The 55,409-nt window shown below is 55.8% G+C and carries 52 protein-coding genes, 3 pseudogenes and 1 riboswitch; of the genes and pseudogenes, 27 read left to right on the top strand and 28 right to left on the bottom strand.

Annotated features, from left to right (window positions below):
- Window positions 1–191 precede the first annotated feature (191 nt).
- Entirely contained in the window at window positions 192–668 is a 477-nt protein-coding gene (locus tag PUZ33_RS20815; protein ID WP_013097504.1) for a kinase inhibitor, read from the bottom strand.
- Window positions 669–716: 48 nt separating this feature from the next.
- The gene (bioA, locus tag PUZ33_RS20810) at window positions 717–2,024 is read right to left on the bottom strand and encodes an adenosylmethionine--8-amino-7-oxononanoate transaminase (RefSeq protein WP_058680908.1); all 1,308 of its coding nucleotides are present in this window, start codon (window positions 2,022–2,024) and stop codon (window positions 717–719) included.
- A 68-nt stretch (window positions 2,025–2,092) separates the two neighbouring features.
- Between bioA and bioB the strand changes: the two genes are divergently transcribed.
- The 4 genes from bioB to bioD are packed head-to-tail and all read left to right on the top strand — an operon-like array spanning window position 2,093 to window position 5,720.
- Window positions 2,093–3,133: a biotin synthase BioB gene (bioB, locus tag PUZ33_RS20805; RefSeq protein ID WP_014831141.1), complete on the top strand. Its 1,041-nt coding sequence runs from the start codon at window positions 2,093–2,095 to the stop codon at window positions 3,131–3,133.
- On the top strand, window positions 3,130–4,287 hold the full coding sequence (gene bioF, locus PUZ33_RS20800) for an 8-amino-7-oxononanoate synthase (protein WP_058680907.1): 1,158 nt from the start codon (window positions 3,130–3,132) through the stop codon (window positions 4,285–4,287). Before bioB ends, bioF begins: the two co-directional genes overlap by 4 nt.
- A complete protein-coding gene (gene bioC / locus PUZ33_RS20795) occupies window positions 4,271–5,026 on the top strand; it encodes a malonyl-ACP O-methyltransferase BioC (protein ID WP_058680906.1) in 756 nt (251 codons plus the stop codon). The genes bioF and bioC overlap by 17 nt, the downstream gene beginning before the upstream one ends.
- A complete protein-coding gene (gene bioD, locus PUZ33_RS20790) occupies window positions 5,019–5,720 on the top strand; it encodes a dethiobiotin synthase (RefSeq protein WP_072203627.1) in 702 nt (233 codons plus the stop codon). Before bioC ends, bioD begins: the two co-directional genes overlap by 8 nt.
- Here bioD and PUZ33_RS20785 read toward each other — a convergent pair.
- On the bottom strand, window positions 5,683–6,405 hold the full coding sequence (locus tag PUZ33_RS20785; RefSeq protein WP_013097498.1) for an ABC transporter ATP-binding protein: 723 nt from the start codon (window positions 6,403–6,405) through the stop codon (window positions 5,683–5,685). The genes bioD and PUZ33_RS20785 overlap by 38 nt on opposite strands.
- A 751-nt stretch (window positions 6,406–7,156) precedes the next feature.
- Here PUZ33_RS20785 and uvrB point away from each other — a divergent pair.
- Window positions 7,157–9,172, top strand: coding sequence for an excinuclease ABC subunit UvrB (gene uvrB / locus PUZ33_RS20780; RefSeq protein WP_013097496.1), 2,016 nt, complete (start codon window positions 7,157–7,159; stop codon window positions 9,170–9,172).
- Between the two features lie 74 nt (window positions 9,173–9,246).
- Here the strand turns inward: uvrB and yvcK are convergent, their stop codons facing one another.
- Entirely contained in the window at window positions 9,247–10,155 is a 909-nt protein-coding gene (gene yvcK, locus PUZ33_RS20775) for a uridine diphosphate-N-acetylglucosamine-binding protein YvcK (protein WP_013097495.1), read from the bottom strand.
- Window positions 10,156–10,381: 226 nt separating this feature from the next.
- Window positions 10,382–10,516, top strand: a riboswitch (molybdenum cofactor riboswitch).
- On the opposite strand from yvcK, the gene moaA reads away from it, so the two are divergent.
- The 6 genes from moaA (at window position 10,504) to PUZ33_RS20745 (ending at window position 13,977) form a co-directional block, all read left to right on the top strand.
- Window positions 10,504–11,493 carry a GTP 3',8-cyclase MoaA gene (gene moaA / locus PUZ33_RS20770; RefSeq protein ID WP_058680904.1) on the top strand — a complete coding sequence of 330 codons (990 nt, stop codon included), beginning with the start codon at window positions 10,504–10,506 and terminating at the stop codon, window positions 11,491–11,493. (Overlaps the previous riboswitch by 13 nt.)
- A gap of 24 nt (window positions 11,494–11,517) precedes the next feature.
- Window positions 11,518–12,030, top strand: a complete 513-nt coding sequence (gene moaB, locus PUZ33_RS20765) for a molybdenum cofactor biosynthesis protein B (protein ID WP_013097493.1) — start codon at window positions 11,518–11,520, stop codon at window positions 12,028–12,030.
- Window positions 12,031–12,033: 3 nt separating this feature from the next.
- Entirely contained in the window at window positions 12,034–12,519 is a 486-nt protein-coding gene (gene moaC / locus PUZ33_RS20760) for a cyclic pyranopterin monophosphate synthase MoaC (protein ID WP_058680903.1), read from the top strand.
- The gene (gene moaD / locus PUZ33_RS20755) at window positions 12,512–12,757 is read left to right on the top strand and encodes a molybdopterin synthase sulfur carrier subunit (protein WP_013097491.1); all 246 of its coding nucleotides are present in this window, start codon (window positions 12,512–12,514) and stop codon (window positions 12,755–12,757) included. Before moaC ends, moaD begins: the two co-directional genes overlap by 8 nt.
- A 1-nt stretch (window position 12,758) precedes the next feature.
- A complete protein-coding gene (moaE, locus tag PUZ33_RS20750) occupies window positions 12,759–13,211 on the top strand; it encodes a molybdopterin synthase catalytic subunit MoaE (RefSeq protein ID WP_046888731.1) in 453 nt (150 codons plus the stop codon).
- A 58-nt stretch (window positions 13,212–13,269) separates the two neighbouring features.
- A complete protein-coding gene (locus tag PUZ33_RS20745) occupies window positions 13,270–13,977 on the top strand; it encodes a Bax inhibitor-1/YccA family protein (RefSeq protein ID WP_014831151.1) in 708 nt (235 codons plus the stop codon).
- Window positions 13,978–14,060: 83 nt separating this feature from the next.
- On the opposite strand, the gene PUZ33_RS20740 is transcribed toward PUZ33_RS20745, so the two are convergent.
- Genes PUZ33_RS20740 through PUZ33_RS20730 form a run of 3 tightly spaced genes read right to left on the bottom strand, consistent with a single transcriptional unit; the run spans window position 14,061 to window position 17,019 of the window.
- On the bottom strand, window positions 14,061–15,023 hold the full coding sequence (locus PUZ33_RS20740) for a lysylphosphatidylglycerol synthase domain-containing protein (RefSeq protein ID WP_013097488.1): 963 nt from the start codon (window positions 15,021–15,023) through the stop codon (window positions 14,061–14,063).
- Complete coding sequence (clsB, locus tag PUZ33_RS20735; RefSeq protein WP_058680902.1) at window positions 15,023–16,261, bottom strand: cardiolipin synthase ClsB; 1,239 nt, start codon at window positions 16,259–16,261, stop codon at window positions 15,023–15,025. Before clsB ends, PUZ33_RS20740 begins: the two co-directional genes overlap by 1 nt.
- A complete protein-coding gene (locus PUZ33_RS20730) occupies window positions 16,258–17,019 on the bottom strand; it encodes an endonuclease/exonuclease/phosphatase family protein (RefSeq protein ID WP_013097486.1) in 762 nt (253 codons plus the stop codon). The genes clsB and PUZ33_RS20730 overlap by 4 nt, the downstream gene beginning before the upstream one ends.
- A gap of 133 nt (window positions 17,020–17,152) precedes the next feature.
- On the opposite strand from PUZ33_RS20730, the gene PUZ33_RS20725 reads away from it, so the two are divergent.
- Window positions 17,153–17,563 (top strand): YbhQ family protein, encoded by a 411-nt coding sequence (locus PUZ33_RS20725; RefSeq protein ID WP_014831155.1) that lies wholly within the window; start codon window positions 17,153–17,155, stop codon window positions 17,561–17,563.
- On the opposite strand, the gene PUZ33_RS20720 is transcribed toward PUZ33_RS20725, so the two are convergent.
- The 5 genes from PUZ33_RS20720 to cecR are packed head-to-tail and all read right to left on the bottom strand — an operon-like array spanning window position 17,525 to window position 23,165.
- Entirely contained in the window at window positions 17,525–18,631 is a 1,107-nt protein-coding gene (locus PUZ33_RS20720) for an ABC transporter permease (RefSeq protein ID WP_014831156.1), read from the bottom strand. The two genes, PUZ33_RS20725 and PUZ33_RS20720, sit on opposite strands and share 39 nt — an antisense overlap.
- A gap of 9 nt (window positions 18,632–18,640) precedes the next feature.
- Complete coding sequence (locus tag PUZ33_RS20715) at window positions 18,641–19,774, bottom strand: ABC transporter permease (protein ID WP_058680901.1); 1,134 nt, start codon at window positions 19,772–19,774, stop codon at window positions 18,641–18,643.
- Complete coding sequence (locus PUZ33_RS20710) at window positions 19,764–21,503, bottom strand: ATP-binding cassette domain-containing protein (RefSeq protein WP_058680900.1); 1,740 nt, start codon at window positions 21,501–21,503, stop codon at window positions 19,764–19,766. Before PUZ33_RS20710 ends, PUZ33_RS20715 begins: the two co-directional genes overlap by 11 nt.
- Window positions 21,496–22,491: a secretion protein HlyD gene (gene hlyD / locus PUZ33_RS20705; protein ID WP_038984989.1), complete on the bottom strand. Its 996-nt coding sequence runs from the start codon at window positions 22,489–22,491 to the stop codon at window positions 21,496–21,498. The genes PUZ33_RS20710 and hlyD overlap by 8 nt, the downstream gene beginning before the upstream one ends.
- The gene (gene cecR, locus PUZ33_RS20700) at window positions 22,488–23,165 is read right to left on the bottom strand and encodes a transcriptional regulator CecR (protein ID WP_058680899.1); all 678 of its coding nucleotides are present in this window, start codon (window positions 23,163–23,165) and stop codon (window positions 22,488–22,490) included. Before cecR ends, hlyD begins: the two co-directional genes overlap by 4 nt.
- Window positions 23,166–23,370: 205 nt before the next feature.
- Between cecR and rhlE the strand changes: the two genes are divergently transcribed.
- Together rhlE and dinG are read left to right on the top strand one after the other, a co-directional pair.
- Window positions 23,371–24,723: an ATP-dependent RNA helicase RhlE gene (gene rhlE / locus PUZ33_RS20695; RefSeq protein WP_038418948.1), complete on the top strand. Its 1,353-nt coding sequence runs from the start codon at window positions 23,371–23,373 to the stop codon at window positions 24,721–24,723.
- Window positions 24,724–24,820: 97 nt separating this feature from the next.
- Window positions 24,821–26,998 (top strand): ATP-dependent DNA helicase DinG, encoded by a 2,178-nt coding sequence (gene dinG, locus PUZ33_RS20690; RefSeq protein WP_058680898.1) that lies wholly within the window; start codon window positions 24,821–24,823, stop codon window positions 26,996–26,998.
- On the opposite strand, the gene PUZ33_RS20685 is transcribed toward dinG, so the two are convergent.
- The 5 genes from PUZ33_RS20685 to PUZ33_RS20665 all read right to left on the bottom strand — a co-directional run bounded on the left by PUZ33_RS20685 (window position 26,985) and on the right by PUZ33_RS20665 (window position 32,339).
- Window positions 26,985–27,485: a fimbrial protein gene (locus tag PUZ33_RS20685; RefSeq protein ID WP_058680897.1), complete on the bottom strand. Its 501-nt coding sequence runs from the start codon at window positions 27,483–27,485 to the stop codon at window positions 26,985–26,987. The two genes, dinG and PUZ33_RS20685, sit on opposite strands and share 14 nt — an antisense overlap.
- Before the next feature lie 10 nt (window positions 27,486–27,495).
- Complete coding sequence (locus tag PUZ33_RS20680; protein ID WP_028027902.1) at window positions 27,496–28,485, bottom strand: fimbrial protein; 990 nt, start codon at window positions 28,483–28,485, stop codon at window positions 27,496–27,498.
- A 17-nt stretch (window positions 28,486–28,502) separates the two neighbouring features.
- A complete protein-coding gene (locus PUZ33_RS20675; protein ID WP_058680896.1) occupies window positions 28,503–30,998 on the bottom strand; it encodes a fimbria/pilus outer membrane usher protein in 2,496 nt (831 codons plus the stop codon).
- Between the two features lie 71 nt (window positions 30,999–31,069).
- Window positions 31,070–31,744 (bottom strand): fimbrial biogenesis chaperone, encoded by a 675-nt coding sequence (locus PUZ33_RS20670; RefSeq protein ID WP_047024368.1) that lies wholly within the window; start codon window positions 31,742–31,744, stop codon window positions 31,070–31,072.
- 61 nt (window positions 31,745–31,805) lie between these two features.
- Complete coding sequence (locus tag PUZ33_RS20665; RefSeq protein ID WP_029882477.1) at window positions 31,806–32,339, bottom strand: fimbrial protein; 534 nt, start codon at window positions 32,337–32,339, stop codon at window positions 31,806–31,808.
- A gap of 225 nt (window positions 32,340–32,564) precedes the next feature.
- Between PUZ33_RS20665 and ybiB the strand changes: the two genes are divergently transcribed.
- Entirely contained in the window at window positions 32,565–33,527 is a 963-nt protein-coding gene (gene ybiB / locus PUZ33_RS20660; RefSeq protein ID WP_029882476.1) for a DNA-binding protein YbiB, read from the top strand.
- A gap of 114 nt (window positions 33,528–33,641) precedes the next feature.
- On the opposite strand, the gene ybiJ is transcribed toward ybiB, so the two are convergent.
- From ybiJ to mcbA, 3 genes are all read right to left on the bottom strand, one after another.
- Window positions 33,642–33,902: a DUF1471 family protein YbiJ gene (ybiJ, locus tag PUZ33_RS20655; RefSeq protein ID WP_013097471.1), complete on the bottom strand. Its 261-nt coding sequence runs from the start codon at window positions 33,900–33,902 to the stop codon at window positions 33,642–33,644.
- 285 nt (window positions 33,903–34,187) lie between these two features.
- Entirely contained in the window at window positions 34,188–34,454 is a 267-nt protein-coding gene (locus PUZ33_RS20650) for a DksA/TraR family C4-type zinc finger protein (protein WP_013097470.1), read from the bottom strand.
- A 117-nt stretch (window positions 34,455–34,571) separates the two neighbouring features.
- Window positions 34,572–34,838, bottom strand: a complete 267-nt coding sequence (gene mcbA / locus PUZ33_RS20645; protein ID WP_013097469.1) for a DUF1471 family periplasmic protein McbA — start codon at window positions 34,836–34,838, stop codon at window positions 34,572–34,574.
- A 243-nt stretch (window positions 34,839–35,081) separates the two neighbouring features.
- Between mcbA and rlmF the strand changes: the two genes are divergently transcribed.
- Complete coding sequence (gene rlmF / locus PUZ33_RS20640) at window positions 35,082–35,990, top strand: 23S rRNA (adenine(1618)-N(6))-methyltransferase RlmF (protein ID WP_013097467.1); 909 nt, start codon at window positions 35,082–35,084, stop codon at window positions 35,988–35,990.
- Between the two features lie 45 nt (window positions 35,991–36,035).
- Here the strand turns inward: rlmF and ybiO are convergent, their stop codons facing one another.
- The 6 genes from ybiO to rhtA all read right to left on the bottom strand — a co-directional run bounded on the left by ybiO (window position 36,036) and on the right by rhtA (window position 42,646).
- The gene (gene ybiO, locus PUZ33_RS20635; protein WP_058680895.1) at window positions 36,036–38,249 is read right to left on the bottom strand and encodes a mechanosensitive channel protein; all 2,214 of its coding nucleotides are present in this window, start codon (window positions 38,247–38,249) and stop codon (window positions 36,036–36,038) included.
- Between the two features lie 129 nt (window positions 38,250–38,378).
- On the bottom strand, window positions 38,379–39,101 hold the full coding sequence (glnQ, locus tag PUZ33_RS20630; RefSeq protein WP_013097465.1) for a glutamine ABC transporter ATP-binding protein GlnQ: 723 nt from the start codon (window positions 39,099–39,101) through the stop codon (window positions 38,379–38,381).
- A complete protein-coding gene (glnP, locus tag PUZ33_RS20625; protein WP_003858462.1) occupies window positions 39,098–39,757 on the bottom strand; it encodes a glutamine ABC transporter permease GlnP in 660 nt (219 codons plus the stop codon). Before glnP ends, glnQ begins: the two co-directional genes overlap by 4 nt.
- A gap of 93 nt (window positions 39,758–39,850) precedes the next feature.
- Window positions 39,851–40,594 carry a glutamine ABC transporter substrate-binding protein GlnH gene (glnH, locus tag PUZ33_RS20620; protein ID WP_013097464.1) on the bottom strand — a complete coding sequence of 248 codons (744 nt, stop codon included), beginning with the start codon at window positions 40,592–40,594 and terminating at the stop codon, window positions 39,851–39,853.
- 361 nt (window positions 40,595–40,955) lie between these two features.
- Complete coding sequence (dps, locus tag PUZ33_RS20615; RefSeq protein ID WP_013097463.1) at window positions 40,956–41,459, bottom strand: DNA starvation/stationary phase protection protein Dps; 504 nt, start codon at window positions 41,457–41,459, stop codon at window positions 40,956–40,958.
- A gap of 299 nt (window positions 41,460–41,758) precedes the next feature.
- Entirely contained in the window at window positions 41,759–42,646 is an 888-nt protein-coding gene (rhtA, locus tag PUZ33_RS20610) for a threonine/homoserine exporter RhtA (protein ID WP_013097462.1), read from the bottom strand.
- A gap of 354 nt (window positions 42,647–43,000) precedes the next feature.
- Between rhtA and ompX the strand changes: the two genes are divergently transcribed.
- The gene (gene ompX / locus PUZ33_RS20605; RefSeq protein WP_013097460.1) at window positions 43,001–43,519 is read left to right on the top strand and encodes an outer membrane protein OmpX; all 519 of its coding nucleotides are present in this window, start codon (window positions 43,001–43,003) and stop codon (window positions 43,517–43,519) included.
- A gap of 106 nt (window positions 43,520–43,625) precedes the next feature.
- On the opposite strand, the gene PUZ33_RS20600 is transcribed toward ompX, so the two are convergent.
- Both PUZ33_RS20600 and mntS read right to left on the bottom strand, forming a co-directional pair.
- Window positions 43,626–45,209 carry a phosphoethanolamine transferase gene (locus PUZ33_RS20600; protein ID WP_058680894.1) on the bottom strand — a complete coding sequence of 528 codons (1,584 nt, stop codon included), beginning with the start codon at window positions 45,207–45,209 and terminating at the stop codon, window positions 43,626–43,628.
- A 283-nt stretch (window positions 45,210–45,492) separates the two neighbouring features.
- Entirely contained in the window at window positions 45,493–45,621 is a 129-nt protein-coding gene (gene mntS, locus PUZ33_RS20595; protein WP_013097458.1) for a manganase accumulation protein MntS, read from the bottom strand.
- A gap of 183 nt (window positions 45,622–45,804) precedes the next feature.
- Between mntS and mntR the strand changes: the two genes are divergently transcribed.
- The 10 genes and pseudogenes from mntR to PUZ33_RS20550 form a co-directional block, all read left to right on the top strand.
- Window positions 45,805–46,278: a manganese-binding transcriptional regulator MntR gene (gene mntR, locus PUZ33_RS20590; RefSeq protein ID WP_013097457.1), complete on the top strand. Its 474-nt coding sequence runs from the start codon at window positions 45,805–45,807 to the stop codon at window positions 46,276–46,278.
- Entirely contained in the window at window positions 46,275–47,384 is a 1,110-nt protein-coding gene (locus PUZ33_RS20585; protein WP_058680893.1) for an anion transporter, read from the top strand. The genes mntR and PUZ33_RS20585 overlap by 4 nt, the downstream gene beginning before the upstream one ends.
- Window positions 47,385–47,485: 101 nt before the next feature.
- Entirely contained in the window at window positions 47,486–48,580 is a 1,095-nt protein-coding gene (locus PUZ33_RS20580; RefSeq protein WP_029882857.1) for an HlyD family secretion protein, read from the top strand.
- Window positions 48,577–50,148, top strand: a complete 1,572-nt coding sequence (locus PUZ33_RS20575) for a DHA2 family efflux MFS transporter permease subunit (RefSeq protein ID WP_029882858.1) — start codon at window positions 48,577–48,579, stop codon at window positions 50,146–50,148. Before PUZ33_RS20580 ends, PUZ33_RS20575 begins: the two co-directional genes overlap by 4 nt.
- A complete protein-coding gene (locus PUZ33_RS20570) occupies window positions 50,148–51,671 on the top strand; it encodes an efflux transporter outer membrane subunit (RefSeq protein ID WP_038984969.1) in 1,524 nt (507 codons plus the stop codon). The genes PUZ33_RS20575 and PUZ33_RS20570 overlap by 1 nt, the downstream gene beginning before the upstream one ends.
- Window positions 51,672–51,777: 106 nt before the next feature.
- A pseudogene (locus PUZ33_RS20565) lies at window positions 51,778–52,817 on the top strand (aldo/keto reductase).
- 756 nt (window positions 52,818–53,573) lie between these two features.
- Window positions 53,574–53,756: a zinc ribbon domain-containing protein gene (locus tag PUZ33_RS25300; RefSeq protein ID WP_077898079.1), complete on the top strand. Its 183-nt coding sequence runs from the start codon at window positions 53,574–53,576 to the stop codon at window positions 53,754–53,756.
- Window positions 53,757–53,883: 127 nt separating this feature from the next.
- Complete coding sequence (locus PUZ33_RS20560; protein WP_023335007.1) at window positions 53,884–54,636, top strand: deaminase domain-containing protein; 753 nt, start codon at window positions 53,884–53,886, stop codon at window positions 54,634–54,636.
- Window positions 54,637–54,816: 180 nt separating this feature from the next.
- Window positions 54,817–54,989: pseudogene (locus tag PUZ33_RS25295) on the top strand (IS3 family transposase); the annotation flags it as partial.
- Between the two features lie 207 nt (window positions 54,990–55,196).
- Window positions 55,197–55,283: pseudogene (locus tag PUZ33_RS20550) on the top strand (helix-turn-helix domain-containing protein); the annotation flags it as partial.
- Window positions 55,284–55,409 lie beyond the last annotated feature (126 nt).

The following is a 55,409-nucleotide window of genomic DNA, read 5'->3' as shown; positions in this document are numbered from 1 at the left end:
ATGAGCCCGGGAAAGTGAGACGGCTGAATATAGTTAACGAGATGAAAAAGCTGGGAAAAGAGTACAGTAATATGGTCATGGTGGCATGACCATATTACTGGGGATCCCTCAGCCCACAGGGAGAGGGAATTGTCAGGTTTTCTCCCTCTCCCTGTGGGAGAGGGCCGGGGTGAGGGCATCACCCCGCACAATTACGAATACATCGCCGTAATCGACGCGCTCTCCAGCGAATGGAAATGCACATTAAACCCTACCATCGCGCCGCTCGCCCCTTCGTCGACCTCAATCTTCTCTACATCCAGCGCGTGAACCGTGAAGATATAGCGGTGCGTTTCCCCTTTTGGCGGCGCCGCGCCACCGTAACCGGCTTTCCCAAAATCGGTGCGCGTCTGAATGGCGCCTTCCGGCAGGGCGACCAGGTCGGAGCCGGAACCCTGCGGCAGAACGCGCGTATCGGCGGGCAGGTTGGCCACAACCCAGTGCCACCAGCCGGAGCCGGTTGGCGCATCCGGGTCGTAGCAGGTGACCACAAAGCTTTTGGTGCCCGCTGGCACATCGTCCCATGCCAGGTGCGGAGAGATATTATCTCCCTGATACCCCATCCCGTTGAAGACGTGGCGTTCAGGCAGTTTTTCGCCGTCACGCAGATCTTTACTGATGATTTTCATACGGTTTGCCCTCGTTATTCACTCGTTCAGGAAGTGTAACGCATAGGGTCAAATCGTGAAATGCGCCGGAATGTTAACGGCTTCAACCACCGCGGCGGTTAACGTGCGTAGCTGTTCAGCCGTGATGATATACGGTGGCATCAGGTAGATAAGTTTGCCGAAAGGCCGCACCCAGACCCCCCGCTCTACAAAGAAGCGCTGCAATGCCGCCATATTCACCGGATGGGTGGTCTCAATCACGCCGATGGCACCCAGCACGCGCACGTCCGCCACGAAATTCGCCCCCGAGGCGGCACTGAGCTCTTCTTTCAGCTGCGCCTCAATCGCCGCAACCTGCGTTTGCCACTCGCCGTTTTGCAGGATCGCGAGACTTTCGTTTGCCACCGCGCAGGCCAGCGGATTGCCCATAAAGGTCGGGCCATGCATAAAGCAGCCCGCTTCGCCATCGCTGATGGTGTCGGCCACCTGGCGGGTAGTGAGGGTGGCGGAGAGCGTCATGGTGCCGCCGGTCAGCGCTTTCCCCAGGCACAGGATATCCGGTGTGATATCCGCATGTTCGCAGGCAAACAGCTTACCCGTGCGGCCAAATCCGGTGGCGATCTCATCGGCAATCAGCAGGATGCCCTCGTGGTCACACATTTTACGAATGCGTTTTAACCACTCGGGATGGTACATGCGCATCCCACCAGCACCCTGAACAATCGGTTCGAGGATCACGGCGGCAATCTCATGACGGTGGGCAGCCATCAGCCGCGCAAAGCCGACCATGTCCATTTCATTCCACTCGCCGTCAAAACGGCTCTGCGGGGCCGGGGCAAACAGGTTTTCCGGCAGGTACCCCTTCCACAGGCTGTGCATGGAGTTATCCGGATCGCACACCGACATCGCGCCAAAGGTATCGCCGTGGTAGCCGTTGCGGAAGGTCAGGAATCGCTGACGGGATTCCCCCCTGGCATGCCAGTACTGCAGCGCCATTTTCATCGCCACTTCCACCGCCACCGAGCCGGAGTCGGCAAGGAACACGCACTCCAGCGCATCGGGCGTCATCGCCACCAGACGACGGCAGAGATCAACCGCCGGTTGATGGGTAATGCCGCCAAACATCACGTGCGACATCTGCTCAATCTGCGCTTTCATCGCGGCATTCAGACGCGGGTGGTTGTACCCGTGAATGGCCGCCCACCAGGATGACATACCGTCAACAAGCGGCTCGCCGCTGGCAAGGTGCAGTTCGCAGCCGTGGGCCGAGGCCACCGGGTAGACCGGAAGCGGGCGGGTCATGGAGGTGTAAGGGTGCCAGATATGCTGCTGGTCGAAGGCGAGATCGTCCTGGGTCATAATCGACTTGTAAACCATTTTGAAAAGTTTTAGGTTTACGAGTATAAACCGAACCGAAAATTAACAAAACCCTTTGGAGAAGCCCCATGGCTCACCACGCACGCTGGACGATGTCGCAAGTCACTGAATTATTCAATAAACCTTTCCTGGAGCTGATGTTCGAAGCCCAACAGGTGCATCGTCAGCACTTCGATCCGCGCCATGTTCAGGTCAGTACGCTGCTGTCGATCAAGACCGGTGCCTGCCCGGAAGATTGCAAATATTGCCCGCAGAGCGCGCGCTATAAAACCGGGCTGGAATCCGAACGTCTGATGGAAGTGGAGCAGGTGCTCGACTCCGCGCGTAAGGCGAAAAACGCGGGCTCTACCCGTTTCTGCATGGGGGCGGCATGGAAAAACCCACACGATCGTGACATGCCGTATCTGGAGCAGATGGTGAAAGGGGTCAAAGAGATGGGGCTGGAAGCCTGTATGACCCTCGGCACGCTGAACGAAGAGCAGGCGCAGCGCCTGTCTGCTGCAGGGCTGGATTATTACAACCACAACCTTGACACCTCACCAGAGTTTTACGGCAACATCATCACCACCCGTACCTATCAGGAGCGTCTGGATACGCTGGACAAAGTGCGCGAAGCGGGCATCAAAGTGTGCTCGGGCGGGATTGTGGGGCTGGGCGAAACGGTGAAAGATCGCGCAGGTCTGCTGCTGCAACTGGCGAACCTGCCGACCCCGCCGGAAAGCGTGCCAATCAACATGCTGGTGAAGGTCAAAGGCACGCCGCTGGCGGATAACGAGGATGTCGATGCGTTTGATTTTATCCGCACCATCGCGGTCGCGCGCATCATGATGCCAACCTCATACGTCCGCCTTTCTGCCGGTCGCGAACAGATGAACGAGCAGACGCAGGCGATGTGCTTTATGGCTGGCGCTAACTCCATCTTCTACGGCTGCAAGCTGCTGACCACGCCGAACCCGGAAGAGGACAAAGACGTCCAGCTGTTCCGCAAGCTGGGGCTGAACCCGCATCAGACCGAGGTGCTGGCGGGAGATAACGAGCAACAGCAGCAGCTGGAGCAGCAGATTTTCAACGCCGATACCGAACAGTTCTACAACGCGGCATCCGTATGACCTGGCAGGCTCGTATTCAATCCGCGCTGGAAGAGCGCCGGGCGCGGGATGCTTTTCGCGTTCGCAGGGTAGTGGAAAACGGTGCAGGCCGTTTTCTGACCCACGCCCGGCGGCAGTACTGTAATTTTTCCAGCAATGATTATCTCGGCCTGAGCCAGCATCCGGCGATTGTCCGCGCCTGGCAGCAGGGAGCGGAACACTACGGCGTGGGCAGCGGCGGTTCGGGGCACGTCAGCGGCTATACAACAGCGCATCAGGGGCTGGAAGAGACGCTTGCCGACTGGCTGGGCTATCCGCGCGCGCTGCTGTTCATCTCCGGCTTTGCCGCCAATCAGGCGGTGATTGCCGCGCTGATGGGCAAGGACGATCGTATCACCGCGGACCGTTTAAGCCACGCCTCTTTGCTGGAGGCGGCGAGTCTCAGCCCGGCACAGCTGCGGCGCTTTGCCCACAACGATGCGCTTTCGCTCGCCACGCTGCTGGATAAACCCTGTGCCGGACAACAGCTGGTGGTGACGGAAGGGGTCTTTAGCATGGATGGCGACAGCGCGCCGCTTCGTGCGCTGTCTGACGTTGCGAAACAGCAAAACGCCTGGCTGCTGGTGGATGATGCCCACGGTATTGGCGTGATGGGTGAGGACGGTCGCGGTAGCGCCAGTCAGCAGGGCGTGAAGCCGGAACTGCTGATCGTCACCTTTGGCAAAGGCGTTGGCGTGAGCGGGGCCGCCGTGCTGTGCAGCGAGTCCGTCGCCGATTATCTGCTGCAGTTCGCCCGACATCTGATTTACAGCACCAGTATGCCGCCTGCGCAGGCGGTGGCGCTCTCTGCCTCGCTGGAGGTGATCCGCGTTGAAGAGGGGGCTGAACGGCGCGCGCGTCTGGCAGAACATATTCAGCGTTTCCGTCAGGGTCTGGATCGGCTTCCTTTCCAAAGCACCGATTCGCAGAGCGCCATCCAGCCCGTTATCGTGGGGGAAAACAACCGTGCGCTCGCGCTGGCACAGACGCTGCGCGAACGGGGAATGTGGGTCACGGCCATCCGTCCGCCCACCGTGCCGCCGGGTACGGCGCGTCTGCGTTTGACGCTGACGGCGGCGCACAAAGCAGAAGATATCGATGCGCTGCTGGAGGCTCTCCATGTCGCCAGTCAATAAACAGGCCATTGCGGCGGCGTTTGGCCGTGCTGCACGCAGTTATTCTCAGCATGATGAGCTTCAGCGTCAGAGCGCTCAGGGGCTGCTTGAGCTACTCGGTGCGCGTCGTTTCCCGTACGTACTGGATGCCGGATGCGGCCCCGGCGGCAACAGCCGCTACTGGCGCGACGCCGGAAGCCACGTCACCGCACTCGATCTCTCTGAGCAGATGCTGGACGAGGCGCGACAGCAACAGGCGGCTGACCGCTATCTGACTGGCGATATTGAGTCGCTTCCGCTGCCGGATGCGCAGTTCGATCTGGTGTGGAGTCACCTGGCGGTACAGTGGTGCAGTAGCCTTTCGCAGGCGTTAAACGAGCTGTATCGCGTGGCGCGTCCGGGCGGAAAGGTGGCCTTTACCACCCTGCTGGAAAGCTCGCTGCCCGAGCTGAATCAGGCATGGAAAGCGGTAGACGAACAGCCGCACGCCAACCGCTTTTTAGCGTATGACCAGGTGACGGACGCGCTGACGGGCTGGCGCTATCAAAGCCAGGTGCAGACCATCACGCTGAACTTTAGCGATGCGTTCAGCGCCATGCGCTCGCTGAAGGGCATTGGCGCTACGCATCTGCATGCCGGGCGCGAGAGAAAACCGCTCACGCGCGGGCAGTTGCAGCGCCTGGAGCTGGCCTGGCCGCAGCGGCGGGGCACTTTCCCGCTCTCTTATCAACTCTTTCATGGGATTATCGAACGTGACTGAACGTTATTTTGTCACTGGAACGGATACCGAAGTGGGTAAAACGGTGGCCAGTTCCGCGCTGTTGCAGGCGGCTCGTCTGCAGGGCAAAACCACCGCCGGGTACAAGCCCGTCGCCTCCGGAAGTGAGATGACGGCACAGGGGTTACGCAACACCGACGCGCTGGCGCTGCAGCGTAACAGCACGCTGCCGCTGGACTATGCGGCGGTGAATCCTTATACCTTTGCCGAGCCGACGTCGCCGCACATTATCAGCGCCGACGAAGGCCGCCCCATCGCGTTTTCCGTGCTCTCGGACGGCCTGCGCGCACTGGAACGCCAGGCTAACTGGGTACTGGTGGAAGGCGCAGGGGGCTGGTTTACGCCGCTGTCGGACGAACTGACGTTTGCGGACTGGGTCCAGCGCGAGCAGCTTCCGGTGATCCTCGTGGTCGGGGTGAAGCTCGGCTGTATCAACCACGCCATGTTAACGGCACAGGCCGTTCAGCAGGCCGGGCTGCGTCTGGCGGGCTGGATAGCCAACGACGTGGTCGCACCCGGTAAGCGTCATCAGGAGTATCTGGCCACGCTCAGGCGAGTGCTTCCTGCGCCGTTCCTTGGGGAGATCCCATGGCTTGCGGACGGTGCTGAGCACGCCGACACCGGACATTACCTCGACCTCAGTGCCTTGCTTCCCGCGACATCCAGTGGGCAATAAGCTCGTCATCCAGCTCGGTAACGTGGCCCTGGGCCACGTTACGCCCGCGATACAACATACAGAAGCGATCCACTACCCGGCGGATAAACGACAGTTGCTGCTCGGCTAATAACACCGTCATCCCCAGCTCACGATTAAGCCTCGCCAGCAGATGGCCCAGCTTCTGAGCAAAGCTGTACCCTGCGCCCTGCAGTGGCTCATCCAGAATCAATACCCGCGGTCGGTTGACCAGCGCGTTAGCCAGCGCCAGCTGATACTGATCGTCCGGGGAGAGCCCGTTCGCCCGAATCTGTCGCAGCGCCCACAGCTGCGGGAACAGGTCATAGACATCGCTTTTTGCGCGTGTGTCCGTTGCCCCTGTCGCCCGCATGGCGATGTGCAAGTTTTCCTCAATGGTCAGTTGCGAAAAAATCCGTCGGTCCTGTGGCACGTAGCCAATCCCCGGCAGCGCGCGTTGATCCGGTGCCTGACGCAGTAAATCACAGGGTGGGGCACCGGCTTCGTGCCAGACGATGGTTCCGCTCTGCACCGGTAACGCGCCGGTGATGCAGTTGATGAGGGTGGTTTTTCCCATGCCGGGCAGGCCAATCACCCCTGTGCATAAGCCCTGCGGTAAATCCAAATCGACATTCCATAGCGTATGTTGGTTTCCGTAAAACTGATTGACTGCACGCAGACTCAACATCTTTCTCTCCTTAAAAATGTATGTGGGTGAGGCTCGTTAATGAAGCTGCAAATCTCCTGCCAGAACCGTTGAACTGATTAAAAAAGAGACTTTTTTAGGATAATGCCGTCGCAAAACGACCGATCGATAAGCGGATTGCACTGTCTCAGTGCCAGAACTGTTAGCGGTGGTGCAGGGACTGAAATGGCTGAATTGTGAGCAAGATCTCATTGGTTGGTTATGTATAACGCAACGGTTGATTGGCAAAAATTAGCGATAAAAATTTTTTGTCACCGCCTCGTGGGAAAAACCGGGAATTTGCTGAGCGGCAGTCTGTATGGGCTGGACGCAGTTATCCACTATTCCTGTGGATAACCATGTGCATTAGAGTTAGAAAACACGCGATAAGCGAGAGAAGACGCGGGTTACGCCCAAATTGACGCGAAACGCGGCTCTGGAAAATATCCTTTAAGATTTAACTGGTTAGATAAAATCAATTGCCGTCATAAAAGTGTCACCGGTTGCCATAAAACTACCATTACCTGGCTTGACAAATGTTAAAAATGAAAATGTTCTGGGGATAACCGGGTAGGGCTGGTGTTTTATGTCGTCTCAGTCGAAATTTTGACCGGGAATACGCTAATCCTTCGGGTGCTATGCTAAATATCGTGACACGCTACTGGTTTTACATCCAGTGTTTTTTACTGGCATTCCTGGCCACAACGAGTAAAATTACTCACCTGCCGCTTTTTACATCACCAGGTTGTCGCCGATGAGTAAACCGTTCAAACTGAATTCTGCTTTCCGTCCTTCTGGCGACCAGCCTGAGGCGATCCGTCGTCTTGAAGAGGGGCTGGAAGATGGGCTGGCACACCAGACGCTGCTGGGGGTGACCGGTTCGGGTAAAACCTTCACCATCGCCAACGTCATTGCGGATCTGCAACGCCCCACCATGGTGCTGGCGCCCAACAAAACGCTGGCGGCGCAGCTGTATGGCGAGATGAAAGAGTTCTTCCCGGAGAATGCCGTCGAGTATTTCGTCTCGTATTACGATTACTACCAGCCAGAAGCCTATGTGCCGAGCTCTGACACCTTCATCGAGAAAGATGCCTCGGTGAACGAACACATTGAGCAGATGCGTCTCTCGGCGACGAAGGCGCTGCTGGAACGTCGTGATGTGGTGGTGGTCGCGTCGGTGTCTGCCATCTACGGTCTGGGCGACCCGGATCTTTACCTCAAGATGATGCTGCACCTGACGCAGGGGATGATCATCGATCAGCGTGCGATTTTGCGCCGACTGGCGGAGTTGCAGTACACCCGTAACGACCAGGCGTTCCAGCGCGGTACGTTCCGCGTACGCGGCGAGGTTATCGACATCTTCCCGGCGGAATCGGACGACATTGCCCTGCGCGTTGAGCTGTTTGACGAAGAGGTGGAACGCCTGTCGCTGTTCGACCCGCTCACCGGCCACGTCGAGTCCGTTATTCAGCGTTACACCATCTACCCGAAAACGCACTACGTAACGCCACGCGAGCGTATTGTGCAGGCGATGGAAGAGATCAAAGAGGAGCTGGCGGAACGCCGTAAGGTGTTGCTGGCGAACAATAAGCTGCTGGAAGAGCAACGCCTGAGCCAGCGTACCCAGTTCGATCTGGAGATGATGAACGAGCTGGGCTACTGCTCCGGCATCGAAAACTACTCCCGTTTCCTCTCTGGCCGTGGGCCGGGCGAGCCGCCGCCGACGTTGTTTGACTACCTTCCGGCGGACGGGTTACTGGTGATCGACGAATCCCACGTCACGATCCCGCAGATCGGCGGGATGTATCGCGGTGACCGCGCGCGTAAAGAGACGCTGGTGGAATACGGCTTCCGCCTGCCGTCGGCGCTGGACAACCGTCCGATGAAGTTTGAAGAGTTTGAAGCGCTGGCACCGCAAACCATTTACGTTTCGGCGACGCCGGGCAACTACGAGCTGGAGAAATCGGGCGATGAGGTGGTTGACCAGGTGGTTCGTCCGACAGGGCTGCTGGATCCGGTGATCGAAGTCCGTCCGGTTGCGACTCAGGTGGACGATCTGCTCTCCGAGATCCGCGCCCGTTCGGCAATCAACGAGCGCGTGCTGGTCACCACGTTGACCAAACGTATGGCGGAAGACCTGACCGAATATCTGGAAGAACACGGCGAGAAGGTGCGTTATCTGCACTCGGATATCGATACCGTGGAGCGTATGGAAATTATCCGCGACCTGCGTCTGGGCGAGTTTGACGTGCTGGTGGGGATCAACCTGTTGCGAGAGGGTCTGGATATGCCGGAAGTCTCGCTGGTGGCAATCCTCGACGCTGACAAAGAGGGCTTCCTGCGTTCTGAGCGCTCGCTGATCCAGACCATTGGCCGCGCCGCGCGTAACGTCAACGGTAAAGCGATTCTCTACGGCGATAAAATCACCCCGTCGATGGCGAAAGCGATTGGCGAAACGGAACGCCGTCGCGAGAAACAGCAGCGCTACAACGAAGAGCATGGCATTACGCCGCAGGGTCTGAACAAGAAGGTGGTGGATATTCTGGCGCTGGGTCAGAACATTGCGAAGACCAAAGCGAAAGGACGCGGCAAGGCGCGTTCCGTGGTGGAGGAAGATACCGTCGCGCTGACGCCGAAAGCGCTGCAGCAGAAAATCCACGAGCTGGAAGCGCAGATGATGCAGCACGCCCAGAACCTGGAGTTCGAAGAGGCAGCGCAAATTCGCGACCAGCTGCATCAGCTGCGGGATCTTTTCATCGCCGCATCTTAGGTAAAGCAGCGTGTTTTCGCCCTCTCCCGGTGGGAGAGGGCCAGGATGAGGGCATCAGGCCGCACAAAACGAGCCTAACCCAACTCCTGAATCGCCTTCTCCAGCGCGTCACGCAACAAGTGACGGTCATGACGGTATTTGATATCGCTGGCCTCCAGCGGCTCCTGCACCACCACGCGATCGCCAATACCCGTTACATCCACTTTCGGCCCGACCACAACACCGTCGATGATTTTTTTACCGACGTACTGCTCCATCAGCTCCAGTTTATCCGCCAGCGACAGGCTGGCCGCTGCCGGACTCAATTCGCGGCCTAAATTACCGATGTACACCATCGGGGCGGGCGTTCTGCGCAGAGCCTGCGCCAGCTCTTTCACCAGTAAAATCGGCATCAGGCTGGTGTAAAAACTGCCCGGGCCAATCAGGATCAAATCCGCCTCGGCGATGGCCTCAACTGCTTCGCGCGTGGCGGGAACGGCCGGGTAAGTCATCAGCTCTTTCGGCGGCAGCGTAAGCTGATCAATATTTACTTCGCCGTACACTTCATGGCCTTCCACGTCGATGGCCATCAAATCGACCGGTTGTTCAGACATCGGGATCAGGAACGCATCCACTTTGAGCAGATTGCGGATGAGATTGATCGCTTCCAGCGGGCGCACGCTCAGGTGATCCAGCGCTTTAAGCATCAAATTTCCAAGGTTATGCCCGGAAAGTTCCCCGTTACCGCCAAAACGGTACTCAAACATCGCCGAGGCGACGCTCGGTTCGGTAATTAACTGGTTCAGGCAGTTACGCATATCGCCCCAGGCAATGCCGCCTTCTGCGCGTCGGATCCGCCCCGTCGATCCGCCGTTATCCGTTGTTGTTACTATCCCTGTCAGTCTTGAGCCAAGGGATGACAAAGAGGACATCACCCGGCCCAGACCATGGCCTCCACCTAGTGCCACCACCCGGTCAAGATCCGCAAAAGTGCGATTGCGCATACATATTCCTTATCACGTTCGATCTGCGTCACAGTAACCTAACTACCCCTAAAAGACGATGCTTCAGCCAGGGCAAAATGACGTATATCAATGCGAATCTGCTGTTTTGGCGTATTCTGTAACGAAAATGCACGATCAGGTCGCTATATACATGTTTATATAGCGTTAGGCGGTAATGGCGAAAGGGTGATTTACGCGCTACTATCGCCATAACCACGTTTTCAAATTTGAAAACATACACTCTAGCCCTGGTGCCTGTGTCGAAAGATATGGCGCCCTGGCCGTGGCAACTATGCCACCAGGGTACAGAAAGAAATGACTGTGCCTCCCGTATCTGGAAAGGTGTACATGGCTTCACAACTTACTGATGCTTTCGCGCGTAAGTTTTACTACTTACGTCTGTCGATTACCGATGTGTGCAACTTCCGTTGCACCTACTGTCTGCCCGACGGCTACAAACCGGGCAGCGTCACCAATAACGGCTTTCTCTCCGTGGATGAAGTTCGCCGCGTTACGCGCGCGTTCTCGGCACTCGGCACGGAAAAAGTGCGTCTGACCGGCGGAGAACCTTCGCTGCGCCGTGACTTCCCCGACATTATTGCCGCCGTGCGTGAAAACGAACGCATCCGTCAGATTGCGGTGACCACCAATGGCTACCGCATGGCGCGCGATGTCGCAACCTGGCGTGATGCGGGCTTAACGGCCATTAACGTCAGCGTGGACAGCCTGGATGCCCGTCAGTTTCATGCCATTACCGGCCAGGATAAATTCCAGCAGGTGATGGACGGTATTGATGCTGCGTTTACCGCCGGGTTCGATAAGGTCAAAGTCAACACCGTGCTGATGCGTGATGTAAACCATCATCAGCTGGACACCTTCCTGGCGTGGATCAAATCCCGCCCCATTCAACTGCGGTTTATTGAACTCATGGAGACGGGCGAGGGCAGCGAGCTGTTCCGCCGCCACCATATCTCCGGCATGGTGTTGCGCGATGAGCTGCTTAAACGCGGCTGGATCCACCAGATCCGCCAGCGCAGCGACGGCCCGGCGCAGGTCTTTTGTCACCCGGATTACGAAGGGGAGATTGGACTTATCATGCCTTACGAGAAAGATTTCTGCGCCAGCTGTAACCGCCTGCGCGTCTCCTCGGTGGGCAAACTGCATCTGTGTCTGTTCGGGGATGGCGGCGTTAACCTTCGCGATCTGCTGGAAGACGATGCGCAACAGGCCGCGCTGGAAGCGCGTATTTCTGAGGCGCTGACGCATAAAAAACAGACCCACTTCCTGCATCAGGGCAACACCGGCATTACTCAGAACCTGTCATACATTGGCGGGTAATCAGGCTTAAGAAGGAACCAGAAGATGAGTCAGGTCAGCGCGGAATTTATCCCGACACGTATTGCCATCCTTACCGTTTCCGACCGTCGTGGCGAAGAGGATGACACCTCCGGCCACTGGCTGCGCGAAGCCGCCCATGACGCCGGGCATAAGATCGTCGATAAAGCGATCGTCAAAGAGAACCGCTATGCCATACGCGCGCAGGTCTCCCAGTGGATTGCCAGCGATGAAGTGCAGGTGGTGTTGATCACCGGCGGCACCGGTTTTACCGCAGGCGACCAGGCGCCAGAGGCGCTTATCCCGCTGTTTGACCGCGAGGTAGAAGGCTTCGGCGAAGTGTTCCGCATGCTGTCGTTTGAAGAGATTGGTACCTCGACGCTGCAGTCACGTGCGGTGGCGGGCATGGCGAACAACACACTGATATTCGCCATGCCGGGCTCGACCAAAGCATGCCGCACCGCGTGGGACAACATTATCGCCCCGCAGCTGGATGCCCGTACCCGTCCGTGTAATTTTCATCCCCATTTAAAGAAATAAGCTATGTCGCAACTGACCCACATTAATGCCGCTGGCGAAGCGCATATGGTGGACGTTTCTGCCAAGGCCGAAACGGTCCGCGAGGCGCGTGCCGAAGCGTTCGTTACCATGCTGCCAGACACCCTGGCGATGATTATCGACGGTAGCCACCATAAGGGTGATGTCTTTGCCACTGCCCGCATCGCCGGGATCCAGGCGGCGAAACGCACCTGGGACTTAATTCCGCTCTGCCACCCGCTGATGCTCAGCAAGGTGGAGGTCAATCTTCAGGCCCAGCCAGAGCACAACCGCGTGCGCATCGAATCGCTGTGTCGTTTAACCGGTAAAACGGGCGTGGAGATGGAAGCGCTGACGGCGGCGTCCGTTGCCGCGCTGACTATCTACGATATGTGCAAAGCGGTGCAGAAAAATATGGTGATTGGCCCGGTTCGTCTGCTGGCGAAAAGCGGCGGCAAATCCGGTGATTTTAAGGTGGACAGCCATGATTAAGGTGCTCTTTTTTGCCCAGGTGCGTGAACTGGTGAATACCGACAGCCTGACGCTGGAAGCGACGTTTAAAGACGTTGCCGCACTGCGTGCGCATCTGGCGGCGCAAAGCGACCGTTGGGCGCTGGCGCTGGATGAAGGGAAGCTGCTGGCCGCCGTCAACCAGACGCTGGTGGAGTTTACCCATCCGCTGGCGGCAGGTGATGAAGTGGCCTTCTTCCCACCGGTGACGGGGGGTTAAGATGGCTGATACGCGAATTCTGGTTGGCCCTGAGCGCTTTAACGTCGGTACGGAATATCACTGGCTGGCAGAGCGCGATGAAGACGGTGCTGTTGTGACCTTCACCGGTAAAGTGCGTAACCACAACCTTGGCGACAGCGTAAAAGCGCTGACGCTGGAACACTATCCGGGCATGACCGAGAAATCTCTGGCTGCGATCGTCGAAGAGGCGCGAGGCCGCTGGCCGCTCGGGCGCGTGACGGTTATCCACCGCATCGGTGAGATGTGGCCGGGCGAGGAGATTGTTTTCGTGGGGGTGACCAGCGCCCATCGCGGCAGCGCGTTTGCCGCCGGGGAGTTCATCATGGATTACCTGAAAACCAAAGCCCCGTTCTGGAAACGTGAAGCGACGCCGGAGGGGGAGCGGTGGGTTGAATCGCGCGACAGCGACAAACAGGCCGCCAGCCGTTGGTAACAGGTTTATGTGGATGTGTTAGTCTTAACGTGTGTGTCTACTTAATCAGGAGTGAATCATGGACCGATTTCCGCGTTCCGATTCGATAGTACAGCAGACCCGTAGTGGCCTGCAGACGTATATGGCTCAGGTTTATGGCTGGATGACGGTGGGCTTACTGCTTACCGCATTTATCGCGTGGTATGCGGCCAATACCCCTGAACTGATGATGTTTATCTTTTCCAGCAAAATCACCTTCTTTGGGCTGATCATTGCGCAACTGGCACTGGTGTTTGTGCTCTCCGGTCTGGTACAGAAGCTGAGTGCCGGGATGGCGACCACCCTGTTTATGCTCTATTCGGCACTGACGGGGCTGACGCTTTCCAGCATTTTCATCGTCTATACCTACTCCTCTATTGCCAGCACCTTTGTGGTCACCGGCGGGATGTTTGGTGTGATGAGCCTGTACGGTTACACCACCAAACGTGACCTCAGCGGTCTTGGCAACATGCTGTTCATGGGGCTGATCGGGATTGTGCTGGCGTCGCTGGTGAACCTGTGGCTGAAGAGCGACGCGCTGATGTGGGCGGTGACCTATATCGGGGTGGTGATTTTCGTTGGCTTAACCGCCTACGACACCCAGAAGCTGAAAAACATCGGCGAGCAGATTGACGTGCGTGACAGTTCCAACCTGCGGAAATACTCAATTCTGGGTGCCCTGACGCTGTATCTGGACTTCATCAACCTGTTCCTGATGCTGCTGCGTATTTTCGGCAACCGTCGTTAAATACTGCCCCTCACCCTAACGGTGCGTTTTTTCTCCCTCTCCCTGTGGGAGAGGGCCGGGGTGAGGGCATCAGACCGCTGCGCCTATTTTGCCATCGCCTTCTCGTTCTTCGCTCTCAGCTTCTTCGCCCGGCTCTCAAGCACCAGATAACAGACCGTTGCCAGCGCCAGCGGCAGGAAGTAATAGAGCATGCGGTAGGCGAGCAGGGCGGCGATAATCGTCCCATGAGAAACATGTTCTCCGGCAAGCAGGGCGATAAATACCGCTTCCAGCACTCCAATCCCGGCCGGAATATGTACGATCACCCCGGCAATACTGCTCACCAGCAGCACCCCCAGCACGAAGAAATAATTCACATCTTCGCCAATGAGCAGCCAGATAATTGCCCCCATCGCCATCCAGTTGGCGCTGGAGACCGCCATCTGCAGCACGGCAAATTTCCATGAGGGTAAAACCAGCTTTTGCCCTTTGATGGTCATATGGCGGCGTCTGGCAAAGGCGCAGGCCCAGAGATACAGGGCGATAATGAGCAGGAGCGCGAAACCCAAAATCCGCAGCGTGGCTTCATCGATATACCAGTGTGCGGGCAACTGCACCACGCCGATGGTAAAGATCACCCCACCCAGCAGAATATAACCCAGCCAATTGGTAGTGATGCTCAGCGAAAATATACGCGTGATGGTCCCACCGGGCAGTCCCAGGCGCGAGTACAGGCGATAGCGCATGCCAATCCCCCCGACCCAGGTGCTGAGCGTCAGGTTAAAGGCGTAGCAGATAAACGACACCAGCATGACCTGGCGTTTTGCCAGCTTGTGGCCGCAGTAGGCGCGGCCCAGCAGGTCATAGCAGCCGTACATCAGATAGCTCACAATCACCAGCCCAACCGCTCCCAGCAGCACCATCCGGTTGTAGTTGCGGATGACTTTCCACACCTCTTCCCAGTCCACCTTTTGCGCGTAAACCACCAGCAGCACCGCAACGGCAATAAAAAACAGCCAGGTCAGGATCTTTTTCGCCATTCGCCAGCGTGGATGCGATTTAGACATCAGGTTTTCCCTCCATCTTCCGCCTCAATGCGGTCCTGGGTTTCCATCTCGGGTTGAACAGGCGGATCCACCAGCGCAAGTTTTGGGGTATGTGCCGGCAGCCAGCCCACCATCGCCGGGAAATGGCGCAGGAAGTGGAACACCACTACGCTGATCCCCAGATTCCACCAGGTGCGTTTTGGCACCATGGACTCGTCCACGCGCACGCAGTCGTTGACGATCAGACCCTGCAGGTTATCCCGCAGGGTCTGGTTAAACTGGCGATCGTGAATGATCAGGTTCGCTTCCAGGTTAAGCGACAGGCTCAGCGGATCGAGGTTACTGGAGCCGACGGTCGCCCAGTGATCGTCCATCAGCGCGACTTTGCCGTGCAGCGGTCGGCGACGGTATTCGTAGATCTGCACTCCGCCTTTGAGCAGGTAGTTATAGAGCAGCCGCGCGCCGACTTTGACGATGGGCATATCCGGCTCGCCCTGCACAATCAGCTTCACGCGGACGCCGCGTCGGGCAGCACTGCGCATGGCGTGCAGCAGCCGGTAGCCCGGGAAGAAGTAGGCGTTGGCGATGATCACTTCGCGTTTGGCATTCGCCAGCATTTTCAGGTAGTGGCGCTCAATATCGTCCCGGTGCTCGCCGTTATCCCGCCAGACGAACAGCGCCTGCGCTTCGCCGGGCTTCCGGTTCTCTTCCGGACGATGGCGGCGCTTCCACCAGCGTCGGGCGGCCTCTTTGCCGGGTAAGTTTTCCAGTTCAAACAGCAAAATGTCCTGAACCACAGGCCCTTCGATGCGGATGGCGTAATCCTGCTTGGCCTCCGGGCCGTAGTCAGACATATGCTCGGCGGAGTAGTTAATGCCACCGACAAACGCCACCGTCTCATCAACGACAACGATTTTGCGGTGCATCCGGCGAAAGAGATTGGTACGCATACCGAACAGGCGAGGGCCGGGATCGTAGTAGCGGAACACAACGCCTGCAGCAGTAAGCTCATTCACGAACGCATCGCTAAGATCGGGCGAGCCATAGCCATCCAGCAGCGCTTCAATTTTGACGCCGCGCTGGGCGGCGCGCAGCAGCACGCTGTGCAACTGTTTGCCCACATCATCTTCAAACCAGATAAAGGTCTCGAGGATCACTTTATGCTGCGCGCGGTCTATCGCGTCAAAAACGGCCGGGTAGTACTGATCGCCATTTTCCAGCAGCGTGATCCGGTTGCCTTCCTGCCAGGTACATTTCATAAGTGGATCTCCGCGCTCAGCGGGGCATGGTCGGAAAGGTGGCGCCAGTTAAGCAACGCCAGCGCGGTCGGGCTGCTGGCATGGGCGTTTTTCACATAAATGCGGTCAAGCCTCAGCAACGGGAAGCGCACCGGAAACGTGCGCGCAGGTCTGCCGTGCGCGCGGGTGAAAATCTCCTCCAGCCCGGCCTCCACCTTCAGAGGGTGGTTAGCCCGCTGCCGCCAGTCGTTGAAATCCCCGGCAATGACCACCGGCTCTCCTTCGGGCAGGGCGTTAGTCCACTCGGCCAGCATCTGCAGCTGTGCCTGGCGATGCGCTTCCCGCAGACCGAGATGCACACAGCCAACGTGCACCGGAAAATCGAGATCCGGCGGGGCGATACGGCAATACAGCAGCCCACGCTTTTCGCTTTCGCCGACGGAGACGTCCCGGTTCTCGTAATGTTCAATGGGATAACGCGACAACACCGCATTTCCGTGATGCCCTTCAGGATAGACCGCATTGCGGCCGTAAGCGTAATCACTCCACATGGTGTCGGCCAGAAATTCGTAGTGGGGCGTGTCGGGCCAGTTTTCGAAGTGCATCGGATGGACCTCGTGCGCGCCCATCACTTCCTGCAGGCAGACAATGTCCGCGCTGACGGTGCGAACCGCGTCGCGCAGCTCCGGTAAAATGAAGCGGCGATTAAATGCTGTGAAGCCTTTATGAATGTTTATCGTCAGCACTTTAAGCGAGAAATGCTGCATTTTTTTGGTCATAAGCTCCTTCCTGAGTGACTATCCCGATGAAAATAAAGTGTAGTCGTCGTCACAAAAAGATGCGGTGTTACGGAATTTTCCGTAAAGTGCGGTAGTCTGATTAAGCAGAGAAAAATCCTTCAGGAGAGAAGCCATGAAGTGGCAACAACGTGTTCGTGTCGCAACGGGTCTAAGTTGCTGGCAGATAATGTTGCATTTACTGGTCGTGGCCGTACTGGTGATGGGCTGGATGAGCGGCACGCTGGTGCGTGTTGGCTTAGGACTATGCGTCCTCTATGGCGTCACCGTGCTGTCGATGTTGTTCCTGCAGCGCCATCATGAAGCGCGCTGGCGCGAGGTGGGTGATGTGCTCGAAGAGCTCACCACCACCTGGTACTTTGGTGCCGCAATGATTGTGCTGTGGCTGCTGTCCCGCGTGCTGCAAAACAACCTGCTGCTGGCGCTGGCCGGTCTGGCCATTCTTGCAGGGCCTGCGGTGGTCTCTTTGCTGGCCAAAGAGAAAAAGCTACGCAATGTTGCGTCTAAACATCGCGTACGCCACTGACCCCGTCGTGGCCGCTATGACCAGTAGCGGCCACAAACTTCCCCAGATAATATCCAGACTCGCATCCTTCAGATAAATTTGCTTGGTGATATCCGTAAAGTGACGAATCGGGTTTATCCACGTCAGATCCTGTAACCACACCGGCATATTCTCAACCGGCGAAACATACCCGGAGAGCAGGATGGCCGGCATCATAAAGACAAACACGCCAATAAACGCCTGCTGCTGCGTGGAGCAGAGCGCGGAAATCAGCAGGCCAAACCCGACCAGCGACAGCCCGTAGATCACCATCGTGAAGTAGAACAGCGCCAGCGACCCGGCGAACGGGATCTGGTAGGCCCAGATCCCCACACCCAGCACGATGGTGGCCTGGAACGTGGCAACAATCAGGGCGGGAACTGCTTTACCGACGAAGATTTGCCAGGTCGCCAGCGGGGAGACCAGCAGCTGATCGAGCGTACCTTGCTCGCGTTCGCGGGCGACGGACAGGGAGGTGACGATCATCACCCCAATGGTGGTGATCATGGCGATCAGCGACGGCACCACAAACCATTTGTAGTCGAGGTTTGGGTTGTACCAGTTACGTACCACCAGCTCGCTGTTGTTGGGCTTCGGTTTCCCCTCCATCAACTCCTGCTGATAATCCTTCACCACCTGTTGCAGATAATTCGCGGCAATCTGCGCGCTGTTGGAGTTACGCCCGTCGAGGATCAACTGCATGGGCGCGGGCTGGAAGGTGTCCAGATTACGGGAAAAATCAGCCGGAAAACGCACCAGCAGCAGCGCTTTCTGGGTATCGATGGTGGGCTGGATCGCCTGTGGGCTTTTCAGCAGCAGGATATGGGTAAAAGCCTTCGCCCGGGCAAAGCGCTGGGTCAGCTCGACGGAATGTTTACCGTTGTCTTCGTTGTAAATCGCGATGGTGGCGTTGGTCACCTCAAGCGTGGCGGCAAAAGGGAACAGAAACACCTGGATGAGCACCGGCAACACCAGAATGGCGCGGGTTTGCGGCTCGCGCAGCAGCGATTGCAGCTCTTTGCGTATTAACGTCCATAAACGGTGAAACATGTTCGCTCCTTAATCCAGACGCCGTTTGGTTTTCATCCACGTCAGCCCAATAAACATCGCCGCCGACGCCAGCAAAAACAGGGTATTGATAATCAGCACTACCGGAATATTCCCCGCCAGGAACAGGCTTTGCAGCGTGCTGACGAAATAGCGCGCCGGAATTATGTAGGTCACGGCACGGATCACCGCGGGCATGCTGTCTATCTGGAAGATAAACCCGGACAGCATAATCGACGGTAAAAAGGCGGCGTTCAGCGCCACCTGCGCGGCGTTAAACTGGTTGCGGGTGACGGTGGAGATGAGCAGCCCCATGCCCAACGTGCTCAGCAGGAACAGGCTGGTAATGAAAAAGAGCAGCACCAGTGAGCCGCGGTACGGCACCCCGAGGATAAACACCGAGACCAGCATACAGAGCAGCATCGCCAGCATGCCGAGGAAGTAGTAGGGGATAAGCTTACAGAGCAGCAGCTCAAGGCGCGTCACTTCGGTTGAAAGCAGCGCCTCCATGGTGCCGCGCTCCCACTCGCGGGCAATCACCAGCGAGGTCAGGATTGCGCCAATCACCGTCATAATGATGGTGACCGCACCCGGGATAATAAAATGCTGGCTGATGGCGGCAGGGTTAAACCAGTAGCGCATCTGTACGTCGATCAGCGGGTCGAACGTTTCGCCCCGGTCTTCGGCGCGCTGCATCTGCCAGAGCTGCCAGATCCCCTCCACGTAGCCCTGGACAAAGTTGGCGGTATTCGGCTCGCTGCCGTCAGTGATCACCTGGATCGGTGCAGCGGTATCTGCCCGCGCCATGTTGGCGGCGAAATCGACCGGGATCACCACCAGACCGCGGATCTTCCCGGCCTGCATCTTCTGAATCAACTCCTGCCGGTTGTCGCTGATGGTGGCGTCAATGTAGGGCGAGCCGGTCATGGCGTGGGTGAAGTCCAGAGCCTCTTCGCTCTGCTGCTCCAGTAAAATGCCAACCCGCAGTTTGCTGGAGTCGAGGTTGATCCCGTAGCCGAAGATAAACAGCAGCAGAAGCGGGATAACCACCGCAATCAGCCAGCTGCTGGGGTCACGCACGATCTGACGCGTCTCTTTGATGCACAGCGCGCGCACCCGGCGCCAGGAAATCGCCTTATTGCGCATCGGCATTCTCCTTATCCCAGTCGTGGATGAGGGTGATAAAGGCCTGCTCCATGGTCGGGTCCGGTACCTCGTTGTCTGCGGCCTGGGCTTTCAGGTCATCCGGCGTGCCGTGGGCAATCAGCTTGCCGCGATAGACCAGCCCGATGCGGTCGCAATACTCCGCCTCGTCCATAAAGTGGGTGGTTACCATCACCGTTACCCCTTTCTCCACCATGCTGTTGATGTGCAGCCAGAACTCGCGGCGGGTAAGGGGATCAACACCTGACGTGGGTTCATCCAGAAACAGAATATCGGGCTCGTGCATCAGCGAACAGGCCAGCGCCAGCCGCTGTTTGAAGCCAAGGGGCAGCTCATCCGTGGCGTGGGAAGCGATAGCTGTCAGGCCAAACGCCTCGCTCATGCGGTGGATTTTCTCGTCCTGGGCGCGCCCTCGCAGGCCGTAAACGCCGGAGAAAAAGCGCAGGTTCTGCTCGACCGTCAGATTGCCGTACAGCGAGAACTTCTGCGCCATATACCCCAGATGCTGACGCGCCTTGCCGGAGCTGACTTTCAAATCCATATCCAGTACCAGCGCTTTGCCGGACGTAGGCACCAGCAGGCCACACATCATCTTAAAGGTGGTGGATTTCCCCGCGCCGTTTGGCCCGAGCAGGCCAAAAATTTCACCGCGCTTCACCGCGAAATTGACGTTATCGGTGGCGGCGAAATCACCGAATTTTTTGGTCAGGGATTTGGCTTCGATCACCGTCTCACCCGGCGTACCTTCCACCGTGTGCAGGATCGCCCCGAGCGGCGATTCCGAAGTACCCGCTCCGCCCAGCAGATCGATAAACGCGTCCTCAAAGCGGGGAGCCGTCTCTTCCATCTCAATGTCAGGCATGCCCGGCGCGTGACGAATATCCGCTTCGGTCGCCTCTTTGGTCAGGATCACGCGCACCGAACGGCCCTGAATCATCCCGTCGCTGACCTGGGGCAGCTTCAGCACCCGTTGCAGCAGTTTGCGGTTCGACTCCTGCGGGCTGTGCATCAGGAAACTGCGTCCGGCCATGCTTTGGGTCAGCTTCGTCGGTTCTCCCTGATAAAGCAGCTCGCCTTCGTTCATCAGCAGCACATCGCGACACTGCTCGGCTTCATCCAGATAGGAGGTGCTCCAGAGGATCAGCATTCCGTCACCGGCCAGCTCGTGCACCATCTGCCACAATTCGCGGCGTGAAATGGGGTCCACGCCCACGCCGGGCTCATCCAGCAGCAGCACTTTCGGCTCGCCGACCAGCGTACAGGCCAGCCCCAGCTTTTGCTTCATCCCGCCGGAGAGCTTACCCGCCAGACGATCGGTGAAGGGACCGAGGGAGGTGAAGGACAGCAGACGGGCGAAAGTCTGCTGGCGGGTTTCACCGGTCACGCTGCGCAGATCGGCGTACAGATTAAGGTTCTCCATCACCGTCAGGTCTTCATAGAGACCAAACTTCTGCGGCATATAGCCGAGCATGGCGTGGAGTGCACCGTCATCTTTAATCGGATCGAGCCCGAGCACGCTGGCCGCCCCTTCATCGGGCTTAAGCAGGCCTGCCAGCATCCGCATCAACGTGGTTTTGCCTGCGCCGTCCGGGCCAACCAGCCCGGTTACATAGCCTTTCTGGATGGTACAGTTCAGCGGCGCGACGGCCGGTTTTTCCATGCCCGCGAAGCGTTTGACCAGATTGTCGAGCCGGATAACCGCGTCATTCATGTCGTTCCCCGCTGTTCACTTTTACGGTGACTGGCATGCCCTGGCGCAACGCGTCGTCCGCATCGGTGACGATGATGCGCAGGCGATACACCAGGTCGGTACGCAGATCCGGCGTTTCCACCGTTTTTGGCGTGAACTCAGCGGTGGGCGAAACAAAGCCCACTTTGCCGTGATATGGCTTATCGGGACGACCGTCGGTATAGAGCAACAGTTCGCGACCCGGCTGCATCTGGCCGAGGTTTGGTTCATCAATGTAGGCGCGCACCCATACCGGACGGGTGAGCGACAGGGTTAAAACGGTGCTTCCGGCGTTGAGCATGCTGCCGGGCTCCACGGCGCGGGTCATCAGCGTGCCGTCAGACGGTGCCACCAGCGTGGTGTCATGCAGATCGAGTTCCGCCTGGGCCAGCTGGGCCTGCGCCTGTTCAAGGCTGGCTTTGGCCTGGGCGATATCCTGCGGGCGGTTACCGGTGTGGTACTGACTCAGTTTGTCCTGTGCGGATTTCAGCGTTGCCTGAGCCTGATCGCGTGATGAACGGGCGTTTTCCAGATCGTTGGCCGAAATAGTGCGGCTTTTCCACAGCCCCTGCTGGCGGGCATAGAAATTCTGCGCATAGTCATAGGCTGCCTGCGCCTGTTTGACTGCGGCAGCAGCCTGGGCAATCTCTTCGTCACGATAACCGGCCAGCATCAGATCATATTGCGCCTGGGCGACGGAAACCCCGGCTTTTGCCTGCATTAACGCGTTCTCGTAGGGCGCTTTATCAAGCATCCCCAGCGTCTGCCCGGTTTTGATGGTGTCGCCCTCATCCACGTTAAGCGACGCCAGCCGCCCCCCGACGCGGAAGCTCATGTTCACGGTGCGAATATCAACGTTACCGTACAGCGTCAGGCCGCGATCCTGATGGCTTTTATACCACAGCCAGCCACCGACGCCTGCGGCAAGCAAAACAACAACCACCAGAATGATGGCGACAGGTTTTTTCATGACTTCAGGCTCCTTTGCGTTAAGCCTTGCAGGATCAGATCCAGATGACAGGTGATAACCTGGCTAATCTGCGCGGCTTTATCCTCATCAAATTGTGTCCAGCCGGTGCGTAACAGAATCGTTTCTCGCCCCAGACGGAAGGCCAGAATCTCACCCAGCAGGGCGTGGGTATGCAAAATCGTAGCGGTATCGTTGGCGTCTTGCCCGGTATAGGCCGCAATCAGCCGGGTCAGGTGCGTGTGCATCGGGGCAATCACCTGGTCATGCACCAGCTGGTAGGCGGCAGTGGGGAAGAGCTGTTCACGGGAGATAAATCGACTCAGGTTCAGCGTGTCGTCGTGCGTCAGCAGGCGGATCATGTTGTGGCAGGCGTTGAGGATCAGCTGGCGGATAGCGTTACGATTGGGCGACGGCTGGCTGAGCAGCGCGGTGGCTTCCTCCACGTGCGGGTGAAACTGCGTGCCAATAAAATCGGCGATCCACTGGGCACAGGCGAGGTATAAATCCTCTTTTGAGCCAAAATAGTAGGGGATAGCCGCAATGTTTTGCCCGGCCTGCGCCGCGATATCCCGGGTGGTGGCGTGCAAGCCATACTCACCAAACTGCGCCAGCGCGGCAGCAATAAGCTGGCTTTTAGCCTGTTCGCCTTTAGAAGTTGTCGGGGTTGTATTCATAGCGGCATTAAAAATTAATCAATCGATTGATTAAGATTATGCCTGATTAGCGAAATCGTCGAGGGAAGGTGGAGGGATATTTTATGCGCCACGTCACAAAAGCTGCTACACTCCGCCCCTTCGCGACATTGTGGTTTTTGTCCTCCTAATTGTTATATCTCCCTGAAAACTACACCTGTGATGGTCGGGGCGGTTCGGAGTTTTTATGTCTTTTGATTCCCTTGGCCTGAACCCGGAAATTCTGCGCGCGATCGCAGAGCAGGGCTACGTTGAGCCAACCCCAATCCAGCAGCAGGCGATCCCTGCCGTTCTGCAGGGCCGTGACCTGATGGCCAGTGCCCAGACCGGGACCGGTAAAACCGCAGGCTTTACCCTGCCACTGTTAGAGCTGCTGGTAAAAAATCAGCCGCACGCGAAGGGGCGTCGCCCGGTTCGTGCGCTGATCCTCACCCCAACCCGCGAACTGGCGGCGCAGATTGGCGAGAACGTGCGTGACTACAGCCGCTATCTCAACATTCGTTCGCTGGTGGTTTTCGGCGGTGTGAGCATTAACCCACAGATGATGAAACTGCGCGGCGGCGTGGACGTGCTGGTGGCAACGCCGGGCCGTCTGCTGGATCTGGAACACCAGAACGCCGTGAAGCTAGATAACGTCGAAATTCTGGTGCTGGACGAAGCCGACCGCATGCTCGACATGGGCTTTATCCACGATATTCGCCGCGTGCTGGCTAAGCTCCCGCCGCGCCGTCAGAACCTGCTGTTCTCCGCGACCTTCTCCGACGAGATCAAAGCGCTGGCTGAAAAGCTGCTGCATAACCCGCTGGAAGTTGAAGTGGCGCGTCGCAACACCGCCTCTGAGCAGGTGACCCAGCACGTGCACTTCGTTGATAAAAAGCGTAAGCGGGAACTGCTCTCCCAGATGATTGGTCAGGGTAACTGGCAGCAGGTGCTGGTCTTTACCCGTACCAAGCACGGTGCAAACCACCTGGCGGAACAGCTGAACAAAGACGGTATTCGCAGTGCGGCTATCCACGGTAACAAGAGCCAGGGGGCGCGTACCCGTGCGCTGGCGGACTTTAAATCCGGTGATATCCGCGTGCTGGTGGCCACCGACATCGCTGCCCGTGGTCTGGACATTGAAGAGCTGCCGCACGTGGTGAACTACGAGCTGCCAAACGTGCCGGAAGACTATGTTCACCGTATCGGCCGTACCGGTCGTGCGGCGGCCACTGGCGAAGCGCTCTCGCTGGTCTGCGTGGATGAACACAAACTGCTGCGCGATATCGAACGTCTGCTGAAGAAAGAGATCCCGCGTATTGAAACGCCGGGATACGAAGTGGATCCGTCCATTAAAGCGGAGCCAATTCAGAATGGTCGCCAGCAGCGTGGCGGCGGTGGACGCGGTCAGGGCGGCGGCCGTGGTCAGCAGCAGCCACGCCGTGCCGAAGGCGGCGCGCCGAAGTCGGGCAATAAACCGCCTCGCCGCGACGGCGAAGGGAAACCGGCAGGAGAAGGGCAGCGCCGTCGCCGTCCGCGTAAACCGGCTAACCCACAGTAATCTGGAAGCCCGGCCGTAAAGCCGGGCTTTTCTTTTTGCGGCGACGAAAATAAAGTGCCACAATAGTGGCTGTTTATACAGTATTTCAGGTTTTCCGATGGCTTTAACCGCGGCGCTGAAAGCGCAGATTGGTGCCTGGTATAAGGCACTCCAGCAGCAGATCCCCGACTTTATCCCCCGGGCACCACAGCGGCAGATGATTGCCGATGTGGCAAAAACGCTCGCCGGTGACGACGGGCGACATCTGGCCATTGAAGCGCCAACCGGGGTCGGTAAAACCCTCTCTTATTTAATCCCGGGCATCGCTATTGCGCGGGAAGAACAAAAGACGCTGGTGGTCAGCACCGCTAACGTGGCGCTACAGGATCAGATCTTCAGCAAAGACCTGCCGCTGCTGCGCAAAATTATCCCCGAGCTGCGTTTTACCGCCGCCTTTGGCCGCGGACGTTATGTCTGCCCGCGTAACCTGGCGGCGCTCGCCAGCAGTGAGCCCACCCAGCAGGATCTGCTGGCGTTTCTTGATGACGAACTGACGCCAAACAACAAGGCGGAGCAGGAACAGTGCGCGAAGCTGAAAGCCGATCTCGACAGCTACAGGTGGGACGGTTTGCGCGATCACACCAGCCAGGCCATTGGCGATGACTTATGGCGCAGGCTCAGCACCGATAAAGCCAGTTGCCTCAACCGTAACTGTCACTACTACCGCGAGTGCCCGTTTTTTGTCGCCCGGCGGGAGGTCCAGGAAGCGGAAGTGGTGGTCGCCAATCATGCGCTGGTGATGGCGGCGCTGGAGAGCGAGGCGGTGCTGCCGGAGCCGAAAAACCTGCTGCTGGTGCTTGATGAAGGCCACCATTTGCCTGACGTAGCCCGGGATGCGCTGGAGATGAGTGCTGAAATCACGGCCCCGTGGTTCCGCCTGCAGCTCGATCTGTTCTGCAAGCTGGTGGCCACCTGCATGGAGCAGTTCCGTCCTAAAACCACGCCGCCGCTGGCGGTGCCCGAGCGTCTGAGTGAACACTGTGAAGAGGTCTACGGCCTTATCGCATCCCTGAACAACATTCTGAATCTGTATCTCCCAGCGACTCAGGAGGCAGAGCACCGTTTTGCCATGGGGGAGTTGCCGGACGAGGTGATGGAGATTTGCCAGCAGCTGGCGAAGCATCTGGAAAAGCTGCGCGGCCTGGCAGAGATGTTCTTAAACGATCTCAGTGAAAAGACCGGCACCCATGACGTGGTGCGTTTGCACCGTATTCTGCTGCAAATGAACCGTGCGCTGGGCATGTTTGAAGCGCAAAGCAAACTCTGGCGGCTGGCCTCAATGGCGCAGGCGTCCGGCGCGCCGGTCACCAAATGGGCCACCCGCGAAGTGAGAGACGGGCAGGTACACCTCTTTTTCCACTGCGTGGGCATCCGCGTGGCCGATCAGCTGGAAAAGCTGATCTGGCGTAGCGTGCCGCACGTGGTGGTAACGTCAGCAACCTTGCGTTCCCTGAACAGCTTCTCGCGGCTGCAGGAGATGAGCGGCCTGAAAGAAAAAGCGGGGGACCGTTTCGTGGCGCTGGACTCGCCGTTTAACCACTGCGAGCAGGGCAAGCTGGTGATCCCGCGCATGCGCTATGAGCCGCTTATCGATAACGAAGAGCAGCATATTGCCGAAATGGCCGCCTATTTCCGCGAACAGCTGGAGAGTAAAAAATACCCCGGCATGCTGGTGCTGTTTGCCAGCGGACGCGCCATGCAGCGCTTTCTGGAACATGTTACCGATCTGCGTTTACTGCTGCTGGTGCAGGGCGATCAGCCGCGCTATCGGCTGGTAGAGCTCCACCGCCAGCGCATCGATAACGGCGAGCGCAGCGTGCTGGTGGGGTTACAGTCTTTTGCGGAAGGTCTGGATCTGAAGGGCGACTATCTGACCCAGGTGCATATTCACAAAATCGCCTTCCCGCCCATCGACAGCCCGGTGGTGATCACCGAAGGAGAATGGCTGAAAAGCCTCAACCGCTATCCGTTTGAGGTACAAAGTCTTCCGGCGGCGTCGTTTAACCTGATTCAGCAGGTGGGTCGTCTGATTCGTAGCCACGGCTGCTGGGGCGAAGTGGTGATCTATGACAAGCGTCTGCTCACCAAAAACTATGGTCAGCGCCTGCTGAATGCCCTGCCGGTGTTCCCGATAGAACAGCCGGAGGTGCCTGAAATAAAAAAACGCCCGGCAAAACAGACTGCCGGGCGTCGGAAAAGCATCCGTGCTAAGGGGCGCGGTCCTACTGGTAAGTAAAGGTGGCCTGAACAACGCTGTTGAAGGTACCCGCCGTCACAGGCAGGGCGGTAGCGTAATAGCGTGCCGCCATGGGAAAATCGGCGGTGTGGGTACCGGCGTCAATCACCACGCTAAAGCGGGCTTCGGGGGCAAGCACGATGTAATCCAGACGGTCGGCCAGCTCTAATGCCACCCCTTTGGCGGTGCCACTATTGGCGAATTTAAAGGGGTGTTCCGTATCGCGGGGGCCGTCAACGCTGATGGTGGCAACCGTCAGCGTGGGCGGACAATTGGTGAGCTTTAAATCGAAGTTTTTCCACGGGCCGGTGTCGCCGATATCCTTAAAATCACTGGCGACGGCCTGTCCCAGATCCACCACCATGTTCTGACTGGCGCTGTCTACCTGGCAGGTGGTGTCGTAAATATTCCCTTCGATATTGAGCGTGACGTCGGTCGCGCTCGCAGAGAGGCTCGTCAGAGCGAGCAACAGGGATAACGTTTTCATCTTCGCTCCGTTACTGGTATTCAAGATCGATGGTGGCAATTGTATTGGCTTTCCCCGCCGTGACGCTGGCATCTGTCTGGTAATACTGCACCGCGAAGGGGATCACATCCGGAACGCCTGGTTCGGCTCTTCCACCCACCGGGATTGGGTAGTCGTATTTAAGATCGACACCGTCAAGCAGCATTCTCACCCCCACGCCCGTGGCGCTGTCGCTGCCGGGCGTCAGGTTCAGGACATCTGCATACTGGCTGTTGATGCCATTTGCGCTGGTTACCGAGGCCGTAAGATTGACCTCTTCGGTACAGGTGGCGGTGATGTTGAAATACTTCCAGGCCGTATAGCTGCCCACGTGGGTAAATTGCGACACCGGGAAATTGCCGAGGGTCACCGTCAGATTTAGCGGATCAATAGAACAGGTCGCCGTTCTTTCGCTGACCGTGGCGGAATAGTGGCTGGTATTACGTGCACCAGAAATCCCCACAGAGTTAAAAACCCCGAATCCATAGGGATCCTGCGCGAGCGAAAGGGTACCGCTACCGATATGTGATGCCGTTTTGATTAACCGCTGGGTGTAGCTGAAAGAAAATGTTTGTCCGCTGTCGCTGCTGACCGTCCCGATGGGCGTGGCGGTTGTATCGCATGAGTACCCTTTGCCGCGAACGATCTGCCCGCTGCTGTTCAGAAGCTCAATGCCGATGCCGTCAACATTGGTGGTATACACGCCCGGCATGCCAGGCACTTCCGTTCCCGTTCCGTAATAGCAGGAAATAAGGGTGTGATTCGTCATCGTGCCGGTACAGCTGCCGTTAACGGTATGGGTCTTTGCCGAACCCGGGATGACGCCGCCAATATCGAGTGTTGTGGGTACAGAAAGCGTGCCCGCATCAAGGGTATAAGGCAGATCGGCGCTGTCACAGGAGGTTGCCGCCTGGGCATGCGGCACCAGACACGCGCTCGTGAGTAAAACCAGCAGTGCGAAGACATATCTACACATGTTCATTTTTTCCTCGGGAAGGGTCATACACACTGCGCCGTAACGTTAAGAACAGGGCCGTCGGCTTTGGTGGGCAGGTGATAAGTTGCCGTGCAATGGCTGTCGGCGGTTTTCCCCCAGCTGACGTTAACCGTACCTGTCTCGTGCATACCGGTGAGGTACACCTGCCCGCCGTCGCCTACGATAAATTCACCGTCCTGATGGGCCTGAGATGCCGTTGCGCCAAAGGGGATCGGGCGACCATCCGCGTGTTTTAGTGTCATCAACACCCGACTGCCTACGTGCGTTTCATAATGTGCTCGCACAATGGCGCCGCGCGTTGGTGTCACCGTTTTTGCGGCCTGGTCGATATCGGCATTTTCCGGCAAGGTTTCGGTGTTCAGCGCGAGGGTGTTGTGACGGTATGGCGAAACGTACGGCACAATGGCATAGCCGCGATAATCGGTGTTGATGCCTGTCTGATTGGTGACGTTGGTGTCGTCTGCGCCCGGCGCTTCGATCATCGCAGCGGTCTCACCCATCGGCTGACCGAGGGTGATGCCGTGCGCATGGGCGATCATACTGCCCTGAAGACCGACATTGAGCTGTTGCTGCTGGTTATCCTGGGAATACCCGGCGCTCACTTCGCCGTAGGTGCCTTTATAATCGGCATTCAGACTGGTGCTGTCCCCACTGCTCTGACTATGGCCCTGCTGAACCCCCCAACTGAGGTTATTACCGGCCAGCGCCGTGCCGTTCAGACCCACGCTTTGGGTTGTTTCGTGCTTCGTGCTGTTCAGGTTGTAGTTCACCCAGGTGTTGCTGAGCCAGCGATCGAGCGGAACGGAGACGTTAAATGCAATCGTCTGCTCGCTGGTTTTCTCATTATTGTCATCCCCGCTGTCACGCGTGTTTTTATCCAGTCCGTAACTGAGACCGTAGCTGATCCCGTGCCAGGAGTTGTTGTAGCCGAGGTTCAGTGAGGTCATCCCCTGGCTTGAATTCCAGTAGTTCTCTTTGACCAGGCTTAACGTCAGGGAACCAAACGCCCCGCCCAGGGACTGGTCGACAGTCGCCTCCTCGCGGCTGCGGCGCGTGTCCGGCGTTTCCCAGTCGTCATTACGGGTATGGGAATCCAGCGTGTCCTGCAGGGTGTAGAACCCCTTGCTGTTATAGCGATAGCCAGCAATGGAAAAATGGGTACCGGTGGTGGCGAAATCTTTGCTGTAGCGGATGCGCCAGGAGCGCCCGCGGGTGGGATCCTGATCCTGCATCTCTGATTTGGCGTCGGTGACATCCACCGAAAAGGCCCCGAGATCGCCGATATTCTTGCCGACCCCCAGCGCCAGCGCATCGTAATACTGGCTTGCCTGCACGCCGCCGTAGACCGTAAAGCCGTAAGGCAAGCCGTAGATTGCCGTACCCTGCATAAACGGGGTTTTTTCGACGTCGTTGTCATAGCTGCGATAGCGCCCCGCGGTGAGGCTGTATTTAAAGCGGCCTTCACGCTGCAACACCGGCACTGACGCATAAGGCACCACAAAATGCTGTTCGCTGCCGTCCGTCTCTTTCACGGTGACGTTCAAATCGCCGCTTCCGCCGGTGGGGTAGAGATCGTTGATCTCGAACGCGCCGGGAGCGACATAGTTCTGGTAAATGACGTAACCATTCTGGCGAACGATAACCTGGGCGTTACTGTGCGCCGTACCGCGGATCACCGGCGCAAAGCCCTTCATGCTGTCCGGGAGCATGTCGTCATCCGAGGCGATCTGCGCCCCGGTGTAAGAGATGCTGTCAAACACATCGGAAGGGGAAGAGCTTTGGCCGAATGTGACGTTCCCGCCAAGGGCGATAATATCGCGCTGGGCGTAGGTATAGACCGAAGAAAACTGGCTCTCTGCGTCACCGTCACCGCTGGTTTTGCTCCAGGTGGAGTAGTTACGAAAACGCCACGCCCCGAGGTTAAGACCCGGACGCAGGTTAAGAAACTCGCTGCGCTGATCGCTACCGTTTTCACCTTTGCCGCGGTTGTTCCCGGCGGTGAAGCTGTAATTGAGCAGCAGGGCGTTAATTCCCTCGTCATACTCCTGCGGGTCGACGTAATCACGCGGTACCTGAGTAATTGCGGTCTGGGGAATGCTTAACAGCAGCTGCTGCGGATTAACATGAAACGTTGCGCTGGCGGAGGGGATCACGCTCAGGTCAATGCACTGCGCCTTATCGTCCTGCCCGAATTTTTCGATATTAATACCGAAGCTTTTTAGCTGGGCGGCGCTAAGGCACGGCTGCAGGGTTGATTTACCGCTGGCGTCTTTCTTCAGCGTGAACTCAATCTCTTTACTTGCCACTTTATTATTGTTGACGTAGACATCAACGTGATATTTACCGGGAGCCTGACCGGGACCAATCTCATAAATACTGAGGTCGGTTTTACCCTGGCCTGGGTTATCAATATCCAGTAGCGCCGGGTTGAAATAATCATCGGCCAGCACTTTTTGCACGCACACACCCAACAGCGTGCAGCCCAATGCAATAAGCATTGAGCGTCCGTGTTGTTTGGGTGGTTCGGTGGAGTAGTCCCAGCTCATAATGATTTTCGCTATTCCAGACGTTATTTAATCTGTGCGCTATAGGACTGGCTAATACCGCCGTAATCATTGATGATTTTCCAGGTCACGGTGTGTGCTGTAATATTTCCTGGTGTCGCGAAATGGGTTTCACTTTTTGGGCCGGCATAGGTGGCTTTATCGACCTTTTTACCGTCGAGAGTTATTTCCTGGAAATTCATATAAAACGGCGTGGGGTTTTCGACAATCAGCTGGTTTCCCCGGGTGTGCCAGGATAATTGCGTGGCAACATCTTCCGGTTTACCGGTAATACCTGACGGACGATAAAGCAGCTTAATGCGGGTTTTAATCGCAATCTGCAGCGTATTAACGCTCTCATTACGCGCAGAAGAGGGGATGGATTTAATATTCAACCAGAACAGCGATTCGCGATCGGCAGGTAAGTTTCCCCCGGTTCTGATGATGCGCAGAACGTTCTCTTGCTTCGCATCAAGGCGAAACAGCGGCGGCGTGATCAGGAACGGCGCTTTCTCACGTGCGTTATCTTCCGTTTCGACCCATGACTGCACCAGATAATCGAGATTGTCCGGGTTGGTGATCCCAATAGAGGATTCTTTTTTACTTTCTGGGTAGACCACGCGCGTGCCGCCAATGGTAATACCCGCATGGGCAACGGAAGCAATAAATAAAAAAGAGGAGGCCAGAAGATATTTTCGCATAGTGACACCGTAATAAAGCAATAACAGATATTAGCCACTGGGGTAGCTAATATCTGTTTTATTAGTTGTAAACGATAGTGAAGGTAGAAGCGGCATTCGCCAGTCCGGCAGACACCGTTCCTCCGGTCTGGATATAACGTGCACCAAACTGCAGATCGTTTGTTGTGGTACCTGGCGTGAGCGTATACGCAGCAGAGGCCGTATATAAGCTCAGTGGATTTTCCGTTTTATCCAGCAACTGAACACCCACTCCTGACGCCGAACCGGTTCCTGATGTCACAGCAAGAATATCTTTGTTGTTACTGTCAGGCGTCCCGCCGAATGTCACCGAGGCGCTGGTAACCGTTTCAGGACAATCTTTTAACTGAATACTAAAGCGGGTTGTCGAGGTCGTCGAACCACTTCCGGTAAATGCAGATTTAGACACCTTACCTAATGAAACATTAAGCGGATTGCTTAAACCGTTTACCACAGTACATGCAGAATCAATAATCTCACCTGTGAAATTAATTTGACCTTCACCACTGGACGCAAATACAGAAACGGAAGCACACGCCATCCCGGCGGCGATCCCCGCAATAATCATTTTTTTCATTTAAATCCTCTGAATGAAAGTATGGCACTTCAGGTATTAATCATCACGTGGCTGATTAATTCGGCATGAACTATCGCTGAGAACTATTTTTCGTTCAATTTATCTTCAGACCATTTTTACCCTCGAAGGGCGTTTGTCAGGGTGTCGGGAGAGAAAGGAAAATGATTACCCGCCAGGCATTTATCAGGGCTATAGTATCTGCAAAGAGCCGCAAGGAGAGATGTCGTGGACTATCGTAAAATTATCAAAGAGGTAGGGCGGGGGAAAAACCATGCCCGCGACCTGGATCAGGAAACGGCCCGTGCGCTGTACACCCATATGCTTAACGGCGACGTGCCCGATCTGGAGATGGGCGGTATCCTGATTGCGCTACGCATTAAAGGTGAAGGCGAAGCGGAGATGCGCGGTTTCTATGACGCGATGCAGGCGCAAACGCTGCGCTTAACGCCACCGGTAGCCAGACCGATGCCGATTGTCATCCCTACCTACAACGGCGCGCGCAAACAGGCGAATCTGACGCCACTGCTGGCTATTCTGCTGCATAAGCTCGGGTTCCCGGTAGTTGTCCATGGCGTTAGCGAAGATCCGACTCGCGTCCTGACGGAGACCATTTTCGGCATGTTAGGTATCGAGCCGACCCTGCACGCCGGACAGGCACAGGCAAAGCTGGATGGTCATCAGCCGGTCTTTATTCCGGTTAAGGCGCTCTGTCCACCGCTGGAAAAACAGCTGGATATGCGCTGGCGCATGGGCGTGCGCAACAGTGCGCACACCCTGGCGAAACTGGCGACGCCGTTTGGTGAAGCGGATGCCCTGCGCCTCTCCAGTGTATCGCACCCGGAGTATGTCACGCGGGTGGGCAAGTTCTTTGAAGATATCGGCGGCAGGGCGCTGCTGATGCATGGCACCGAAGGGGAAGTTTATGCCAATCCGCAGCGCTGCCCGCAGCTGGTGCTGATTGATGCCGCCGGCACGCGACCCGTGCTGGAGCGGGGTGAAGAGAATGTGGATGTGGTGTTGCCGGAGGCCAAAGATCCGCACACGACTGCGCACTGGATTGAGCAGTGTCTAGCCGGTAATGTCCCTGTTCCGCACGCCCTTAAGCTGCAGATGGCCTGCTGCCTGCTGGCAACCGGAGAAGTGGAGTCTGTCCAGGCGGGGTTAGCCCGTGTGGAACAGGCGTTTTAGGCAAAAAAAAGCCCGTCCAGTGGCGGACGGGCAAGCAAGGGTAACAACAGGGTCAATGAGGGTTGGAGCAGCTCACCAGAGGGTACGGTGAGGGTGGAGCATTAATTCAGTCGATTATTTGTAGATAACCGCAGTGCCGCTCAGCTTGTTATTGCCGTTAGCGGAGGTAATTGTGTATCCGCTTGCACCGGCCGCTGCCGCTTTCTCAGCCAGTTTCGCTTCCAGACCGTCCAGCGTGGTTGCGCCATCAGCACTCACCACACCTACTTTATTCATGTTCTGTGCCTGAGCAGAAGAAACGGGCTCTACAGCGAAAGCGCCAAAAGACAGAGCGGACAGGGCAACAGCAGCAACAGCATATTTGATGGTTTTCATAATTAATCTCTCGCAGGTTTTTCTGTTAAGGGGACGATGTTCCGTCGATGTGATAAGTATCACGTTTTTTTTCGGCAGATAAAATCGAAGAGAATTGACGTGGTTGCTCAAAAAAATTGAATGACAAATAACTTATTGAATATTAATAAATTCAGAAGGGCAATTTACAGTTCTTGTCGCTCCGGTTTACAGACGCATGATTCATGGCACATTTTGCTACGCGCCTGTTAAAAAATCGTGAGCGTAAAGGAAATCGCTTGCGCGGTGAACTTCGGTAAAGGAAAGTCAACGTAACTGGCTGTCTTTCGATCCTCTGCGATTATATCCTGAATGTGATTTGTTTTTTGAATCTTTATTCTGCTGGCAGGAGACGCATAACCGTACGCCGGGCATGGCTTTACGGCGCGCTTCCGGAATCGTTTCTCCGCACTCTTCACATTCCGTTAAACTTTCCCCGCGCGGAATTTCACCGCGAGCACGGGCAACAGCATCTTCAATGGTACTGTTGATCTGTTCGTTAACGGCGTCATCATTCGCCCATCCGGAAGCCATGGCTTATCCTCACGTTCGGTGTGTATCTTATTCATATGGGGTCAAAAAACGTACAGTCAAGACGGGAGTTGAGAACTGCATCTGTCAGCCAGATGCAGTGGTTCTCGGAAGGGGAACTTATTTATAGATGGTTGCTGTGCCATACATATGGTTATCGCCGCCGGCGGAATTCACCACGAAGCCTTTCGCACCTTCTTCGCGCGCTTTTTCGGCCAGCTTGTTTTGCAGATCGTCAAGGTTACTTGCACGACTTACCGAGACGGTGCCTGCAGGGCGCAGCTGGCTGGTATCGGTACTTTCGGTCAGTGACTGAACGGCCATGGCAGAAAATGACGCACTCGCCAGCGCGCCAGCGATAACAACAAGAGTCAGGTATTTTTTCATAATCACATCCTCAGGGGGAAACAACAGGTGATTCCCTTTAAGTTTAGAAGCCTGACGAGTGTGATTTAGCGCAAAAATTTGATGATGATCTGCTTATTTTTTGAACTATATAAATTGACAATTCGCTGACAGATCAGCGACATAAAGGTCACTGATTTATGGCGTTTTTTTGCGCACAGCAGAGAGATATTTACCGTTGCTCCCGCACAGGGTATCTTACGCCGCTGTTTAAAGGAGAATGCCATGACTTCCAAGCCGGGATTACACCCGCGAAATCGCCACCGCAGCCGCTATGACATGAAGGCGTTATGCCAGAGCTGCCCTCCGCTGCAGGACTACATCGTGCAGACCCCAGCCGGTGAGCCTTCGGTCAACTTTGCCGACCCGCAGGCGGTAAAAATGCTGAATAAAGCCCTGCTGGCGCATTTTTACGGCGTTACGCACTGGGATATCCCGGAAGGCTTTCTCTGCCCGCCCGTGCCGGGGCGTGCCGACTATCTCCACTATCTTGCCGATCTTCTGGCTGACGATCGTGGCGGCGTTATTCCTCAGCAGGCCACGGTTCTGGATATTGGAACCGGCGCGAACCTGATTTATCCGCTGATCGGGGTGCATGAATATCACTGGCGCTTTACCGGGAGCGAAATTGGCGCTGAGGCGTTTGCCAGCGCGCAGGCGATCATTAATGCCAATCCTGGCTTAAGTCGGTCTATTCGCTTACGCCGTCAGAAAGATGCCGCCTCTATTTTCAACGGCATTATCCACAAGAACGAGCACTACGACGCCACCCTCTGCAACCCGCCATTCCATGATTCAGCGGCTGCCGCCCGGGCCGGGAGCGAACGTAAGCGTCGCAATCTGGGTCAGGCTGAAGATGGCGCGCTCAACTTCGGCGGCCAGCAGCAGGAGCTGTGGTGCGAAGGGGGCGAGGTGGCGTTTATCCTGCGCATGATCGCGGAAAGTAAACAGTTTGCCCGCCAGGTGAAATGGTTTACCACGCTGGTTTCGCGCGGCGATAACCTGCCGCCGCTCTACCGCGCGCTGACCGAAGCCGGTGCCGTGAAGGTGGTGAAAAAAGAGATGGCGCAAGGACAAAAACAGAGCCGCTTTATTGCCTGGACGTTTATGGACGATAACAAACGTCGCAAATAGCACGCCGTCGTAAGCCGGGTAAGGCGAAGCCGCCACCCGGCTCGGTTACAGCGTCGGCTCCTGCGGAGGGAGCGGCGAGGCGGGCGGCGGCAGCACCTGATACGTCTGCACCGGCATACGCACATCCGCCAGATCAAAGTGTTTTTTCACCATGCTGTCGAGGGCAAAACGTACCGTCCACTGTTTGAGCGGCTGGGTGGTGAACGACACGCGCAGGGTAAAGGCGGTGTTGGTCAGCCCGACAATACCGGCAAACGACGGCTCGCCAATCACCAGGCCGCGAATATCCTCCATGGCCATCATCTCATCTACCGCATCCCGCAGCGCCTGCTTGGCTTTATCGGCATCTTCATGACGATCGACATCGTAATTTGCCACCACCGAGCCAATACCCCGGACGAAGTTGGCGAAGGTGGTAATCGATGACCACGGAATAATGTGGTACGCCCCGGTGTCCTGGCGCACGCCGACGGATCGAATCGACATTCGCTCAACGGTGCCGGTCAGCGGCCCGATGGTCACCAGATCCCCGGTGTTCATGCCGTTTTCAAACTGAATAAAGATACCTGTGATAATGTCCTTCACCAGCGTCTGCGAGCCGAAGGAGATAGCCAGACCCAGCGCACCCGCACCGGCCAGCAGTGGCGCGATATTCACGCCGATTTCCGAAAGCACAATCATAATCGTGATGGTACTGATGATAACCGCCAGCGCGTTGCGGAACAGGGTGAGCAAGGTGCGGGCACGCGCGCTTGGCAGCGGCCTGCCGTGAATGTCAGAGACCAGGCGGTTCTCAATCAGGCTGGCCAGCAGCGTCCAGCCTACGGCAGAGAAGAACAGGATCAGCGCGATACGAATTAAAATATCAACGGTCTTTTCCCCCGCGCCGTTGTGCAGCCAGTTCCAGAAATCGAACAGTCCCCAGGCATTGAGCAACAGCATAATCGCCACACAGACGGTGAGAATGCGCGCCACCTTCAGTGAAACCGAGAGCCAGCCGTTCACCCGTTTTTGCAGCTCCGGGTAATTGCGCTGGACCTGCGCAGACAAGGTAATGGTTTTCGATAGCCAGCGAGAGAGCAGGCCGGAAACAAAGGCCGCGACGCCAATAATGGCCAGGCTTTTAAACGTGGCTCCCATCATAAATTTCAGGCTGTTGCCGGGATCGAACAGCGAGAAGAAGCACAGCACAATGAAGTAAGCGCTGGCCAGCCAGTGCCACACCAGGGCAAAAGCGCGAATAAAGAGGCTAAAGAACGAAAGGGAACGGTCGGCCAGATGCAGCAAGCTCTCGGTGATCGTCTTTTTGTTATGGAAGATGAGGTAGAGCGCCCAGACGGTAATACAGATCATAATCAGCACATTCGCCAGCGCACCAGACTGGACGTTCACCTGGTTGGAGATAATTGGCACGGCCACCAGCAGACCATAACCAATCAACCCGCTGAGCACGCTCAGACGCAGCGCCCAGTATCTGGCGCTGCTATCCCGAATAGTGAAAGGGCGAAGATCCGGCACGCGTGGGCAAAATATCAGCCGCAGCAGCGCCTTAAAGAACTCAATTACGGCGAAGGCATTCAGAAACAGCGCCTGCTGGAAGGCGATAGTTTTGTTGCCGGTATTCAGCCTGTCGGCCAGCAATTGCCCTGTAAACAACGTCAGCGCCAGCAGCAGTAAATCAATGATAAACGCGGCGGCGATCATCAGCGGCAGATGCAACCAGCTGCTTTTCTGCTGATTCTTCTTGCGACCCCATTGCCCCATTTTTCGGTACAGGGGCCACGCGCACAGGCGCACCAGCCAGTAAAAAATGAAGACGGCGGACGCCAGCAGTAAAAATTGCGTGGCAGCCGCGGTAAACGTCCGGGGGTTAAAGGGCTTGTGCGAAGAGCCCATCAGGTTGCGATAGAGCTGGGCAAAGCGCGAGGAGAGGGCATCGGCATAGTGGCGGCTAACCTCAGTCACATTTTCCAGCACCGTTTTTTGCTCTTCTACCGGCGGCGGGGTGATGGTTGGAACGGGCTCCTGGGGCGGTGTGGCGGCAATTTTTCTCAGCTGATCGACTAAATCTTGCCGGGAGGTGTCGTTTTCCAGCACATCGGCAAGCGCACTGTAGGCGGCTTTTTTCTCTTCTGCATCCGGTTCCGGTGGAGGCGTTTTTTGCTGCGCAGTGGACGTTCCGGTGGTGACGCCGGGGATAGCAACGGCTATCGATGGCGCACTAAACAAGCTAAGCAACAACAGCAGGATCCACGGCACGGTGCCCTCCGGTGAAAATGTCGAACAAAATGATAAGTATAGAGGGCAGGGAGCGGAGGGCGTGTTTTGGGAACAATCTGGCGTAAAAAAGCCGGGCATGCCCGGCTTTGTATTTCAGAGGTCTGGCAATCAGGAGACGTGCTGCAGAAACTCCTGCAAACGCTGGCTTGGCGGGTTTGCAATCAGCGCCTGCGGGTTACCGTCTTCTGCGATACGGCCTTTATCAATGAAGATAAGGCGGGACGCCACTTTCTCGGCGAAGCCGATTTCGTGGGTCACGATCACCATCGTCATGCCCTCCTCGGCCAGATCCTGCATGACTTTCAGCACCTCGTGGCGCAGCTCCGGGTCGAGTGCGGAGGTTGGCTCATCAAACAGCATCATTTTCGGTTTAACCGCCAGCGCGCGGGCGATAGCCACACGCTGCTGTTGTCCACCGGAAAGTTCAGAAGGGTAGTGGTGAGCACGTTCTGCGAGGCCCACTTTCGCCAGCAGATCTTTAGCTAGCGCTTCCGCCGCCGCTTTGTTGGCACCGCGTACGCGCAGCGGGCCAAACATCACGTTTTCCAGCGCCGTCAGGTGCGGGAACAGGTAAAACTGCTGGAACACCATGCCCGCTTCCTGACGAATCAGACGGTCATCCACTTTTGGATCATTTACCTTCAGACCATCGACGATCAGATCGCCACTGGTGATCTCTTCCAGCTTATTGATGCAGCGCAGCAGCGTGGATTTACCGGAGCCAGAGGGTCCGATAATGACAACCACTTCACCCTGTTTGATGCTCAGATCGATATTGTGCAGCACCTGGGTTGGACCAAAGTGCTTGGATACGTTTTTAAATTCAATCACAGGATTTTCATCCTTCTTTCAAGACGACGCAGAACGAAGCTCAGAACCAGAGTGATAATCAGGTAGACAACGGCTACCGCACTCCAGATTTCCAGCGCACGGAAGTTGCCAGCAATGATCTCCTGGCCCTGGCGGGTCAGTTCAGCAACGCCAATAACGATGAACAGTGACGTGTCTTTGATACTGATGATCCACTGGTTGCCCAGCGGTGGCAGCATGCGGCGCAGCGCCAGAGGCAGAATCACGTGACGGATGGTTTCGCGACGCGAAAGGCCTAACGCCAGACCCGCTTCACTGAAACCTTTATGAATCGACAGCACCGCACCGCGCGTAATTTCCGCGATGTAGGCACCTGAGTTGATCATAATGGTCACGACGGCGGCGCTGAACGGGTCGATGCGCAGGTCGGTGAAGGCCATTGGCAGGGCGAAGTAGATGAACATGACCTGTACGACAATAGGCGTGCCGCGGATCACTTCGATGAAAACCAGTGCGATGTGGTTTGCAATCCAGCCACCGTAGGTGCGGGCGAAACCGGCGACAAGACCGATAATCAAACCGCCAACCAGACCGAGGACCGAAATCCACAGGGTCATTTTAGCGCCTTCAAGCAAGAGAGGAATGGCAGGCCAGATGGCGCTCCAGTCAAACTGCATGATGTATTCCTGTATACCGTGGTGAAAAACGAAAAACGTAGGCCCGGTAAGCGTGAGCGTCACCGGGCGTTACAAACCTGAATTCAGGTAAAATTATTTAGGCTCGGTACCGAACCATTTTTTGTAGATTTCGTTATACGTGCCGTTCTCTTTCAGGGTTTTCAGCGCGCCGTTAACTTTCGTACGCAGGTCGTCGCTGCCTTTCGGGAAGGCAATACCGTACTGCTGTGCTTCCAGAGACTCACCGACCGCTTTGAACTTACCGTTGCCTGCGGTTTTGATGAAATAGAGGATGTTAGGCGTATCGTGCAGAACCGCGTCAGCACGGTTGGTGCCAAGTTCCATATAGGCGTTATCGATGTTCGGGAACTGGCGCAGATCTTTGGTTTTGATGTTCGCTTTCGCGTAATCAACGGAGCCGGTGCCGCTCTTCACCGCCACCACTTTACCGTCGAGATCTTTCACGCTTTTAACATCGTTATTGTCAGCTTTGACCATCACCAGCAGGCCGCTTTTGTAGTAGCCGTCAGAGAAGTCGATCGCTTTTTTACGCTCATCAGTAATGGTGATGCCTGCCAGGGCCAGGTCTACGTTTTTGGTTTGCAGTGCCGGGATGATACCGCTGAAGTCCATTGGCTTCAGGGTGTAATCCAGTTTGAGTTCTTTTGCGATTGCGGCCCACAGATCCACATCAAAACCAACGTATTTATCACCCTGTTTGAATTCAAACGGAACAAACGCCGTGTCGGTGGCTACAACCAGTTTATCGGCGGCCTGAGAAGAGACCGCAAAAGCCAGGGTAAGTGCAGCCAGTGAAACTTTTAATACAGACTTCATAGCATTTCCTTTTATATCCACGGGGCGATCCCCTGCGAGAACGACAGGCACAATGAAAAAATCGTGCCAACTTTACAAGCTGTTGTTTTGCAAAGGGGAGGATGTCATGCATTGCACAATAAACGTGGCAATGATGTCTGATTGCACCAAGGTGGAGCACCGTTTTGGTGCGCGTCGTTTGGCTCAACTGACGGGGAGATATTTAGCGCAAATAATGATGAAAAAACAATCTTCCGTTAACGGTTGTGTGAGGTGATTATTACATTTCTTTCACTTTTGCAGCGTCTCAGTGGAAAAGTGTGCACCATAAATGTGCAAAACCCTCACCGGAGGCGAGGGTTTGATAGAAAATTCGTATGGATTATTCGATGTTAGATTCGATAAACCACAGGAATTGATCCAGGTCGCGAGACGCGGCGGTGAAGATATCCGCAGTATCTTCGTCTTTAGCCTGGCTAATTGCTTTACGCACGTCGTTAGCCACAATCGCATAACGGTCTGCCAGCTCTTTCAGGTGATCCTGAACGGTGTGAATATCCAGCGGATAGCTTTTCAGTGGCGTTTTGCTGTTAATCACCTGCGTGGTACCCAACGCCACACCGCCTAACTGCACGGCGCGTTCGGCCATGGTGTCCAGGTGGGTGACCAGTGCTGTGCGGAAGCCATCCAGCATTTCATGAACGGCAATAAAGTTTGCACCGCGCATATTCCAGTGGGCCTGTTTGGTGATCAGCGAAAGATCGATGAACTGGATCACCTGGCGATTCAGCAACTCAATCGTTGCTTTTTTGTCGCTGTCCGATACATCGTTACGGGTATAAAGCAGATTAGACGCTTTCGTTTTCACCAGTTTAGCGGTACTCATAATCTCATATCCTCTTGATGTTTATGTCCCAGGTAATTACGGAACTAAGTATAGCACCGGATTTTTTCCCTGCGGTTTGGCTGTGCCTATTGGTTTAATAGCAAGAAGGGAGTTGAATTATTAACTGATTGAACTATATGGTGTTTTTTAAAATTGACACAGATCAATCTTAATTCTCTATTTCCCATTAAGGGCGAGAGAAATATGACTTTTCGATGACGAAGAATGTAAGAAATTATAAATAATACAGAACTGGCCTTTATTCTGCATGGCACCGAGGCCATGCAGAATATACGGTATTAGCGGATGTCCACTTTCTCAACTTTTGGCTCAGGGCGCATGGTGAGCGTTGACCCCATCGACGCCGCAATAATGGAGCACAGCGCCAGCGTCTGGGTAAAGGTGAGGGTTTCCCCAAGGAATACCATACCGGAGATGGCGGCCAGTGCAGGCTCCATGCTCATCAGGGTACCGAAGATGCGCGTCGGCAGCCGCGTGAGGGCAATCATCTCCAGTGAATAGGGCAGAGCCGTTGAGAGGATGGCGACAGCAAAACCCACCGGCATCACTGACCACTGCCAGATAGAGTCTGTCGCCTGAGCCATACCCAGCGGAACAAAGATGATGGCGGCAATGAGCGAGCCCAGCGCCACGGTCGCCGGGCCGTGCTCTTCGCCGGCGCGCTGACCCGTGAGGATATACACCGCCCAGCAGGCACCGGCACCCAGAGCCAGCGCGGCACCCGTCAGGTCGATTTCAGAGACGCTCTGGCCCAGTGGCAAGAGGAACCACAACCCCAGAACCGCTAGCACCACCCAGATAAAATCGACAGGCCGTCGGGAGGAGAAAAGGGCCACCGCCAGCGGGCCGGTAAATTCCAGCGCGACGGCAATCCCCAGCGGAATGGTCTGGATAGAGAGATAGAACATATAGTTCATGGCCCCCAGCGCCAGCCCGTAGAAGAGCAGCGGGAGGCGCTGCTCTTTTTTGACGCGCAACCGCCAGGGTTTAAAAATGACCACGAGGATCAGGGTACCCAAAGCGATACGCAGGGCAGTGACGCCCGGTGCGCCTACCAGTGGAAAGAGCGATTTCGCGAGGGACGCGCCACTCTGTATAGACAGCATCGCAATCAGAATTACAGCAACCGGCATCCAGACCGATGACGTGCGGGATATCCCTGGCATCCTTTCTCCTGTCAATTTTTGTCAAATAGGGTAAAAGCCGCAGTGTAATTGAAATATGGCGCAACGGTTGAGCTACTGTTGAAAAAAAACCAGGGAAAATCCGTAAAATGGATAAGCGTTGCTGGTTTTATCGCCTGTCAGATTAGGAATAATCTGGATGAATGTAACGGCGTTGACGCGCAGTATGAGTATTTAGCAACAGAAATCCTTTGTGATTTGAACAAGATAACTGATGCTGGAAACGTTCTGTTACAGGAAAGGTCCCGTTAGACATCACGAATCACAAAGAGTTTCGCAAATTTTTTTGATATATTTAAAACTTACGGATTTACTTGAAGCACATTTGAGGTGGTTATGAAAAAAATTGCATGTCTTTCAGCACTGGCCGCTGTACTGGCTGTTTCCGCAGGTACCGCTGTAGCTGCTACTTCCACTGTTACCGGTGGTTACGCTCAGAGCGATATGCAGGGCGTAATGAACAAAGCTAACGGTTTCAACCTGAAGTATCGTTACGAGCAGGATAACAACCCACTGGGCGTGATCGGTTCTTTCACCTACACCGAGAAAGATCGTTCTGAAAACGGCGCATACAACAAAGGCCAGTACTACGGCATCACCGCTGGTCCAGCTTACCGTATCAACGACTGGGCAAGCATCTACGGTGTTGTAGGTGTTGGCTACGGTAAATTCCAGCAGACCGAAAACCAGGGTCTGAACCGCACTGCAAGCAACAGCGACTACGGCTTCTCCTATGGCGCGGGTCTGCAGTTCAACCCAATCGAAGACGTTGCTCTGGACTTCTCCTATGAGCAGAGCCGTATCCGCAACGTTGACGTTGGCACCTGGATCGCGGGCGTAGGTTACCGCTTCTAATCACTTCGGTGAGCCAGTAAAAAATCCGCCCATGTGGCGGATTTTTTTTAAGCTTTTTCCCTCTCCCGTGGGAGAGGGCCAGGGTGAGGGCATCAGACCGCACAGCTTACTTACTCTTTATATCGAAAATATCCGTACCCAAATGGTTATAGTCAACTTTCTGTAACTTGAAGTTGGTAACGTACACTGGGGGAGCTTTCTTGTTTGAGATAAACGGGTAAGCATTTTTGATCTGCTCTGCTGAAATCCCCGTCCACTGCGAGAAGAACGTCAGGAAATCATTGGCCGAGCGGCGCGCGGTGATAATACGATGCTTCTTGTCATCACTCGACAGCACCATAAACGGTACCTGGAAGTTCTGCTGGAATTTATCGTCGTGCGCCAGATACTGCACCTCTTTACCGCGCTCTTTAAACGCCAGACCGTGATCCGAGAAATAAACCATCGAGAAACTCTCACCCGTATTACGTAGCTGATCGTACAGCTTGCTGAGCAGTTCGTCGGTTTGCGTCATGGTATAGAGATAGCAAGAGGTCTCTTTAGATTGCACAAACTCGGCGTATTTCCCCTGCGTGCGGTCACAGGCCTGAGGGTGCGAACCCATCAGGTGCAGGACGATCAGTTGTGGCTGCGTGCGCTGCGTGGCAAAAACCTGCGCCGTCATCTTGAGCAATGCTTCGTCTTTGGTATTTTTATCGGCTTCAAAATCCCCGTTTTTCAGGAACTGCACTTCATCGGCACGCTTCGCGATGCTGGCAATGGCGGTATCGTATTCGCCAATTTGCCCCTGATTAGAGAACCACCACGTCTGAAAACCGGCACGGTTTGCCAGCGTGACAAAGTTATCCTGATACTGTGGTTTGCCGTCGACAACGCGGTTCAGGGTCAGGCCGAGCGATTTCTGCGTCGAGCCGCTGGCCGCAATATAATCGGTAAACAGGGTACCGTTGACGGCGCTGGCGAACGGCGTGTTATCCCAGTGTCCGCCGAACGCGCCCATCGCATCGCGGCGTGCGCTTTCGCCGATGACGACCACATAGGTATGGTACTTCGGCTTCACCGCCAGCACGTTCCAGGTGTCTTTCATATTGGAGAGCTCAGCCATGCGCGCCTGCTCGTCGAGAACTTCCTGGTTATTGACGACAACGTCTTTTACAAAGCGGAACACCGGGTAGCCGGTATCCTTCAGCTTGAACACGCCGCCCCAGGCCAGGTTTTGCACGGGGGTGACAAAGAAGGTCACCACGCTGAATGCCAGGCATAGCGTCTCTATTTTTCCCCACGCTTTTTTCTCTTCGGGTTTACGACGCACCGCTATAACGCCAAGCGCAAAAATAAAGAGGCCGACCACGTAGCTGTACCACGGGAAGATCGTGAGGATCTCGGTCGACTCTTCCATGTTGGTCGAGTGCAGCGCCAGCAGGGTATTAAAGTTTGGCGAACCGTAAGCCTGACCAAACGGGAAATAGAGCGCAGCAATCAGGGAGCAGATGCCCACTAACATTTTTTGCGCGCGCGGCGCGGTACGCCACAGCAAATGCAGAATGCAGGTAAACGCAACGGCATACAGCAGGCTGAAGGGGTAACCCAGCGCAAAGTTAATCAGCAAGGATTGTAAAAAGTAGAATGCCGTCCACGGACTTAAGGCCCGACTGCGGGTAACAACGGTGTCTATCAGGGTTAAATTCATAGGTCACTATCATGCATAAAAACGCCATGTGCTCACCCTGGCGTCAAGGGTCATAACCTGCCTGACAGTGCGTGGAGAGGGAATGAGGGTCCGCTTCAGCGAGCCGCAAATTGTGCAGGGCTGCAAGAAGATAGTGCGAGCGCTAAATAATATCAACCGTTGCTAAGCAGATGTTTTGCGAAGAGGATTGCAAATCCGTAAAAAAAACCGGGAATAGGGCGGCCGGAGGCCAGTTTACAGCGGGAATATGACGGCAAAATGAAGCGGCGTACCGCAACGCCGCTTAGTGGGATGGTTTGTCGTCCTGATGCGGCTTGTTGTTAAACATATCGCACAGCATGTTCAACAGCATTAAGCGCACCCTGAAGGGGGAGTGAGTAAACACGGTCATACACCTCTTGAATTCGTTCATAAGACCTCCTGATTTTTGATCCCTTCGATCCGTGAAGGGTGACTGCATTACATACAGATATAGCACAGGCTATATTGTATAGCTATGGCTATTTCGTTAATTTTTTGTGCTTGTAGAGGTATGGTTTACAATGTGCGCTCTCGATACCGGGCGCTGGAAGCGTCACCCCACTGAGGAAGTACAATGAACCGTCGCGCAGGTAAGCCAACAATCAGAAAAACGACGCAACTGGTGAATGTGGAAGAGCACGTCGAAGGTTTTCGTCAGGTGCGTGAAGCCCACCGACGTGAACTGATTGATGATTATGTTGAGCTGATTTCCGATCTGATTCGCGAGGTCGGGGAAGCACGTCAGGTTGATATGGCGGCCAGGCTGGGGGTTTCGCAGCCAACCGTTGCGAAGATGTTAAAACGTCTGGCCTCCGTCGGCTTAATCGAAATGATCCCGTGGCGCGGTGTCTTTCTGACGCCGGAAGGGGAGAAGCTGGCGCAGGAGAGCCGCGAGCGCCACCAGCTGGTGGAGAACTTCTTGCTGGTGCTGGGCGTAAGCCCGGAGATTGCCCGTCGGGATGCGGAAGGAATGGAACACCACGTCAGCGAAGAGACGCTGGTGAAGTTTCGTGAGTTTACGCTTAAATATGGTTCCTCCGCTGAATGAAAATCCCTGGACTGCAGGCCCTCACGCGCGATCGCTTCTTTCATCTCTTATTGATTATTGGTGCAGGTTTAAGCCTTTTTGTGCCGTTTGCGCCCCAGGCCTGGCCTGCGGCGATTGACTGGCGCACCATCATTACCCTGAGCGGGTTAATGATGCTCACCAAAGGGGTGGAGCTGAGCGGCTACTTCGACGTGCTGGGGCGCAAAATGGTGCGCCGGTTTGCCACCGAACGCAGGCTGTCGCTGTTTATGGTGTTCTCCGCCGCGGTGCTGTCGACCTTTCTCACCAACGATGTGGCGCTGTTTATCATCGTGCCGCTGACGCTCACCCTGCGTAAACTTTGCGAGATACCGGTGAGTCGGCTGATCATCTTTGAAGCGCTGGCCGTCAACGCGGGCTCGCTGTTAACCCCTATCGGCAACCCGCAAAACATTCTGCTCTGGGGACGTTCAGGGTTATCGTTCGCCGCCTTTACCTGGCAGATGGCGCCGCTGGCGCTGGTGATGATGGCGTCGCTGCTGGCGGTCTGCTGGTTTGCCTTCCCGGATAAAAAACTGCAATACCACAGCGGCACAACCGGCCCGCAGTGGCAGCCTCGTCTGGTCTGGAGCTGCCTGGGGCTGTATATCGTCTTTCTGTTTGCGCTGGAGCTGCGGTATGAACTGGCGGGCGTGCTGCTCGTGGCGGCTGGTTTTGTCGTGCTGGCGCGACGCGTGCTGGTGAGCGTGGACTGGACGCTGTTGCTGGTCTTTATGGTGATGTTCATCGACGTGCATCTGCTTATCCAGCTCCCGGTGCTGCAACACGTGCTGCACAGCGTCAGCGGTCTGTCGCAACCGGGGCTGTGGCTGACGGCGATTGGCCTCTCGCAGGTCATCAGCAACGTGCCTTCTACCATTTTACTGCTCAACTATGTTCCGCCGGACACGCTTCTGGCCTGGGCGGTTAACATCGGCGGGTTTGGTCTGCTGCCCGGCTCGCTGGCCAACCTGATTGCCCTGCGGATGGCGAACGATCGCCGCATCTGGTGGCGCTTCCATCTCTGGTCGATCCCCATACTGCTCTGGGCTGCGGCGATCGGTTTCGGATTATTCCTTCTCATATAGTGCGCAATTTGTCAGTTTTTCCTGGCAAACGTATAGCAACGTCCTAGTTTTAGTGAACGGCATAGTGTGATGCCGCTCACTGACAGGACCGTTGCTGAACTATGGCTGAAGAACAAAACCCGCCTGCTGACGAGCAGGACAAAAACAATAATGAGCGTAAGCGTCCGGGCAAAAAACCGTTAATTATCCTCGGCATTGTCGTGGTGGTGATGGTCATCGTGGCGCTGGTCTGGTGGTTTTTAACCCGTAACGAAGAGACAACTGACGACGCCTTTACCGACGGCGATGTGGTGACGATTGCCCCTAAAACGGCGGGTTATGTCACGGCGCTACATGTGCGTGATAACCAGCGCGTGAAAAAGGGCGATCTGCTGGTGGTTATCGATCCGCGTGATACCACCGCCCAGCGCGATCAGGCTCAGGCCCAGCTTGGCCTGGCTATTGCGCAGCTGCATCAGGCCCAGGCACAGCTGGCGCTCTCGAAAGTGCAATACCCCGCCCAGCGCGACGAAGCCAAAGCGCAGGTGCTGAAAGCGCAGGCAGACCTCGCCAACGCGCAGGCGGAGTATCGCCGCCAGCGCGGGGTTGATCCGCGTGCCACCACCCAACAAAGCATTGATTCCGCCAACGCCCAGCTGCGTAGTGCACAGGCCGCTCTGGCAAGCGCGCAGGCCCAGCTGGAAGTGGCGGAGCAGGTACAGCTGCAGATCCGCCAGCAGGAGACCAACGTCGAAGCGCGTGAGCGCCAGGTCGATCAGGCTAAAGCGCAGCTGGAAACCGCTAACCTCAACCTCTCTTACACCGAAGTTCGCGCCCCGTTCGACGGGTTTGTCACTAAGCGCAACGTGCAGCCGGGTACGCTGGTACAGGCGGGCACGGCGCTGTTCTCGCTGGTCTCACCCAACGTCTGGGTGGTGGCCAACTTTAAAGAGTCTCAGCTTGAGCGCATGAAGCCAGGCGATAAGGTGGAGGTTTCCGTCGATGCCTGGCCAGATATGGCGCTTGAAGGCCATGTCGACAGTATCCAGCAGGGCAGTGGCTCGCGTTTCTCGGCGTTCCCGTCGGAAAACGCCACCGGCAACTTTGTTAAAATTGTCCAGCGCGTGCCGGTGAAAATCGTGATTGATAAAGGGCTGGATCCGAACAAACCGCTGCCGCTGGGGCTGTCGGTGGAACCGAAGGTCACCGTGGAATGACGGATCACAGCCACGACAACTGGAAGCCCGCCAGCAATCCGTGGGCGGTGGCGATTGTCGTCACGCTGGCGGTGTTTATGGAGATCCTCGACACCACCATCGTCAACGTGGCGCTGCCGCACGTGGCGGGCTCGCTCTCGTCCAGCTATGACGAGTCCACCTGGGTATTAACCAGCTACCTGGTGGCTAACGGCATCGTCCTGCCCATCTCGGCGTTTCTCAGCCGGGTGTTTGGCCGCAAGCAGTTCTTCCTGATTTGCATCGTGATGTTCACCGTCTGCTCGTTCCTGTGCGGGATCGCCACCGAGCTGTGGCAAATCATCTTGTTCCGTGTGATGCAGGGCTTTTTTGGCGGCGGCCTGCAGCCCACGCAGCAGTCGGTGCTGCTTGACTACTTTAAACCGGAAGACAGGGGTAAAGCGTTTGGTCTCTCCTCCATCGCCATTATCGTTGCGCCGGTACTCGGCCCGACGCTCGGGGGCTGGATCACTGACAACTACTCCTGGCGCTGGGTGTTCTTTATCAACATCCCGGTGGGGATAGTGACGGTGCTGGCGATCTACCAGCTGCTGGAAGATCCACCCTGGGAGAGCAAAGCTAAAGAGAAGCTGACTATCGACTGGACGGGGATCGGCCTGATCGCGCTTGGCCTCGGCTGTCTGCAGGTGATGCTCGACCGGGGCGAGGATGATGACTGGTTCTACTCGAACTTTATTCGCACCTTTGCGGTGTTAACGCTGGTCGGCATCATTGGCGCCATTTACTGGCTGATGTATGCCAAAAAACCGGTTGTTGATCTGCACTGCATGAAGGACCGCAACTTTACCATCTCCAGCCTGCTGATGGCGGGGATGGCGATGATCCTTTACGGCAGCTCGGTGGTGATCCCGCAGCTGGCGCAGCAGGATCTGGGCTATACCGCCACCTGGTCCGGGCTGGTGCTGTCGCCCGGCGCAGTGTTGATTGTATTGACCATCCCGCTGGTCCTGAAGCTGATGCCGGTGGTGCAGACGCGCTGGATCATCGCCTTTGGCTTTACCTGTCTGGCTGTGTCGTTCTTCTGGTCGCGCACGCTCACCCCGGATATCGACTTCGAAACGCTGGTGCTGTTCCGCAGCGCCCAGTCGATTGGGCTGGGGTTCCTGTTTGTCCCGCTGACCACCATTGCGTTTATTTCTATCCCGAGGCGGCTGAACGCGGATGCCGCAGCGCTGTTCACCATGTTCCGTAACGTTGCGGGCTCGATTGGCATATCGCTTTCCACGGCGGCCATCACCGAGCGCTCGCAGGCCCACAGCGCGCACCTTGCGTACCACGCCTCGCCGTTTAACGAGCAGTTCCAGCAGGCGATCCGCGAAAGCGCGCAGGCGATCCAGAACTTTACCACTCAGGTCGGCGACCCGACCGGCATTGCCACCGGGCGCATGTACCAGACCATGATTGAGCAGTCGCGCTTCCTGGCCTATATCGACGTATTCACCATTCTGAGCGTGGTGGCGCTGGTCCTGATTCCGTTTTGTTTGTTGCTCTCGCCGGTTAAGAGCGAGGGGAGTGCAGGAGCACATTGATGATACACAGACGTTTACACCCCCTGATGATAATGATGCTGCTGGCAGGTTGCGCCGTGGGGCCGGATTACCAGCCGCCTGCACCGCCTGCCGTCACGCACTGGAACGATAAAGGCGACAGCACGGTGAAATCACAAACCACCTCCGCTGCGACTAACCCGCGCTGGTGGAAAACGTTCGGCTCGCCGCAGCTCGACAGTCTGATTGAACGCGCCATCGCCGGGAATTTGTCCCTGCAGCAAACGGTGCTGCGCATCGCTGGTGCGCGCGAACAGATTAACCAGGCGGGCGGGGCGTTTTATCCGTCGGTCAACGGTAATCTGCAGGCGACGCGCCAGCAGCTCGGCCTGGAAGGTGAGCTAAAGTCTCATGGGGTTTACGACCAGCTTGATAACGTCGATCCGGAACTCAGGGGGGCGTTAGGGCCGCTGACGCAGCCGATCAACCTCTACCAGGGCAGCTTCGACGCCCAGTGGGAGATTGATCTCTGGGGTAAAGTTCGCCGTCAGGTTGAAGCTGCTGAAGCGCAGCAGAAAGCCGCTATTGAGCAGCGTAACGACGCGCTGGTCTCCCTTGAAGCCGAAGTGGCGCGCGCCTGGCTCCAGCTGCGCGGGGCGCAGAGCATTATTGCCACGCTGAACACCCAGATTAAAAGTGCGCAGCAAACGCTGGATCTGACCGAAAGTCGCCAGCGGGGCGGGCTGTCTCCGCAGATGGACGTAGAAAATGCGCGGGCGCAACTGGGCAACCTTGAAGCACAACTGCCGCAATATCAGGCGCAGGAGCGGCAGGCGATGAACGGCCTGGCGATCCTGCTCGGCAAGCCGCCGGGGGCGTTGGATGCGGAACTGCAGTCCGCCCAGCCGATGCCTGCGCTGCCGGATATCGTGCAAACGGGTATTCCATCCACGCTGGCGCGACGTCGTCCGGACGTGCGAGAAGCGGAAGCGAATCTCCATGCGGCCACAGCGCAAATTGGCGTGTCGGTGGCCGAGCTGTTCCCGAGCTTTACCCTTTCCGGGCAGTTTGGCCTGCGCAACAGCGAATCCAACTGGCTCACCGACTGGAGCAGCCACTTCTACAGTTTTGGTCCGCAGGTCTCCATTCCCATCTTCCAGGGCGGAAGACTGGTCTCCAGCGTGAAAGTGGCGCGTGCGCAACAGGGGGCGGCGGTGCTGGATTATCGCCAGACGGTACTGACCGCGCTGGGGGATGTTGAGAATGCGCTGGTGAGTTACCGCACCGATCAGCAGCGTGAAGCGGGTCTGGCGAAGACCATCGATGCGCTGCAAAACGCCTTCGATCTGGCCAGCGACAGCTACCGGCAGGGGATTGCCAGCTTTATCGACGTGCTCGACGCCCAACGGCAGCTGGCACAGGCCGAGCAGCAACGTGCCCAGGCGCAGGTGCAAAGCGCGCTCGATCTGGTGGCGCTCTATAAGGCGCTTGGCGGCGGCTGGGAGCCCTATCAGCAGGTGCAGTTACCGGATTACGCCGTCTTTGGCGATGCCCCGCGCGGATAATATTCAGAGGATTGGGCAAGAAACGGACAGGAACGCCACATTCGCGTTGGCCAGGGGGCGGGTATAACTATCAGGCACCCATCAAACGACATGTGAGGACTATCTTATGCGTTATCAAAAACTGGGCAATACCGGTCTGTTTGTTTCTGAACTGTGCCTTGGCACCATGACCTTCGGCGGTGAAGGTGGCATGTGGGGCAAGATTGGCCAGCTGCAGCAAAGTGAAGCCGAGCAGCTGGTGGGCCGTGCGCTGGATGCCGGGATCAACTTCATCGACACCGCGAACGTCTATTCCGAAGGCCGCTCGGAGGAGATCACCGGCCAGGCACTCAAGAACCTGAAAATTCCGCGCGAAAACGTGGTGGTTGCCACCAAAGTGTTTGGCGAAACGGGCACGGCGGGGTGAACTCACGCGGCAGCTCACGCTATCACATTATCAGCAGCGTGAAAGAGAGCCTGCGCCGTATGCAGCTCGACCATATCGATCTCTACCAGCTTCACGGTTTCGACCCCGCAACGCCGATGGAAGAGATGCTTTATGCCCTGGATAACCTGGTGCAGCACGGCCACGTGCGCTACATCGGTGTCTCTAACTGGGCCGCATGGCAGATCGCCAAAGCGCTGGGCATTTCCGAGCGACTGGGTCTGGCCCGTTTCGCGTCGCTGCAGGCCTATTACACCATCGCCGGACGTGATCTGGAGCGCGAACTGGTACCAATGATGCAGAGCGAAGGCGTCGGGCTGATGGTCTGGAGCCCGCTGGCGGGTGGCCTCTTGAGCGGGAAATATGGCCGCGACGGGCAGAGTGAAGCCGGTGGCCGTCGTCTGGAGTTTGACTTCCCGCCGGTGGAAAAAGAGCGCGCCTTCGATTGTGTGGATGTGATGCGCACTATTGCCGAAAGCAAAGGCGTCTCCGTCGCGCAAATCGCCCTGGCGTGGCTGCTGCATCAGAAGGTGGTGACCAGCGTCATTATTGGTGCCAAACGCGTCGATCAACTGGATGACAACATCGCCGCAACGGGGATCCGTTTAAGTGAAGACGAGCTGAAACAGCTTGATGCCGTCAGCGCACTGCCGCGCGAATATCCGGGCTGGATGCTGGAGCGGCAGGGGGAATATCGTCGTAATCAGCTCGCACAGCAATAACCGTCCTTTCCCCGGTGGCGCACCGCTCACCGGGTGTGGAGTCATATTAGAGTTATGTCGCTATTCATTTTTGGACAATTAAAGTTATGTCACTAAATATATTAAATATTTGATATATATAGATGTTATATCGAAGATCTTCTTTGAGAATCTTTTTGAACACTATTTTTTAAGAGCGTAAGATCTGGTTGGCAAAAAACGATGTGGATTGTATCTTTCGAGGACTACACTGTTGACCCTTGAAAATGTATCTCTTTATTGGTAAAGGGCATGAAATGTTGTTAAAAGACATAAAACGTCATAAGTCGCCAAAACTGCAGATAAAACCTGTGTAAGTATTTTGCACTTCTAAGCGAGTAAGGTTTAACAGTTTATAATCTGTTATATAAATAAACAGCTTATAGGCTGTTTATTTTTAAGCTGTATGTTTATATATATCAATACAATTGGTTATCACGAATACACAATACAACTTGAAAATTTAGAATCACTTACGCACCGATATGGTCGGTTTTTGCAAAGTCAAAGGACTTTTCAAAAGAGCGCATACAGGACGATTGGGGGTAACACAGCAAACTTGGAGACAAACCCCGAAATTGCAAGCTTTGAGTGTTTGTTTGGATTGTTTGACTTGATTATACACTTCATATTGTCCCCTACCTCGGAAAGCCCAGTAGCTTTCACTTCTCACCACGAAAAACGCCCTTGAATTCATGCGCCAGTTGAAGTACAAATCCGAATTGGTGGGGACGGCTCCTGGTTGCAATTGACCCGTTTATCCCGTCAACGAAACTTTGTGGCGGTTGCGTCTATACGCTGCCGAAACTGGTGCTTAACGTTCGTTCGTGGAATTGCCAGGAATGCGCAGAAACCCATGATCGTGACGTAAATGCCGCGAAAAATAATAAAGCTGCCGAGTTGGCAGTGTTAGTCCACTGAGCGGCTGTAAGCCCTGAAGTAGCTTAGTGGGGATTAGGTTGGTTGCCTTGATATGGGGCTCCTTGCCCTGAAAGGGCTAGGAGCAGTCAAAGTACGGTCGCTCGCTTAACATAACGGGTCATGGTAAATGGATATTAGCCCTGCGGAATATTGTGAAATTATAAATTGTTTTAATCACTTGCTAAGTTATAGAAAACCAGCTGAATATCTTAGACATCAGAGTAAAGCTGTTATCAATGATGATGATATTTTCGCTGTACAGAAATTTTTACCTGCCAACTATGCAAATTGTTCATTGATGATGGGCGAAACAGTTATAATGAATAGCCTGTTTGCAACGAGCGTAAAGGGCGCGGAAAAAGTCAGAGATATTCAAATGCTCTCGGATCGGCACGGATATACTTTACCCACTACGGTAGCCAGTTTAGCCTTACGGCAGAGTAGGGCAAATCAGGAATGGTATTCACAGTCAGATCCTATCTGGGTCGCTGCACCGTATCCTGCATCAACTTTTGCGCTTTATGAAATTGAATATAAAGGTGAATACGACCGAGTTCATGACTCTGAAAGGATCCTGCTAAATGTTATTCATAGTCTAATCGTGAACAAAGACTTCATCTTTGACCGCGTGATTTTACTAACTGAACGTATCCCATGCGTCAGTTGTACAAAGGTTATTATCGATTTTCTGACCCAACATGATGTTAAGTTGATTCTGGCGTACTGTTACTCCTCGGGGCGGGCATGGTCTGGCCGCGGTTATGAGAGCTTTAGCGAGCAACTAAAAACCGCACCCGATATTTTGGGACGTCTGTCGGTAAAACATATTATCGAGCTTCGGGGCGGAGTAATTGACGTTATAGACAGGACGGTAAATTGACTGCAACTCGCGGTGAATGAATAGACCTGCGAGATCGCGGGCAACAATGCGGGATTCACCGTGGCTAGTGCCTGATGAAGCGTGCCGGGATAAAGGCAAAGGTCGGGGAGCGAAGCCCACGAGCTCGTAAAGATGGAGCCAGTATCGTGACACCAACTGGCTCCAGCGGCGGTTCAACCGGAAGTACCGGATAAATGTTGGGTAACGGACATAGCTTATATCCGAACCCACGAAGGCTAGCCGTAGTTGTTGGACTGTTTTCACGCAAGGTAATCGGCTGGTAAATGCAACCCCAGATGACAAAAGAAATTGACCTATATGCGCTTCTGATGGCCGCGTGGCGACGTAAACCCCTAAAGTACCTACGTTCATTGATGAAAAGCAGGTAACTTTGTAAAATGTTTCAAGATGCCTAAATGGCCTTCAAACCCTGTTTCCGTTGCCCTGCAAAACTTGGTTAATAAGGGTTAACAGCTTGTAGACTGTTATGTGCATTAACAGCTTATAGACTGTTAATGCATTAAGTTTTGTATTCATATTAATCAGTACGGATTGTCATCATGAGCACTCAATACTATTTGAAAACGTTGAATCAGTTACGCCCCGTTCTGGTTGGTTTCCGCAAAGCTAGGGGACTTACTCAAAAAGTGAATCGCCACGGGTTTAACAGACACCTCAGAGTCATTTAAGATGGCTTAAAGAGAGGTGCCCATGAGCGGTAAGCGTTATCCCGAAGAGTTTAAAACTGAAGCAGTCAAACAGGTTGTTGATCG

Source organism: Enterobacter cloacae complex sp. 2022EL-00981 (assembly GCF_028737495.1).
In the GTDB taxonomy this organism is placed as follows: Bacteria; Pseudomonadota; Gammaproteobacteria; order Enterobacterales; family Enterobacteriaceae; genus Enterobacter; species Enterobacter cloacae.
This window is presented reverse-complemented; position numbering and strand designations above follow the sequence as displayed.

What these genes read in the sequence shown, in the direction of transcription:
- PUZ33_RS20670 (WP_047024368.1), bottom strand. Translation starts at nt 31,744, where the DNA reads ATGCGAAAATATCTTCTGGCCTCCTCTTTTTTATTTATTGCTTCCGTT.
- PUZ33_RS20745 (WP_014831151.1), top strand. Translation starts at nt 13,270, where the DNA reads ATGGACCGATTTCCGCGTTCCGATTCGATAGTACAGCAGACCCGTAGT.
- PUZ33_RS20815 (WP_013097504.1), bottom strand. Translation starts at nt 668, where the DNA reads ATGAAAATCATCAGTAAAGATCTGCGTGACGGCGAAAAACTGCCTGAA.
- yvcK (WP_013097495.1), bottom strand. Translation starts at nt 10,155, where the DNA reads ATGCGCAATCGCACTTTTGCGGATCTTGACCGGGTGGTGGCACTAGGT.
- PUZ33_RS20685 (WP_058680897.1), bottom strand. Translation starts at nt 27,485, where the DNA reads ATGAAAACGTTATCCCTGTTGCTCGCTCTGACGAGCCTCTCTGCGAGC.
- PUZ33_RS20740 (WP_013097488.1), bottom strand. Translation starts at nt 15,023, where the DNA reads ATGTCTAAATCGCATCCACGCTGGCGAATGGCGAAAAAGATCCTGACC.
- PUZ33_RS20675 (WP_058680896.1), bottom strand. Translation starts at nt 30,998, where the DNA reads ATGCTTATTGCATTGGGCTGCACGCTGTTGGGTGTGTGCGTGCAAAAA.
- bioA (WP_058680908.1), bottom strand. Translation starts at nt 2,024, where the DNA reads ATGGTTTACAAGTCGATTATGACCCAGGACGATCTCGCCTTCGACCAG.
- bioC (WP_058680906.1), top strand. Translation starts at nt 4,271, where the DNA reads ATGTCGCCAGTCAATAAACAGGCCATTGCGGCGGCGTTTGGCCGTGCT.
- moaB (WP_013097493.1), top strand. Translation starts at nt 11,518, where the DNA reads ATGAGTCAGGTCAGCGCGGAATTTATCCCGACACGTATTGCCATCCTT.
- PUZ33_RS20570 (WP_038984969.1), top strand. Translation starts at nt 50,148, where the DNA reads ATGATACACAGACGTTTACACCCCCTGATGATAATGATGCTGCTGGCA.
- mcbA (WP_013097469.1), bottom strand. Translation starts at nt 34,838, where the DNA reads ATGAAAAAATACCTGACTCTTGTTGTTATCGCTGGCGCGCTGGCGAGT.
- bioF (WP_058680907.1), top strand. Translation starts at nt 3,130, where the DNA reads ATGACCTGGCAGGCTCGTATTCAATCCGCGCTGGAAGAGCGCCGGGCG.
- mntR (WP_013097457.1), top strand. Translation starts at nt 45,805, where the DNA reads ATGAACCGTCGCGCAGGTAAGCCAACAATCAGAAAAACGACGCAACTG.
- dinG (WP_058680898.1), top strand. Translation starts at nt 24,821, where the DNA reads ATGGCTTTAACCGCGGCGCTGAAAGCGCAGATTGGTGCCTGGTATAAG.
- moaE (WP_046888731.1), top strand. Translation starts at nt 12,759, where the DNA reads ATGGCTGATACGCGAATTCTGGTTGGCCCTGAGCGCTTTAACGTCGGT.
- rhtA (WP_013097462.1), bottom strand. Translation starts at nt 42,646, where the DNA reads ATGCCAGGGATATCCCGCACGTCATCGGTCTGGATGCCGGTTGCTGTA.
- PUZ33_RS20575 (WP_029882858.1), top strand. Translation starts at nt 48,577, where the DNA reads ATGACGGATCACAGCCACGACAACTGGAAGCCCGCCAGCAATCCGTGG.
- rlmF (WP_013097467.1), top strand. Translation starts at nt 35,082, where the DNA reads ATGACTTCCAAGCCGGGATTACACCCGCGAAATCGCCACCGCAGCCGC.
- PUZ33_RS20580 (WP_029882857.1), top strand. Translation starts at nt 47,486, where the DNA reads ATGGCTGAAGAACAAAACCCGCCTGCTGACGAGCAGGACAAAAACAAT.
- moaC (WP_058680903.1), top strand. Translation starts at nt 12,034, where the DNA reads ATGTCGCAACTGACCCACATTAATGCCGCTGGCGAAGCGCATATGGTG.
- PUZ33_RS20785 (WP_013097498.1), bottom strand. Translation starts at nt 6,405, where the DNA reads ATGTTGAGTCTGCGTGCAGTCAATCAGTTTTACGGAAACCAACATACG.
- mntS (WP_013097458.1), bottom strand. Translation starts at nt 45,621, where the DNA reads ATGAACGAATTCAAGAGGTGTATGACCGTGTTTACTCACTCCCCCTTC.
- moaD (WP_013097491.1), top strand. Translation starts at nt 12,512, where the DNA reads ATGATTAAGGTGCTCTTTTTTGCCCAGGTGCGTGAACTGGTGAATACC.
- uvrB (WP_013097496.1), top strand. Translation starts at nt 7,157, where the DNA reads ATGAGTAAACCGTTCAAACTGAATTCTGCTTTCCGTCCTTCTGGCGAC.
- PUZ33_RS20710 (WP_058680900.1), bottom strand. Translation starts at nt 21,503, where the DNA reads ATGAATGACGCGGTTATCCGGCTCGACAATCTGGTCAAACGCTTCGCG.
- ompX (WP_013097460.1), top strand. Translation starts at nt 43,001, where the DNA reads ATGAAAAAAATTGCATGTCTTTCAGCACTGGCCGCTGTACTGGCTGTT.
- bioB (WP_014831141.1), top strand. Translation starts at nt 2,093, where the DNA reads ATGGCTCACCACGCACGCTGGACGATGTCGCAAGTCACTGAATTATTC.
- PUZ33_RS20715 (WP_058680901.1), bottom strand. Translation starts at nt 19,774, where the DNA reads ATGCGCAATAAGGCGATTTCCTGGCGCCGGGTGCGCGCGCTGTGCATC.
- clsB (WP_058680902.1), bottom strand. Translation starts at nt 16,261, where the DNA reads ATGAAATGTACCTGGCAGGAAGGCAACCGGATCACGCTGCTGGAAAAT.
- PUZ33_RS20585 (WP_058680893.1), top strand. Translation starts at nt 46,275, where the DNA reads ATGAAAATCCCTGGACTGCAGGCCCTCACGCGCGATCGCTTCTTTCAT.
- PUZ33_RS20665 (WP_029882477.1), bottom strand. Translation starts at nt 32,339, where the DNA reads ATGAAAAAAATGATTATTGCGGGGATCGCCGCCGGGATGGCGTGTGCT.
- glnH (WP_013097464.1), bottom strand. Translation starts at nt 40,594, where the DNA reads ATGAAGTCTGTATTAAAAGTTTCACTGGCTGCACTTACCCTGGCTTTT.
- PUZ33_RS20650 (WP_013097470.1), bottom strand. Translation starts at nt 34,454, where the DNA reads ATGGCTTCCGGATGGGCGAATGATGACGCCGTTAACGAACAGATCAAC.
- PUZ33_RS20560 (WP_023335007.1), top strand. Translation starts at nt 53,884, where the DNA reads ATGGATATTAGCCCTGCGGAATATTGTGAAATTATAAATTGTTTTAAT.
- dps (WP_013097463.1), bottom strand. Translation starts at nt 41,459, where the DNA reads ATGAGTACCGCTAAACTGGTGAAAACGAAAGCGTCTAATCTGCTTTAT.
- rhlE (WP_038418948.1), top strand. Translation starts at nt 23,371, where the DNA reads ATGTCTTTTGATTCCCTTGGCCTGAACCCGGAAATTCTGCGCGCGATC.
- PUZ33_RS20725 (WP_014831155.1), top strand. Translation starts at nt 17,153, where the DNA reads ATGAAGTGGCAACAACGTGTTCGTGTCGCAACGGGTCTAAGTTGCTGG.
- glnP (WP_003858462.1), bottom strand. Translation starts at nt 39,757, where the DNA reads ATGCAGTTTGACTGGAGCGCCATCTGGCCTGCCATTCCTCTCTTGCTT.
- PUZ33_RS20720 (WP_014831156.1), bottom strand. Translation starts at nt 18,631, where the DNA reads ATGTTTCACCGTTTATGGACGTTAATACGCAAAGAGCTGCAATCGCTG.
- ybiJ (WP_013097471.1), bottom strand. Translation starts at nt 33,902, where the DNA reads ATGAAAACCATCAAATATGCTGTTGCTGCTGTTGCCCTGTCCGCTCTG.
- PUZ33_RS20730 (WP_013097486.1), bottom strand. Translation starts at nt 17,019, where the DNA reads ATGACCAAAAAAATGCAGCATTTCTCGCTTAAAGTGCTGACGATAAAC.
- cecR (WP_058680899.1), bottom strand. Translation starts at nt 23,165, where the DNA reads ATGAATACAACCCCGACAACTTCTAAAGGCGAACAGGCTAAAAGCCAG.
- moaA (WP_058680904.1), top strand. Translation starts at nt 10,504, where the DNA reads ATGGCTTCACAACTTACTGATGCTTTCGCGCGTAAGTTTTACTACTTA.
- hlyD (WP_038984989.1), bottom strand. Translation starts at nt 22,491, where the DNA reads ATGAAAAAACCTGTCGCCATCATTCTGGTGGTTGTTGTTTTGCTTGCC.
- PUZ33_RS20600 (WP_058680894.1), bottom strand. Translation starts at nt 45,209, where the DNA reads ATGAATTTAACCCTGATAGACACCGTTGTTACCCGCAGTCGGGCCTTA.
- PUZ33_RS20680 (WP_028027902.1), bottom strand. Translation starts at nt 28,485, where the DNA reads ATGAACATGTGTAGATATGTCTTCGCACTGCTGGTTTTACTCACGAGC.